Genomic DNA, 54,723 nt, shown 5'->3' on the forward strand with positions numbered 1-54,723 from the left:
CTGCAGAACGGCACCGTCATCGACAAGGCCACGGAGCAGTACGGCCACAAGCAGGACGGCGAGAAGGTCGTCGTCCAGAAGATCACGGACAACGCCGCCACCAAGGCCACCGTGTCCTTCAAGTCCCGCTGGTCGGTCGACGGCTACGAGGACGAGCAGAACGAGGGCAGCGCCGACCTCACCGGCCCGTGCGCGCCGGCCGAGACGCCCTGTGTCCGGCCCGGCGACGCCAAGTTCACGCACACCTTCGCCGTGAAGGAGGACGGCTCCACCGCCACCGTCACCCTCGGCGAGGGCATCAAGCTCTGCCAGGACGAGCCGGTCACCCTGGTCTCCTACTTCGCGCCGAAGCCGCAGTTCTCGGTGCCGCAGTACAAGTACGACAGCGACACCGGCGTCATCACCAACGCCAAGCGCTCGGTGGACCTCGCGGTCGACGTGCCGAAGTGCAACACCCAGGTCGACCTCTTCTTCGGCGGCGAGGACGACATCATCGGTGAGATCACCGAGGGTGGTAAGCGGTACGGGGACCGGAAGCTCGGCAGCGGCGGCGGCCTCGGCGCCCGCTCGAAGGGCCCGCAGGGCTGGTTCAACGGCGGCTCGAAGGGCTGCCAGACCCCCGCGGTCGAGCCGCTGTCGCAGTGTGACGGCACCGTGGCGATCAACCTCAGCAACGACGGCCTGACCGACAAGTACCCGATCGACTTCACCGTCAAGGCGGGCGAGTTCAGCAAGACCGTCACCGTGACCAAGGGCAAGGGCGAGACCGTCACGGTCCCGGCCGGCTCGGGCAGCATCACCGTCTCGGCTCCCGGCATGAAGGACGTCGTCTACGACTGGGCCCCGCCGGCCGACTGCGCCCTGCCGGGCGTCGTCGTCGAGAACGACTGCGACACCGTCACGGTCACGGTGGAGAACCCGGAGGGCGTCCGGCCGGTGACCGCGCGGATCACCTACGGCGACACGGTCGAGGACGTCACCGTGGCGAGCGGCAAGTCCGAGAAGGTCTCCTTCAAGCGCGGCGACGACACGTACGCCACGATCGAGTTCCCCGACCTGGACGTGGAGCCGATCAAGGCCACGCTCGGCGAGGTCGACTGTGACAACGGCGGCGGGGGCGGCGGCGACAGCAACGGCGGCGACTCCGACGAGCCCGGCCTGCCCGTCACCGGCCCGGTGGCCGGTGGCATCGCGGGTGTGGCGGTTCTGCTGCTGATCGCCGGCGGCGTGTTCTTCTTCCTGGCCCGGCGGCGCAAGGTCACCTTCACCGCCTGATCCACCGGTAAGCGCCTGACAGGGGGTGCGCCGGCCGAACGCGGCCGGCGCACCCCGCTTTCTCCTCCCGAAGCGAGCGGACGTGCTGAACCTCCTCCACCGCGCCGCGGCGATCGCCGCCGGCGCGCTCCTCGGCCTCACCACCGTGCTGGCCGGGCCCGCCCATGCCGACGCCCCCACCCCGCAGACCGACATCACCGGCGCCGCCGCGTGCGTCGCCGGCGAGTGGGTGGTGACCTGGACGATCACCAACAACTGGACGGAACAGGCCAAGGTCGGCAAGCTGACGACCGCCCCGGCCTCCGTTCCCGGCCTGGACAACGGGCTCTACCTCTACCGGCGCTCGGAGAGCGGCACCGTGGGGAAGAACGTCTTCACCCAGGTCCTGCGGGGCAGCCCGCCGTCGGCCTCGGTGTCGTTCGTCGCCGAGTGGGCCAAGACCAAGGACCGCGACAACACCGCCACCGTCCAGCTCGGACAGTGCGACCCGCCGGAGAGGCCGTGCGTGGAGAAGGCGCAGGCGCGCTTCCACCACGAGTTCGCGATCAAGGAGGGCGAGGCGAAGGCGACGGTGTCGCTGGACGGCGACGTCAAGCTCTGCGCCGCCGAGCCCGTGACGCTGGTGACGTACTTCGCGCCCAAGCCGCAGTTCTCCGTGCCGCAGTACGCCTTCGCGCACCAGAGCGCGACGATCAGCAACGAGGACCGCACGGTCACCCTCAGCGCGAAGCTGCCGGACTGCTACACCCAGGCCGACCTGTTCTTCGGCGGCGAGGACGACGTCATCGAGGAGATCACCGAGGGCGGCCGCCGGTACGACGACCGGAAGCTGGGCAGCCGCACCGGCCTCGGCGCCCGCTCGCAGGGCAAGCCGGGCTGGTACAACGGCGGCGCCAAGGGCTGTCACCAGCCGCTGGTGCAGCCGGTGTCCCAGTGCGACGGCACGGTCGACGTGAACCTGAGCAACCCCGGCGAGCAGACGAAGTACGCGGTGGACTTCACGGTCCGGGCCGGCGACTTCACCAGGACGGTGACGGTCGCGCCGGGCCAGGGCGACACCGTACGGGTGCCGGCGGGCAGCGGCCCGGTCACGGTGACGGCGGATGACATGGACGACGTCACCTACACCTGGACCCGGCCGGGGAGCTGCCCCGCGCCGGTGGTGACGGTGGAGAACGACTGCAAGACCGTAGCGGTGACCGTCACCAACCCGCGGGACGCGGTCCCGGCCCGGGCCACGGTCGCCTACGGCGCCGAGTCGAAGCAGCTCACGGTCGCGCCGGGCGCCTCGGAGCGGGCGCTGTTCACTGCCGGCGAGGCGACGGAGGCGACGGTGACCATTGAGGGCCGGGAGCCGGTCACGGTCTCCGTCGAGCAGCCGGACTGCGACAGCCCGGGCGACGGCGGCCCGGGTGACGACGGATCAGGCGGCGGAGCCGGCGACGGCACTCCCGGCGACGGCGGGAACGACGGCGGCCTTCCGGTCACCGGCGCGGCGGCGGGGGTCATCGCGGCCGGCGCCGCGGTCCTGCTGCTCGGGGGCGGGGTGCTCTTCCTGGTGGCCCGGCGCCGCCGCATCACCTTCACCCCGTGATCTGAACCCGCTCGGAAAGGGCGCGCCGGCCGGCCGGCGCGCCCTTTCGCGTCTGCGGCCCGCTACAAGCCGGCGGGCGGTTGGAACGTGCCGTCCGGCTCGGGCCGGTATTCGTGAACCCCGACGACCGCAGCGAGCGGGATCTCGCCGTACAGGTGGGGGAACAACATCCCGCCCGGATCGGGCGGATCCCCCTGCTCCCAGACCACCGGCCGGCCCAGCTTCCCCTCGTCCAGCTCCAGCAGCACGATGTCCTGCCGGCCGCGGACCAGCGCCGTCGCCGGCACCGCCACCTGCTCCGGCGTCGAGCAGTGGATGAAGCCCTGGGTGGCCAGCGTGTCGGCCCGGTACGTCCCGGCCGACAACGCCGCCTCCCACTCCGCGCGGGGACAGAAGTGCAGGATCATCCCTTCTCCAAATACTCGGCGCGTTCCTCGTCGACCAGCGCCGCGACCGAGGCCAGCAGCGCCGGGTGCTTGGCCAGCGTCGGATCCTCGGCCACCAGTTCCAGGGCCTCGGCGCGGGCGTCGGTGATCAGCTTGCTGTCCCGCAGCAGGGACAGCAACCGCAGATGGCTGTGCTTGCCGGACTGGGACGCGCCCAGCACGTCGCCCTCGCGGCGCTGCTCGAGGTCCAGCTCGGCCAGCCGGAAACCGTCCGTCGTGGACGCCACCGCGTCGAGGCGTTCGCGGGCCGGGGTGCCTTCGGCCGCCTCGGTCACCAGCAGGCAGATGCCCGGCGCCGAGCCCCGGCCGACCCGGCCGCGCAGCTGGTGCAGCTGGGAGACGCCGAAGCGGTCCGCGTCCATGATGATCATGACGGTGGAGTTGGGCACGTCGACGCCGACCTCGATCACCGTGGTGGCGATCAGCACGTCCAGGTCACCGGCGGCGAACCGGCGCATGACCGCGTCCTTCTCGTCCGCCGGCAGCTTGCCGTGCAGGATGCCGAGCCGCAGCCCGTGCAGCGGTCCCTCCTCGAGGATCGGCGCGACCTCCATCACAGCCAGCGGCGGGCGGCGGGCCGGCTCGTTGTCGGCCGGCGGCTCCTCGTCCTCCTCCGCCTCCGTCGCCCCGATCCGGGGACACACCACGTACGCCTGGTGGCCCGCCTTGACCTCCTCGCGCACCCGCTGCCAGGCCCGCTCCAGGAACGCCGGCCGCTCCGGCGGGACGACGTGCGAGGCGATCGGCGAGCGGCCGCGCGGCAACTGGGACAAGGTGGACGTCTCGAGGTCGCCGTACACGGTCATGGCCACCGTCCGCGGGATCGGCGTCGCGGTCATCACCAGCACGTGCGGCGGCTGCGCGGCCTTCGCCCGCAGCGCGTCCCGCTGCTCCACGCCGAACCGGTGCTGCTCGTCCACCACCACCAGGCCCAGATCGTGGAAGTCGACCCCCTCGTACAGCAGCGCGTGGGTGCCCACCACGATGCCGGCGCTGCCGTCGCCCACCTTGGCCAGCGCCGCCCGGCGGGCCGCCGCGCCGAGCGAGCCGGTGACCAGGGTGAGCTGGGTGCCGTTCGGATCGCCGTCGAGCTCGCCGGCCCGGCCGAGCGCGCCGAGCTGCGCGCTGATGCTGCGATGGTGCTGGGTGGCCAGCACCTCGGTCGGGGCCAGCAGCGCGGCCTGCCCGCCCGCGTCCACCACCTGCAGCATCGCCCGCACCGCGACCAGCGTCTTGCCGGAACCGACCTCGCCCTGCAACAGCCGGTGCATCGGATGCGCACGGGCGAGGTCCGCCGCGATCTCCTCGCCGACCCGCGCCTGCCCCTCGGTCAGCTCGTAGGGCAGCGCCGCGTCGAACGCGGCCAGCAACCCGGCCTCGCGGCGCGGCCGGGCCCGGCCGGGCGCCGCGGCGGCCCGCGCCTTGCGCTGCACAAGCGTCAGCTGTACGGCGAAAGCCTCGTCCCACTTCAACCTGTACTTGGCCAGGTGCAGGTCCTTCTCGGAGCTGGGCCGGTGGATCTCCCGCAGCGCCTTGCCGATCCCGATGAGGTTGCGGCTGGCGCGCACCGTGCCCGGCAGCGGATCGTCCGGCGGCTGGAACGTCTCCAGCACCTCGCGGACGTACCGGGCGATGGTCCACGTCGGCACCGCGGCGGCGGCCGGGTAGACCGGGATCAGCGCGCCGGCGAACTCCTCGATCTCCTCGGCCGCCTCGTCCTGCGTCGCGTCGGCCCGCAGCAGCTGGTACGCCGGCCCGTTGAGCTGGCGCTTGCCGCGGAAGTCGGTGACCTTGCCGGCGAACAGCCCCCACCGGCCGGTCCGCAGCTCCCGCTCCCGCCACGCCTGGTTGAAGAACGTGCAGGTCAGCGTGGCCCCGGAGCCGTCCCCGACGGTGATCTCGAGCATGGTGCCGCGGCGCTGGCGCATCGGCCGTACCGTCGTGCTCTTGACCTGCGCGAGCAGGGTGACCTGCTCGCCCACCTCGAGTTTGCGCAGGTCGGTGTGCTCGCCGCGCTCGTCGTAGCGGCGCGGGAAGTGGTAGATCAGGTCACCGGCGGTGTGCAGGTCGAGGTGCGTGGCGAGCGCCTTGGCCTTGGCCGGACTCAGCACCTTGGCCAGCGGGGTGTCGGTGGTGGTGACGGTCGTCGTGTCGGTCATTCCACTCCTACCAGCAGGTGGTAGCGGGGCTGGCCGCCCGCATAGCTGTTCAGCTCGACGAACGGCCACGTGGCGGCCACGTGGCCGCGCAGGCGCTCCTCCAGCTCGGCCGGGGCGTCCGCGCCGAGCACCAGGGTGACGAGCTCGCCGCCGCCGCCCAGCAACCCGTCGAGCAGCCGGCGGCAGACCTGCTCGAGATCGGCCCCGATGACGTGCACCTCGCCGTCGACCAGGCCCAGCAGATCGCCGGGATGGCACCGGCCGGCCACGGTGAGGGCCTCGCGGCTGGCGGTGCAGACCTCGCCGTAGCGGCAGGCGCCGGCGGCCTCGGCCATGGCGATGACGTCGTCGTCGAACGGCCGTCCCGGATCCCGCACGGCGAGGGCGGCGAGGGCCTGCACCGGCGAGCGGGTGGGCACGACACTGACCCGTACGCCGGCCGCGGCGGCCTCCTGCGCGGCGGACCGGGCGACGGCGTGGGTGTTGGCATCGTTCGGCAGCAGCACGACCTGGCTGGCGCCGCTGGCGGCGATCGCGGCGAGCATCTCGGCGGTGGAGGGATTGCGCCCGACCACGGTGGCGCCCTCGGCGGCGAAGATCGCGGTGAGCCCGTCGCCGGCGGCGACGACGACCGTGGCCCGCGCGTCGGGATCCGGCGCGGCCGGCTCCTCCGCGGCCGGCTCCGGCCGGGGCAGTTGGTGACTCTCCTCGAGCCGCGTCACGGAGATGCGGTACGGCCGGCCGGCGACGACACCGGCCTCGACCGCGGCGCCGATCTCGGTGACCGGGACGTGGACGTGCACGTTCCAGGTGGGCGGCGAGCCGTCCCCCGTCCCGACGACCACCAGGGAGTCGCCGATGCGCCCGAGCGCGTCCCGGAGGGAATCGACGGGGTCGGGGTCGGCATCGAGCAGGTACTGCACCTCGTAACCGAAGGCAGTCCAGCCGTTGCCCGGCCCGGCCGCGTCCGGGGCGGTGGCGGCGGCGCCGTTCGTCGGGGGGCGGGGTTGTGGCGGGTCGGCCCGGCACGCGTCGCAGAGTTCGGAGGCTTCGGAGAGCCCGGAGCGAGCGCCGCCGGCGAGCGGGTCGGCCGGGGTCTCGGCGGTGTTCAAGGCTTCGACCAGGGCCTCCAGCAGCAGGACCAGCCCGCGCCCGCCGGCGTCGACCACCCCGGCGCGGGCCAGGATCGGCAGTTGCTCCGGGGTGCGGGCCAGCGCCTCGGCCGCCGCGCGGGCGGCCGCCCGGGCCACCGCGGCCAGGTCGTCCGAGGCCGTCCGGCGGGCTCCCTCGGCCGCGGCCGCCACCACCGACAGGACCGTGCCCTCGACCGGCTTGGCCACCGCCGCGTAGGCCGCCTCGCTCGCCGTGCGCAGCGCGCGGGCCAGCTCGCCGCCCCGCACCGCCACCGCCGTGGCGAAGGTGTCGGCCATGCCCCGCAGGATCTGCGACACGATGACCCCGGAATTGCCCCGGGCGCCCAGCAGCGCCCCGCGGGCCATCAGGCGCATCGTGGCCCCCAGCGACGGGGGCCCGGTCGTGGCCGGCTCGGCGGCGTCGTCGTCGAGCGCCTGCTGGGCCGAGGTGAGGGTGAGCACGAGGTTGGTGCCCGTGTCGCCGTCGGGCACCGGGTAGACGTTCAGCTCGTCGATCTCGTGCTGGTGCGCCCGCAGCGCGGCCAGCCCACCACCGCACCAGCGGCGGACCGCGGCGGCGTCCAGGGAGTCCAGCACGCGAAAAGCGTACTAACCAGCACCGACAATTACCGCGCGGCGGGGTGCGGGAAGGGGCGATTGGCTGTCCGGGCCGACCATCGGGTAACCTGGCCAGGTTGCCCGGGTGTTCGCTGTCCGGGGCACCCTCAGTTGCTTCAATCAGCTGTTGCTTTCAATCCTCAGTTGCTGTCAATCCCAGGAGTACCCCGTGGCTAGCGTGTGCGACGTCTGTGGCAAGGGACCGGGCTTCGGCCACAACGTGTCCCACTCGCACCGGCGGACCAACCGCCGCTGGAACCCGAACATCCAGTCGGTGCGCACCCCGGCCGGTGGTGGCAACACCAAGAAGCTCAAGGTCTGCACCTCGTGCATCAAGGCCGGCAAGGTCGTCCGCGCCTGACCTCAGCAGTGCGACAGCCCGCCAGGTCCCCCGGACCGGGCGGGCTTTTCGCGTGCCCGCCGAGCGAAACCGGAGCAGCCGCGGCTCAGAGCACCCGCGCGAAGGAGAGAACCCCCTCCTCGCCCTTGTAGTAGCCGAAGTCGTCGATGCGCTCATAACCAGACTTGACGTACAGAGCGATCGCCTCCGGCTGCTTGTCGCCGGTCTCCAGGATCACCCGCTTGCAGCCGCGCTCCCGGGCCGACTCCTCGACCGCGGTGAGCACCCGCCGGGCCACCCCGCGCCCGCGCGCCGCCGGCACGGTGAACATCCGCTTGAGCTCCGCGTCCGGGCCGTGCGCACGCCAGCCGGCGCATCCGAGCAGCTCCTCCCCCGCGTGGGCGACGAAGAAGGCGCCCGTGGGCGGGGCGAAGTCCGCGGCCGCCACGGGGGTGTCGTCGCCCGTGCCGCCGTACCGCCGGCTCAGCTCGGCCATCGCCTCGGCGATCAGCCGCCGCACCGCGGGCTCGTCGAACCGGGCCTCGCGGATCTTGATCTCGTCCACGTCGACCAACACTAACGACTCAGCGGAAGTGGTCCCAGCCCCGCCCGCCCTGCCACGGCCGGCGGTCGACCGTGACGCCCGTACCCTCGTGCACGCTGCCGACCACCCGCCAGCCCGGCGGCAGCGGGGCCCCGGGCGGGAAGGTCGCGGCCAGCGCGTGGTCGTCGCCGCCGGCCAGCAGCCAGACGTACGGGTCCACGCCGAGCGCCGAGGCCGCGTCGCGCATCTGGTCGGGCACCTCGAAGGCGTCCCGGTCGATGTCGATGCCCACCACGCCGGCCGCCGCCACGTGGCCCAGGTCCTGCAGCAGCCCGTCCGAGATGTCGATCATGGAGGTGGCGCCGGCCCGGGCCGCGGCGGGCCCGGCGGCGTACGCCACCTCGGGCCGCCGGTACGCCTCGACCAGCAGTTTCGGGGTGCGGAAGCCCCGGGAGAGCACGGTGTAGCCGGCCGCCGCGTGTCCGGTGCGCCCGGCCAGCGCGACCACGTCACCGGGCTGGGCGCCGCTGCGCAGCACCGGGTCACGGCCCTCGAGGTCGCCGAGCGCCGTGACCGCCACGGTGAGGGTGGGGCTGGCCGACATGTCGCCGCCGACCACCGCCGCGCCGACCAGGGCCGCCTCGGCGGACAGCCCGCCGGCCAGGTCCTCGGCCCACTCGGCGGGCAGATCCGTGGGCACGCACAGGGCGACCAGCAGCGCCGTGGGCGTCGCCCCCATGGCGGCGATGTCGGCCAGGTTCGCCGCCGCCGCCCGGTGCCCCACGTCGGCCGCGCCGCACCAGTCGCGCCGGAAGTGCCGGCCCTCGACCAGCACGTCGGTGCTCGCGACCACCCGGCTGTCGGGCGCCGCCACGATCGCGGCGTCGTCGCCCGGGCCGAGCAAGCTCGCCGCGCCGGTACCGAGCCGCGCGACGATCCGGGTGATGAGCCCGAATTCCCCCGCCTCCGCGATGCTCAACGTCCCACCGTTCCTCTCGTTCCGTACTGTAGTTTCACGTTCGGGTCGCCGGCGGCGGCGGATAGGAGTCTGATCGTGGTCCAGGCATACATCCTCATCCAGACGGAGGTCGGAAAGGCCCGTGACGTGGCCGCCGCGATCGACAAAATCAATGGAGTGGTACGCGTCGACGCGGTCACCGGCCCCTACGACGTCGTGGTACTGGGCGAGGCGCACAGCGTCGACGAACTGGGCCGGATGATAGTGAGCAAAATCCAGTTCGTGCCGGGCATCACGCGGACGGTCACCTGTTCCGTGGTAAATCTCTGACATGGTCGACGTGCGCACCCGTCCCGAAGCCCAGCCTCCCGCGCCCGACCGGACGATGCGCACCGCCGCCCTGTGGGCGACCGTGGTCGCCGTACCGGTCGCGGTGCTCGTCGGTCTGCTCTTCTTCAACCGGGTCGTGCCGGAGGACCGCAGCGCCGCGCCCAGCCCGACGGTCGCCCAGCCGGCGGTCGTGCCGGCCGCGCCGGTGCCGATGGCCGCGCCGCGGCTGGCCGCCCGCCCGGCCGAGGTGTGTCTGGCCGTGACGTCGCAGCTGCCGGTCAAGGTGCGCGACCTGGCCGCCCGCAAGGTCAGCGCCGGCCCGGAGCAGAACGCCGCCTACGGCGAGCCGCCGCTGACGGTGGCCTGCGGGGTGGCCCGGCCGGTCATGTGCGCCTCGCTGGACCAGACCGGGTCGGGCTGCGTGCCGCTGGACACGGAGCTGCTGATCATGAACAAGGTCTGCTGGTACGCCGACGCGCAGGCCGGCGCGACCACGTTCACCACCATGGACCGTGAGGTGCCGGTGCGGGTGACCGTCCCGCAGCAGTACGCGCAGCCCGCCCAGTGGGCCAACGAGTTCTCCGACCTCGTGGTGAAGACCGACAAGTCCCTCACCACCGGCGTGCCCTCCGGCTGCGCCTAGTGCAGGCCCGTGCCGCGGCGTAGCGCGGTGCGGATCAGCCGGTCCACGACCTTCGGGTACTCCAGGCCGGTGGCCGCCCACATCAGCGGGAACATCGACGTCGGCGTGAAGCCGGGCATCGTGTTGATCTCGTTGAGGTAGATCTCGTCGTCGGCGGTCACGAAGAAGTCCACCCGGCCCAGCCCGGCGCAGTCCAGCGCGGTGAAGGTGCGGCGGGCGTACTCCTGGACCCGGCGGGCCACCTCGGGGTCGAGCCGGGCGGGAATCTGGTACGGCGTGCCGTCGCCCAGGTACTTCGCCTCGAAGTCGTAGAAGTCCCCGCCGTCGGTGGACACCAGGATCTCGGCCAGCAGCGACGCCTCGGGCGCGCCGCCGGCCTCGCCCTCGAGCACCCCGCACTCGATCTCGCGGCCCACGATGCCGGCCTCCACCAGCACCTTGGGGTCGATCCGGCGGGCCTTGGCGACGGCCGCGTCCAGCTGCGCCCAGTCGGTGACCTTGCTGATGCCGTGCGACGAGCCGGCCCGGGACGGCTTGACGAACACGGGCAGGCCCAGGCGTTCCTTGTCGGCCTCGGTGAGCGAGTGGCCGGCGCGCAGGACCGCGTACGGTCCGACCGGGATGCCCTCGGCGGCGGCGAGCTTCTTGGTGAACTCCTTGTCCATGCCGGCCGCGGAGGCGAAGACGTTGGCCCCCACGTACGGGATGCCGGCCATCTCGAGCAGCCCCTGGATGGTGCCGTCCTCGCCGTACGCGCCGTGCAGGGCCGGGAAGACCACGTCGACGCCCGCGAGCACGGCCACGCCGTCCGCCGGGTCGAGCACCATCAGGCCGGCCGAGGTGGGGTCGGCCGGCAGCACCACGGCCCGGCCCGACTCGGCGGTGATCTCGGGCAGCGTCTGGCCGGTGATGGCCAGCGCCGCCGGGTCGCCGCCGGCGAGCACCCAGGCCCCGTCGCGGGTGATGCCGACCGGCACGACCTCGTACTGGCCGGGGTCGAGGGCGCCGAGGATGCTGCCCGCGCTGACGCAGGAGATGGCGTGCTCGGTGCTGCGCCCGCCGAACACGATCGCCACGCGGGTTTTGCGAGGGGTCGTCATGGAAATGGCCTCTCGTTGCCGGACATCGCTAGGCTGCCTGCGCGCGGGAGCCGGGCGGCGGGCACGCCGGGGGTGACCCTACTCTGCGTAGACAACTTCGCGATGACGGCGGGCGCTGGCACGGCACACGGGGACGGGGAGTCGATGAGACCAGCACTGCATGTGATCGCCTGGCACGGTCCGGGGCGGCTGGCGACGATGGCGCACCCGCGCGGCGGCGACTGGCTGGCCGCGGAGATGGCTGGCCTGGCCGCGGCCGGCGTCGATGTCTTCGTCTCGGCGTTGACCTGGGAGGAGGACCGCCGGCTGGGCCTCACCGAGGCGGCCGTGGCAGCCGCGGCGGCGGGCATCGAGTTCCTGTCCTTCCCGATCGCCGACCGGGGCATCCCGCGGGCCCGGGACATGGCCGACAGTGACGTCGTGGCCCTCGGCGTCCGGCTGGCCGCGCACGTGCGGGCCGGCCGCTTCGTGGTGACGCAGTGTTTCGCGGGCATCGGCCGCTCGACGCTGCTGGCCTGCGCGACGCTGGTGATGCTGGGCGTGGGCCCCGAGCGGGCGCTGGAGATGGTGGCCGAGGCGCGGGGCCTGCCCGTGCCGGACACCGAGGCTCAGCGCGACTGGCTCTACGAGTTCGCGCTGAACCACGGCGGTTGAGCTCAGGCGGCGCCCCGCCGGATGGCGACGTCCCTCATCTCCCGGTGGAAGAGCAGGGCCACGACCGCCGTCAGCGCCAGCGTGACCAGCGCCGCCGCGCTGTAGGGCAGGAAGCGGACGTCGAAGCCGCCGTGCTCGTCGACTCCGAGCAGCGCCTCCGCGGCCACCACCGGCAGCACGGCGACCGGGAGCAGCGCCAGCCCACCCCAGGCGCCGAAGCGGTAGAAACCCGCGCTTATCGTCGCGCCGCAGGCCAGGAAGGCCAGGGCGGCCGGCAGGACGTGGCCGAACTCGCGCAGGGCGGTGCCGGGCGACGTGGTCGGGTACCGCTCGGGCAGCGGCCCGGCGAGGCTCAGCAGCAGCTGCTCGGCGGCGTGCCCGAGCGGCACGGCCAGCGCGAACAGCACCGCCACGACCAGCCCGGCGATCGCCACGCCGGCCAGGAAGTCGTGCCGGGTGACGCCGTTGGCGACGAACTGCCGCAGGTGCAGGCCGACCAGCAGGATGCCCACCACGCCGAGCCAGTACTTGGCGGCCGCGCCGGCGATGACCAGCCAGAGGCTGAACGTCGGGTCGGTGACCCGGCTGACCACCGTCATCCCGACGCCCACGCAGACGATCATCGTGACCCAGAACCAGGCGGCCACGGGCCGGTAGATGCGCAGCAGGTTGGTGGCCACGAGCAGGCGTGGACTCATCGCAGTGCCTCCGTTCGAGCGGTGTCTCCGACGGCGGTGAGGTGAACGAAGAGGTCCTGCACGCCGACCGGGGCGAGCGTGAGCCCGGCGGTCCGGGCCGCCTCCGCCTCGTGGTCGGCCAGGGCCCCGTAGAGGGTGACCTGCCGCACGCCGCCCAGGCTCTGCTCGCCGAGCACGGTCCGCCCGGCGGCGAACGCCTCGACCGCCGCGGCCGGCCCGGTGACGGCCACGCCGCGCGCCCGGAAGGTGTCGGTGTCCTCGTGCAGCAGCAGCCGGCCCCGGTCGATGACGATCACCTGCTCGAACAGGCCGGCCACCTCCTCGATGAGGTGGGTGGACAGGATGATCGTGCGGGGGTGGGCGAGGTAGTCGGCCAGCAGCTCGCGGTAGAACGCCGCGCGGGCACCGGCGTCCATGCCCAGGTAGACCTCGTCCAGGATGGTCAGCGGGGCCCGCGCGGCCAGGCCGAGCACGACGCCGAGGCTCGACCGCTGCCCCCGCGACAGCGCCGAGACGCGCCGGCGGCGGTCCAGCTCGAAGACGTCGGCCAGGTGCTCGGCGTAGCCGGCGTCCCAGGTCGGGCGGAGCCGGCCGGCGAAGTCGAGGACCTTGGCGATCCGGTCCTGGTCGGTGACGTCGAGGCTGTCGCGGACGAACGCGGTGGCCCGCATGAGCGCCGCGTTCTCGAACGGGTCCACGCCGTCGATCGTCACCGTGCCGGCGCACGGCCGGCGGTACGACGCCAGCACGCTGAGCAGGCTGGTCTTGCCGGAGCCGTTGCGGCCGAGCAGCCCGTAGATCTTGTTCGGCTCGAGGTCGAGGGTGATGCCGTCCACCGCGACGGTGTCGCCGTAGCGCACGGTGAGGTCGCGCAGGGAGATCATCGCGCACCGTCCTTCAGGTAGGCCACGATCTCGTCGACGCCGACGCCGACCATCCGGGCCTCGGTGAGCATCGGGTCGACGACGTCGGCGAAGAACCGTTCCCGGCGCTGGGCGCGCAGTCGGCCGCGGGCGTCCGGGCTGACGAACATGCCGATCCCGCGCTTCTTGTAGAGCACGCCCTCGTCGACCAGCTGGGCGAAGCCCTTGGCCGCCGTGGCCGGGTTGATCCGGTAGAACGCCGCGTACTGGTTGGTGGACATGATCTGCTCGTCCTCCTTGAGCGTCCCGGAGAGGACCTCGTCCTTGATGCCGTTGGCGATCTGCTGGTAGATGGGGCTGCGGTCGTCGAACACGACAGCCTCCCTAGTTCTGCGGTTCATTACTCATGTAACGAACCATAGAGGCAGAGCGGCCGTGTGGGCAAGGGCGGGTCGGCTCAGGCCGCGGTGAAGGTCTGCGGCAGCGCGCCGGCGTCCCACAGCCCGTCGAGATGGGCCAGGAAGCCGATCAGGCTGCGTTCCAGCTCACGCCGTTCGGCCGGGGCCAGCGTGGCCAGCGGGTCGGAGAAGACCAGACCCTCCGGGTGCCGGGCCCGGGTGCCGACGAACCTGCGGCAGGCGGTGCACCAGACATAGCTGACCAGGGTCGGGCGCCGGGCGTTCTCCGGGGCGTTCACGTACGCCCGGACGCTGCGCCGGCCGCACGCGGGACACTCCCGCTCGCCGGGCGCGGCGAACAGGCTCTCGCCCTGCGCCAGCGCCGCGACCTGGTCCCCGGTGAAGCTGCTCCACGACATGGCGTCCTCAGGCTTCGTCGAGTGCTTTCGTCAGGTCGGCGATCAGATCGGCCGGGTCCTCGATGCCGCAGGAGAGCCGCACGAACCCGGGCGCGGTGTCGTCGCCCCACTGCGCGCGCCGGTCCGCCGTGGTGTGCAGGCCGCCGAAGGACGTGGCGGCGAACACCAGCCGGGAGGCGGTCAGGAAGCGGCCCACCCGCTCCGCGCTGCCCAGGTCGAAGGAGATGATGCCGGGGATCCGGCGCATCTGCGCGGCCGCGATCCGGTACGACGGGTCGCCGGCCAGCCCCGGGAAGCGCACCCCGTGCACGTCGTCGCGGCCGGCCAGGAACTCGGCCAGCGCCACGGCGTTGCTGCTCTGCCGGGCCAGCCGCAGGTCCAGGGTGGCCAGCGACCGGTGCGCCAGCCAGGCGTCGAACGCGCCCGGCACCGCGCCGGTCTGCGCCCGCCAGACGGTGACCTTGGCCAGCAGCTCCTCGTCGTGGCCGGCCACGTAGCCCAGCAGCACGTCGGAGTGCCCGGTGAGCGCCTTGGTGCCGGAGGCCACCACCAGGTCGGCGCCGAGCTCCAGCGGGCGCTGGCCCAGCGGCGTGGGCGTGGTGTTGTCCACCGCCACCAGCGCGCCGGCCTCGTGCGCGGCGGCCGCGACCGTACGGATGTCGCACACGTCCAGGCCCGGGTTGGCCGGGGTCTCCAGCAGCACGAGCCGCACGCCCTCGAACGACGGGTACGGCCCCGCGGTCGGCACCAGCACCGTCTTGACGCCCAGCTCGCGCAGCGTGCTCTCGGCGAAGGCGCGCACGGTGAAGTAGCCGTCCGACGGCAGCGCCACCGTGTCGCCGCTGCGCAGCGTGGAGAACAGCATCGCGGTGATCGCCGCCTGCCCGCTCGCGAACGCCAGCACGGCGCCGCCCTCGAGCTCGCCGATGGCGGCCTCGAGCGCGCGCCGGGTCGGGTTGTCCGGGCGGCCGTAGCCGTTGACGCCCGGACCCTCCACCGGATCCAGGTGGTACGGCGCGGCGAACACCGGCCCCGGCAGGAACGGCTGTCCCGGCACCGGCTCGGGCAGCCCGGCGTGCACGACCCGGGTCCCGTCTCCCTCGAACGTCATTCCGGCTTCATCTCCCGGCCCATGAGCAGCTTCACGGCGACCCGGGGATCCACACCCTCGTGGCACACCCGCTCGACCTGCTCGGTGATCGGCATCTCGACGTGGTGCGCGCGGGCCAGGTCCCGGATGGCCAGGCAGCTCTTGACGCCCTCGGCGGTCTGCCGGGCGGCGCGCTGCGCCTCCTCCAGCGACTCGCCGCGGCCCAGGTGCTCGCCGAAGGTCCGGTTCCGCGACAGCGGCGACGAGCAGGTCGCCACCAGGTCGCCGAGCCCGGCCAGGCCGGCGAACGTCATCGGGTCGGCGCCCAGCGCCACCCCGAGCCGGGCCGTCTCGGCCAGCCCGCGGGTGATCAGCGACGCCTTGGTGTTGTCGCCCATGCCCATCGCGTTGGCCATCCCGTACGCGAGCGCGATGACGTTCTTGACCGCCCCGCCCAGCTCGCACCCGATGACGTCGTCGCTGGTGTACGGCCGCAGGTACGGCAGCGCGATGGCCTGCTGCACGAGCTGCGCGCGGTCGGGGTCGGTACCGGCCACCACGGTGGCGGCCGGCTGCTCGGCGGCGATCTCGGGGGCCAGGTTCGGCCCGGAGACCACCACCACCCGGTCCGGATCGACCCGCGCGGTCTCGACGATGACCTGGCTCATCCGCTTGGTGGTGCCGAGCTCGATGCCCTTCATCAGCGAGACCAGCGTGGAATCGCCCGGCAGGTGGCCGGCCCAGTCGGCCAGGTTGCCGCGCAGCGTCTGCGAGGGCACCGCCAGGAAGACCAGGCCGGCGCCGTCCAGCGCGGCGGCCAGCTCGCTGGTGGCGGTGACCCGCTCGGGCAGCTTGACCCCGGGCAGGGACGCCTCGTTGACGCGGTCGGCCCGGATGGCGGCGGCCACCGACTCCCGGCGGGCCCACATGGTCACGTCCGAGCCCGCCTCGGCGAGGATCTTGGCGAATGCCGTACCCCAGGCGCCCGCGCCCAGCACCGCCGCTCGCGTCATGCCCCACCGTCCCGAGTGTCGTCGTGGCCCTCGCCGAGCTTGCTCATGCCGTCCTCCGCGGGCTGCCAGCCCCGGCGCGCCACCTCGTAGAGCGGCGGCGGCTGTTCGCCCCGCAGCTCCGCGAGCAGGTCCCGGGTGGCCAGCTGGATCGCCTCGGTCATCTGCTCCAGGATCGCCCGGGTGGGCGCCGAGCCCTGCCAGCGGCTGAGGTCCACCGGCGGGCCGACGGCCACCCGCACCGGCACCCGCCGGCCGAGCGCGATCTTTCCGGTCCGTACGTCGTGCACCTGGTGCGCCCCCCACGTCGCCATCGGCACCACCGGGGCGCCGGTCACCAGCGCGAGCCGGGCCGCGCCGGTCTTGCCCCGCATCGGCCACAGGTCGGGCTCGCGGGTGGTCGTGCCCTCCGGGTAGATCACCACGACGCCGTCCTGGTGCAGGGCCTCGATCAGCGAGTCGAGCGACTTCACCGCCTCCACACTGCCGCGTTCGACCGGGATCTGCTGGGTCTTGCGGAGCATGAAGCCGACGAACGGGACCCGCCAGATGCTGGCCTTGGCCAGGAACCGCGGCCACCGGCCGGACGCGTAGATGAAGTGGGCGACCAGCAGCGGGTCGAACTGCGACATGTGGTTGGGCGTGACGATGAAACCGCCGCGGGCGGGCAGGTGCGCCATGCCGGTCCAGGTCCGTTTGGTCCAGAGGGTCATCGCGGGCAGCACGAGCCAGACCGCCAACCGTCGCCAGAATCCGAGCTTGCGCCCCGCCACGGTGCCTCCCTGCTCCCCGCGGCGGGCCCCCGCGCCGCCGTCGCCCACACCTGGGACGAAATCATGCCTGCTCCTGCTCCCCGTAGCCAGGCCGGGGGCCGTCCGGCCGGCGGTGGCAGGATTGGCGGCGTGTCAGGAGCGGACTGGACGGCGGTCATCCCCGTCAAGAGCCTCAGCGCGGCCAAGAGCCGGCTGCGGGGCGCGGTCGCCGACGCCCGGCACGAGGACCTCGCCCTGGCGATGGTGCGCGACACGGTGGCCGCGGTGCACGCCTGCGCCGCGGTCGGCGACGTGCTGGTCGTCACGGACGACCCGGCGGCCGTCGCCGCGGTGACGGCCCTGGGCGCCCGGGCGGTGCCGGACCGGCCCGCGGCCGGCCTGAACGCGGCCATGCGGTTCGGCGCCGACGTGGTGGCGGGCCTGGGACGCCGGCGGGCCGTGCTCACCGGCGACCTGCCGGCCCTGCGCCCCGCCGAGCTGGGCGCGGCGCTGGCCGCCGCCGGCCCGGGCCGCAGCTTCGTCGCGGACGCCGCCGGCACCGGCACCGTCCTGCTCACGGCGGCGGCGGGCACCGCGCTCGATCCCCGCTTCGGCGTGGGGTCGGCGGCCGCGCACGCCGCCTCGCGCGCCCGGCCGCTCGCCGGGACGTGGCCGGGGCTGCGCCACGACGTGGACACCGCCGAGGACCTGCGCACGGTGCTGGCCCTCGGCGCCGGCGAGCACACCTGCGGGCTGCTGCGTGATCTCGGACTCATCGCCGAGTGCGGACTCTCCGGTGTGCCCGGCGGCCCGGCCCGGTAACCTGCGGGGCATGCAGGGCACCGTGGCGACGTTCGACGCGCAGACCCGTACCGGCACGCTGCTGCTGGACGACGGCGCTGAGCTGTCCTTCCCCGCCGCGGCCTTTGAGGCCTCCGGGTTGCGGCTGCTCCGCCTCGGCCAGCGCCTGACCGTCTCCACCAGCCCGGACGGCGCCGTCACCAGGGTCGAACTTCCCGGAATCAAGTGAGCCTCGTTCATTTCCCGTTCACCCGGGACGGGCAATGATGGAGCAATGACCACCCCGTCCCGGACCCCCGACCCGACCGTGCCGTCCGCGACTCACCGCCGTGGTCCCGACGGGCGGTTCCTCCCCCGGCCCGGGCCGGCCGCCGGCGCCGGGACGGGCGGCATCCCGACGGAGCACACCCCGACGGGCCACATCGCGAACGCCGAGCCGACCGCCATCGAGCCGACCGCCATCGAGCCGACGGAGCCTGCCGTGACCACCGCCGCCATCCCGCTGGACCCCGACGAGACCGAGCCCGACCGGCCCGAGCTGCCCGAGGACCGCTTCCTCAACCGGGAGCTGTCCTGGCTCGACTTCAACGCCCGGGTGCTGGCCCTGGCCGAGGATCCCGGCACGCCGCTGCTGGAACGGGCCAAGTTCCTGGCCATCTTCGCCGGCAACCTGGACGAGTTCTACATGGTCCGGGTGGCCGGGCTCAAGCGCCGGCTCAAGGCCGGGCTGCCGATGCGCGGCGGGGACCGCTCCTCGCTGCGCCACCAGCTCGAGATGATCACCGAGCGGGCCGCCGACCTGGTCACCCGGCACGCCGCCTGCTTCGGCGAGGAGGTCCGGCCCAAGCTGTCGGCCGAGGGCATCGAGCTGGTCAGCTGGAGCGAGCTGGACGCGCCCGAGCGCGAGCGGCTGCGGACGTACTTCCGCGAGCAGGTCTTCCCGGTGCTGACCCCGCTGGCGGTCGACCCGGCGCACCCGTTCCCGTACATCTCCAGCCGTTCGCTGAATCTGGCCGTCGCCCTGCGCGACCCGGCCGGCAGCGGCAACGAGTTGTTCGCCCGGATCAAGGTGCCCAACAACGTGCCGCGTTTCGTCACGGTGCAGAACGACAGCCGGGGGACGCGTTTCCTGCCCGTCGAGGAGCTCATCGCCGCGCACCTGGACCAGCTCTTCTCCGGCATGCGGATCCTGGAGTGGCACCTGTTCCGGGTCACCCGCAACGCCGAGCTGGAGGTCGACGAGGACCGCGACGAGGACCTGCTGCAGGCCCTGGAGCGCGAGCTGGCCCAGCGCCGCTTCGGCCCGCCGGTCCGCCTGGAGGTGGCCGCCTCGATCAGCGACCACGTCCTCGACCTGCTCACCCGCGAGCTGGAGATGGACAGCCAGGACGTGCTGCGGGTGCCCGGCCTGCTGGACCTGGCGGCGCTGTGGCAGGTGTACGGCGAGTGCGACCGCGACGACCTCAAGGACCGCCCGTTCGTCCCGGCGACCCACCCGCAGCTGGCCGACGGCGAGGTGCCGCGCAGCGTCTTCAACCGGCTGCGCGAGTGCGACATCCTGGTGCACCACCCGTACCACTCGTTCTCGACCAGCGTGCAGCGCTTCATCGAGCAGGCCGCCGCCGACCCGAACGTGCTGGCCATCAAGCAGACCCTCTACCGCACCAGCGGCGACTCGCCGATAGTCGACGCCCTGGTCGACGCCGCGGCGGCCGGCAAGCAGGTGGTCGTGCTGGTCGAGGTGAAGGCCCGCTTCGACGAGGTGGCCAACATCGCCTGGGCGCGCACCCTGGAACGGGCCGGCTGCCACGTGGTCTACGGCCTGGTCGGCCTCAAGACCCACTGCAAGACGTCCCTGGTGGTCCGCCAGGAGGGCAACCAGATCCGCCGGTACTGCCACATCGGCACGGGCAACTACCACCCCAAGACCGCCCGGCTCTACGAGGACTTCGGCATGCTCACCGCCGATCCCGAGGTCGGCGCGGACGTCACCGACCTGTTCAACGTGCTCACCGGCTACAGCCGGCAGACCGCGTTCCGGCGGCTGCTGGTGGCCCCGCACGGCGTCCGGGCCGGGCTCATCGAGCGGATCGAGGAGCAGGCCGCGGTCGCCCGCGCGGGCGGCCCGGCGCTGGTCCAGTTCAAGGTGAACTCGCTGGTCGACGAGGAGACGTGCGACGCGCTCTACCGCGCCTCGCAGGCCGGCGTCCGCGTCGACCTGGTGATCCGGGGCATGTGTGCGCTGCGCCCGGGCGTGCCGGGGCTGTCGGAGAACATCCGGGTCCGCTCGGTCGTCGGCCGGTTCCTGGAGCACTCCCGGGTGTTCCGGTTCGGCACGGGCGACGACGCCGAGTACTGGATCGGCTCGGCCGACCTCATGCACCGCAACCTGGACCGCCGGGTCGAGGCGCTGGTGCGGGTGACCCTGCCCTCCGCGCAGGACGACCTGCGCAACGTCCTGGACCTGGCCATGAGCGACGAGAGCGAGGGCTGGGACCTGGCCGGCGACGGCACCTGGCACCGGCGCGCGTTCAGCCCGTCGGAACACCACATCCATCTGCAGGAGGCCCTGTTGCGCCGGATCATCGGCAAGGCGGGCTGAATTGACCACGGAACCGGTCCGGGCCGCCGGCGCCGTCCTCTGGCGACGGGCCGGCGACGGCATCGAGATCTGTGTCGTGCACCGGCCGTACCGCGCCGACTGGAGCCTGCCCAAGGGCAAGCTCGACGGCGACGAGCACCCCCTGGCGGCGGCGGTGCGCGAGGTGCTGGAGGAGACCGGTGTGCCCGGGGAGCCCCAGCTGCGGCTGCCCGAGGTGCGGTACACGCTGCCCGACGGCGCGCCCAAGACGGTCGAGTTCTGGCTCATGCGGGCCGCGGAGGGCCCGGCGGACGATCCGATGGATCCCACCGAGGTGGACATCGTGCGGTGGCTGTCGCCGGCCGACGCGCTGGCGACGCTCACCTATCCGGACGACCGGCGGCTGGTCGGGCACGTCGCCGCCCTGCCGCCGATCACCGCGGTCACCGGGCTGGTCCGGCACGCGCACGCCGGCAAACGCAGCGAGTGGGACGGCGACGACGCCCTGCGCCCGATCGACGACCGGGGCCGGGCCGAGGCGCGCACGCTGGGCTCGGTGCTCCCGCTGATCGCGCCGCGGCGGCTCGTCGCGGCGACCCCGTTGCGATGCCGGCAGACCCTCGAACCGGTGGCCGAGCGGCTGGGCCTGCCCATCATCGCGGACGCGGCCTTCGCCGAGCCGGCCGGCGCGGACGAGATCCCGGCCCGGGCCAAGGCGGCCGCGGCCCGGCTGACCGAGTTGCGCGACGGCCCGCCGGTGGCGGTGTGCAGTCAGGGCAAGGTGATCCCGTCGCTGCTGGCGTTGCTGGACGGCGCCGAGGACCGGGAGCCGTACCGGACGCCGAAGGGCACCGGCTGGATCCTCACCTGGTCCGGCGACCGGCTGCTCGGGCTGAGCCGGATCTAGGGCGGGCGGCGGGTCCGGGCGCGGCGTCGACCGGCAGCGGATCCGCGCGCCAGTAACCGATCCGGTCCCCGGTGAGCCAGCGGGCCCGCCACAGCTCGTCGGGGCGGGGCTCCCAGTCCCGCAGCGGCAGCAGCGCGACCCGCCAGGACAGCACGCTGGCCACGTACCAGCCGTAGAGGGGCAGCAGGCCGAGCAGCACGTCGCGGCGCCGGTACGAGCCGTACGGCCCCAGCACGAACACCGCCAGGCCGCACCAGCCGCAGGTGACGAGCCAGTCCAGCAGTCCCCAGCCGGTCCAGTGCTCGGCCAGGTCGCCGAGGGTCCAGCCGGGCACCACGGCGCCGGCGAAGACCGCCGCGGCGATCAGCGCCCGGCTGACGAGGCCACGCGGGCCGGCGGGTCTGCGCTCCATGAAGCGGACCGTAGGCCGCACGGCCGCTGTGGCGCCGGAACACGCGAAGGGCGTCCACCGTACGGGTGGACGCCCTTCGTACCTCAGCGTGCCGCTGAGCGGGCCGGAAAGGCCCCCTGGATCAACGGGTCTTGCGAGCCGTGCCGGTGCGCGCGGTGGTCGCCCGGCTGGCCGGTGTGGCCTTGGCCGCTGCCGTGGTCGTCTTGGCGGCGGTGGTCTTCTTGGCCGCCGTCGCCGACTTGGTGGCGGTGGCCTTGGTCGGCGCCGTCTTGGTCGCCGCCTTCTTGGCCGGGGCCGCCTTGGCCGTGGTGGCCGACTTGGTGGCCGCCGCCGACTTGGTGGCGGTCTTGGCCGGCGCCGCCTTGGTGGCGGCCGACTTCGTGGCGGCCGTCTTGCGGGCCGGCGTGGCCTTGGCCGTGGTGGCCGACTTGGTGGCGGTCTTGGCCGGCGCGGCCTTGGTGGCCGTCGCCTTGGTGGCCGTCGCCTTGCTGGCGGTGGCCTTGCTGGCCGTGGCCTTGGTGGCCGCGGCGGTCTTGGCCGGCGCCGCCTTGGTGGCGGTCTTGGCCGGCGTGGTCTTGGCGGCGGTCGTCTTCTTGGCGGCCGTCGTCTTGGTTGCCGCCGCCGTCTTGGTGGCGGTCGACTTGGCCGGGGCGGCCTTGGTGGCGGTCGACTTCGCCGCCGCCGTGGTCTTCTTCGCCGCGGTGGCCTTGGCCACCTTGCCGCTCGCGACCATCTCCCGGAATCCGGTTCCGGGCTTGAATGCCGGGACCGACGTCTTCTTCACCTTCACCGGTTCACCGGTGCGCGGATTGCGCGCGGTACGGGCATTGCGCGCCCGCTTCTCGAAGACTCCGAAACCGGTAATGGCAACGCGATCGCCCTTGGTAACGGCGTTCTGCACCTCGCTGATGACCGCATCCAGCGCTGCTGTCGCCGTCTTCCGGTCCCCGAGTCGGGCGGCGAGCGCCTCGACGAGCTCGGCCTTGTTCACTGGTTTCCTCCCGAACATGAGAACTGGCCCAATGCGAGCCATTCTGCGCGCACCGTATGCCCTCTGACCAGCAGACACAAACATCTGCTCGAAAAAAAACCCTTGTGTCGCAACGATTTCGCCCCCACCGGCAACCCGATGGGGGCGAGAAAGCCTGCAACCGCAAGGAAAATCGGCCTCAGACGACCACCGGCTTGAAGGCCGGGCGGCCGGACTCGTACGTGGTAATCATCTGCTCGTGGCGCAGCGTCAGTCCGATGTCGTCGAGGCCCTCCATCAGCCGCCACCGACTGAAATCGTCGATCGGGAAGGTCCAGACGGCGTCGTCCACGCGCACCTGGCGCTGCTCGAGGTCGACCGTGATCCGCTTGTCCGGTTCGCTGTCGGCCAGATCCCAGAGCGCCTCGACCGCCTTCTGGTCGAGCTGCACCGGCAGCAGGCCCTCCTTGAGGGCGTTGCCGCGGAAGATGTCGCCGAAGCGGGCCGCGATGACGACCTTGAAGCCGAAGTCGCGCAGCGCCCAGACGGCGTGCTGGCGCGAGGAGCCGGTCCCGAAGTTGGGCCCGGCCACCAGGATGGTCGCGCCCGCGTGCGCGGGGTTGTTGAGCACGAACGACGGGTCGTCCCGCCAGGCGCTGAACAGCCCGTCCTCGAACCCGGTCCGGGTGACCCGCTTGAGGTAGACGGCCGGGATGATCTGGTCGGTGTCCACATCGGAGCGGCGCAGCGGCATGACCGTGCCGGCGTGGGTGGTGAACTTGTCCATGGTTGCTGCTCCTGCTCAGAGGTCGGCCGGGGCGGCCAGCTTGCCGGCCACCGCGGTGGCCGCGGCGACCTGCGGCGAGACCAGGTGGGTACGCCCACCGCGGCCCTGCCGGCCCTCGAAGTTGCGGTTGGAGGTGGAGGCGGCGCGCTGGCCGGGGCTGAGCGTGTCCGGGTTCATGCCCAGGCACATCGAGCACCCGGCGAAGCGCCACTCGGCGCCGGCTTCGGTGAAGACCTTGTCCAGCCCCTCGGCCTCGGCGGCCGCGCGCACCTGGAACGACCCGGGCACGATCATCATCCGGACGCCCTCGTGCACCTTGTGCCCGCGCAGCACGTCGGCCGCGGCCCGCAGGTCCTCCAGGCGCCCGTTGGTACAGGAGCCGACGAACACCACGTCCACCGCGACGTCCCTGAGCGGGGTGCCGGGCCGCAGGTCCATGTACTCCAGGGCCCGGCGGGCGGCGTTGCGGTCCGACTCCTCGACGAACTCCTCCGGGTCGGGCACCGCGCCGTCGAGCGGCGCGCCCTGGCCCGGGTTGGTGCCCCAGGTGACGAACGGGCTGACCGTCGAGGCGTCGATGTGGATCTCGGTGTCGTACTCGGCGCCCTCATCGCTGGGCAGGGTCCGCCAGTACGCCAGCGCGGCGTCCCAGTCGGCGCCCTCGGGCGCGTGCTCGCGGCCCTTCAGGTACGCGAACGTGGTCTCGTCCGGCGCGATCATGCCGGCCTTGGCGCCCCACTCGATGCTCATGTTGCAGATGGTCATCCGGCCCTCCATGGAGAGCTTGCGGATGGCCTCGCCGCGGTACTCCACGATGTGGCCGTTGCCGCCGCCGGTGCCGGTCTGGGTGATCAGCGCGAGGATCAGGTCCTTGGCCGAGACCCCCGGGCGCAGCTCGCCGCTGACCACGACCGCCATCGTCTTCGGCTTGGCCTGCGGCAGCGTCTGGGTGGCCAGCACGTGCTCGACCTCGCTGGTGCCGATGCCGAAGGCCAGCGCGCCGAACGCGCCGTGGGTCGCGGTGTGCGAGTCGCCGCAGACGATCGTGGTGCCGGGCTGGGTGAGGCCCAGCTGCGGGCCGATCACGTGCACGATGCCCTGGTCGGCGTCGCCGAGCGAGCGGATCTGCACACCGAACTCGGCGCAGTTCTTGCGCAGGGTCTCGATCTGCGTGCGCGAGACGGTGTCGAGGATCGTCATCAGGTCGCCGCGTCGGGTGTTGAACGCCGGATCGGCGTAGCCCGTCGGGGTGTTGTGGTCCTCGGTCGCCAGCGTGAGATCGGTGCGGCGCACCTTGCGCCCGGCCAGCCGCAGGCCGTCGAAGGCCTGCGGGCTGGTCACCTCGTGCAGCAGGTGCAGGTCGATGTAGAGCAGGTCGGGCTCACCGTCGGCGGACCGCACCACATGGTCGTCCCAGACCTTCTCGGCCAGGGTCCTGGGTTTCCCCTGATCGGGAGTGACTCCCACCATCTGGACATCCTAAATTCTGGGAGGTATGTTTCGGCTTGTGGGACACAGTATGAGCGGTGTCGGCGTTCTCGACAAGGCGGTGGTCATCCTCGCCGCCTGTGTCGACGGCGCCAGCCTGGCTGAATTAGTCGACCGGACCAAGCTGCCCCGGGCGACCGCGCACCGGCTGGCCCAGGCCCTGGAGATCCACCGGATGCTGGTGCGCGACACCCAGGGCCGGTGGCGGCCCGGGCCGCGGCTGGGCGAGCTGGCCAACGCGGCGCCGGACGTGCTGCTGACGGCGGCCGAGCCGCTGCTGTCGGCGCTGCGCGACGCCACCGGCGAGAGCGCCCAGCTCTATCTGCGCCGGGCCGACGAGCGGATCTGCGTGGCCGCCGCCGAGCGGGCGAGCGGGCTGCGCGACACGGTGCCGGTCGGTTCGGTGCTGCCGATGGTGGCCGGCTCCGCGGCCCAGATCCTGCTCGCCTGGGAGCCGCCCGAGGCGGTCATGCCGCTGCTGCCGCGATGCAAGTTCACCGGCCGCACGCTGGCCGAGGTGCGCCGGCGCGGCTGGGCCCAGAGCGTCGCGGAACGCGAGCCCGGTGTGGCCAGCGTCTCCGCCCCGATCCGGGACCGGACGGGCCGGGTCATCGCGTCGATCTCGATAAGCGGTCCGATCGAACGGCTCGGCCGCCGCCCCGGCGAACGCCACGCGATGGCCGTGGTCCGCGCGGGACAACGACTCAGCGGCCTCTGACCGCCCGGCACAGCAACGGCCGCCGACTCAGCGACCGCTCACCGCCCGGCACAGCAACGGCCGCCGACTCAGCGGCCGCTGAACCGTCCGGCGCGGTCACGGCCGCCGTTCAGCCAGGGGGCGATCCGGGGTGCGGCCAGGAGCAGCCCGAGGGCGAGCGCCGCGATGACCGCCTGCCCCATCCGGCCCGGCGTGACGCCGCCGGTCCGGTCCACCACGTAGTTGGCGTAGGCGTTCGCGAGCGCGTCCGTCGTCAGCACGACGGCGCCCAGCGCCAGGCCGGCCCGGCGCCGCAACGCCAGCAGGAGAGCCGCCGCCGGGTCCAGCAGCGCGAGGGACCCGAAATAGGCGGCCAGCCACGACGGCATCGCCGGATACGGATCGAGGCCGCCGAGGTGAAGCTGGGTCAGGTGCACGGCCGCGCCGTAGGCGAAGATCGCCACCAGCACCGCGAAGGTGACCCGGACCCCGCGCGGCGCATCCGCCCACCGGTGACCGTCCCCACGACCGGACACCGCGTCAGGGGGTCCAGACGGCGTTGTCGTGGGCGAAGACGACGCGGGCCGGGTCGAAGCTCAGCAGCCGTTCCATCCAGGCCGGCGGGAACGGCAGCGGCGCCTCGGCGCCGTCCCGGCCGGCCCGCCCGGCCAGCACATCGGCGGTGAACCCGACCGCGTGGTCGTGGCTCTGTCCCGCGACGATCACCGTGCCGTCGCCGCGCCGCACGACGAGCGACTGGTGGCCCGCGGTGTGCCCGGGGGTCGGCACGACGACCACGCCGGGCAGGATCTCGGCCTCCCCCTCCAGCTCCTCGTAGACCGCGCCCGGGCTGTCGATCAGCCAGGGCAGCGTGTGGTCCTCGACGGTACGGGCGATCTCCAGCTCGAGCCGCTGGGTGTAGATCGGCCGGCCGGGCAGCGCGGGGTTGCCGCCGCTGTGGTCGAAGTGCAGGTGGCAGTTGGCGACGTGCCTGATGTCCTCGGGCCGGGCGCCGACGGCGGCGAGCGCCTCGGGCAGGGGCACGCGATGGGGGCGGTAGTGCGCGTCCACGTCCGGGTCGGCGCCCATGCCGGTGTCGACCAGCAGCGCACCGCCGGGATGCTCGACCAGATAGCCGAGGCACGGTTCGACCCGGGGCGAGCCGGTGCCGGTCTCCTCGGCCGGCCGGATGAAGTAGCCGAAATCGATGCGTCGCACGTTGATGTCCGTCACAGCGACGAGTCTGCCGCCCACCGGCCCGGCCCGGCGACCCGGGACAGACAAAAGCGGCCCGTGTCTGTCGACACGAGCCGCTTGCTGCTTGTAGCCCCGAAGGGATTCGAACCCTCGCTACCGCCTTGAGAGGGCGGCGTCCTAGGCCGCTAGACGACGGGGCCAGAACACGCTGCACTGCCAGAACTTCTGTGGTGCCTTACCTGTTGCTTCCGGCTCTTTGGCGTGAGCAACGGTGCGGAACTCTATCAGAAGTCCAGCACCACCGCCCTTGCGGGAGTCGGTCGCGCTGGGGTACCAGGACTCGAACCTAGACTAACTGAACCAGAATCAGTCGGGCTGCCAATTACCCCATACCCCATTGGTACGGCTTGCCGTACCGAGTGGAAACTCTACCCGAGCCCATGGTGGCCGCCAAATCGGGTTCCCCTCCCGCGTTTCCGTGACCGCCCGACTACCGGAACATGTCCGTGTTGTCCCGGGCCCAGGCGGCGAACCGGGGGCCCGGCTGGCCGGTCAGCTCGGCCACCGTCAGCACCGCCACCTGCGGATGTCCGACCAGCCGGCGCAGGCCGTCGGCGTACCGGGCCGCGTGCTCGCCCATGGCCGCGCTCAGCTGCGCCCGCACGTCGCTCGCGCCGAGGGCCGGCAGCTCGTCCACGACCGGCCGGCATCACGCAGGCCGACGCCGAGGGGCTGGCCGCGGCCTCGATGGCCCGGGTGGCCGCGCGGCTCGGCCGCCGCCTGCCCGCGCCGGGCCACCGGCGAGTCCAACGACGCCTGGTGGACACAGCGCGGAAGGCTCTGGGAGGGGTTCGACGTCGAACAGCACCGCGGACCCGACCGGCAGGCCGCGGACGCCTTCGCCCACGGCCTGGGGCTGCTGCTGGACCGGATCGAGCGTCAGTCCAGGGAGACCACCGGGTTGCGCAGCTCGCCGATGCCCTGAACGCTGACCATCACGGTCTCGCCGGAGACGATCCGGCTCACCCCGGCCGGGGTGCCGGTCAGGATGATGTCGCCGGGCAGCAGCGTCATCACGTGCGAGACGTACGACACCAGTGTCGGCACGTCGAAGACCATGTCCTTGGTCCGGCCCAGCTGGCGCACCTCCATCTGCTCCGGATCGCGCCCCACCTCGCAGCGCACCTCCAGGTCGCTGACGTCCAGCTCGGTCTCGATCCACGGCCCGATCGGGCAGAACGAGTCGAAGCCCTTGGCCCGCGTCCACTGCGGGTCGGTGCGCTGCAGGTCGCGGGCGGTCACGTCGTTGCCGACGGTGTAGCCGAAGATGGCCCGCTGCGCGCCGGCCCGGTCCACCCGGCGGGCCCCGGTCGCGCCGATCACCACGGCCAGCTCGGCCTCGTGCTCGACCTGCTGGGACTGCGGCGGGATGCGGATCGCGTCGTTCGGACCGATCACCGAGGTGGACGGCTTGATGAAGATCAGCGGCTCCTTGGGCACCTCGTTGCCGTGCTCGGCCGCGTGCTCGGCGTAGTTGCGGCCGACCCCGATCACCTTGCTGGAGAAGATCGGCGCGAGCAGCCGGACGTCGGCCAGCGCCCAGCGCTGCCCGGTGAAGCGCACCTGCTCGAACGGGAGGCTGCCGATCTCGGCGACGGTCAGACCCTTGGTCCCGGCCCCCGACTCACCCTCGACGACGCCGAAGGACACGCCACCGGCATGAACAAAACGAGCGAAACGCACGGATAACCCCATCCATTAACGATGAAAACGCAGGACCGAGGCTACGCGCTGCGCGGCACGGTCTCGGCGCCCAGCCGGGGGAACGGGGTCAGCGAGAACACCACCTCGACCGGCACCTCGAAGTAGGCGCAGATCCGCAGGGCCAGGTGCAGCGACGGGCTGAACTCGCCGCGCTCCAGGTAGCCCACGGTCTGGTAGTGCACCCCGAGGGCGTCGGCGAGCTGGCGGCGCGAGATGCCCCGCTCGGCGCGCAGCATGGCGATCCGGTTGTACGTGATCTCGGTGCTCATCGGCCGGCCGTCACCCGACCCGCTGCATCGCCCGGTCGCGGCGCTCGGCCACCGCGGAGCCGGACTCGCGGCGGGCCATCCGGCGCAGCACCACCGGGGCCAGCACCAGGCCCAGCAGCGCCCAGAGGGCCAGCACGCCGAAGGTCTGCGGGTGCTGCCACGAGCCGCCGAGCTCGACGGTGGCCAGCGCGTCGGGCAGGAACACGGAACGCATGCCCAACCCTAGCCAGTAGACCGGGAAGACCTGCGCGACCCCGTGCAGCCACCCCGGCATGCCGGTGATCGGGTAGAAGATGCCGGAGACCGTCACCAGCGCGCCCAGCGGCAGCAGGAGCAGGCCGATGTTGCGCGGGTTGTCGAGCAGCGAGCCGAAGACGGCGCCCAGCGGGATGGTGGCGGCGAAGCCGAGCGGCACCAGCCAGGCCAGCGTGAGCCACCCGGCCGCGTCGATGTGCAGCCCGTCGACGATGAACAGGCTCGGCACGATCTGCAGGACCAGGCTGACCGCCGCCATCCCGCCGACCAACACCAGCTTGCCGATCAGGTAGCCGGGCATCCCGTGCGGCGTCGCCTTGGCCCGCAGCAGGGTGCCGTCCTCGCGGTCGGTGAGCAGCAGCGTGGCCACCGTCATCAGGCCCGCGAAGGCCAGGCCCATGCCCAGCGTGCTGGGCAGCGTGCGGGCGCCCAGCGACAGGCCGGTGCCGGGCACGGTGGCGTCGCGCATGAAGTAGACCGTGCCGACGAGCAGGGCCGCCGGGAAGAAGTACGTCCACAGGTCGAAGACGTTGGTCAGGGTCTGCCGCAGCTCGATCACGCCGCGGGCCAGACCCGCGCGGGCGGCGGTGGCCACGGCGCTCATCGGACCACCTCGAAGGCGGCGGCCGCGGCGGCGCCCCGGCCGGCCTCGAAGTCACGGACCAGGGTCATGTAGGTGTCCTCCAGGCTGGCGCGGCGCACCTCCAGATCCGCGATGTCCTCGCCGTACTGGAGGAAGAGCTCGCGCACGAAGGCGGTGGCGTCGGCGGCGGAGTGCACGTACCGGGAGCCGGCGCGGCTCCAGCGGATCTCGGACTCCGCCGCGACCCGGCGGGACAGCTGGTCGGCGGAGCCCGCGGCGATTATCCGGCCGCCGGCCAGGATGACGATGCGGTCGGCCAGCTTCTCCGCCTCGTCCAGATCGTGGGTGGTCAGCAGCACCGTGGTGTCGTCCACATCGGTCAGCCGGTGCACCAGGTCGTGGAACTCGCGGCGGGCCGCCGGGTCGAAGCCCACCGTCGGCTCGTCGAGGAAGAGGACCTCCGGCCGGCCCACGATGCCGATCGCGACGTCCAGCCGGCGGCGCTGACCGCCGGAGAGCCGGTTGATCCGGGTGCCGGCCTGGGCGTCCAGCCCGACCAGCTCCATCAGCTCGTCGACCGGCCAGGGGCGGCTGATCCGCGGCGTCGAGTGGTCGGCGTAGTAGGTGCCGAGGTGGTGCAGCAGCTCGCGGACGCGCCACTTGCCGTGGTCGCGCCAGGACTGCAGCACCACGCCGACCCGGGCCCGCCAGGCCTCACCGGCGGTCGCCGGATCGGCGCCGAGCACCCGGACCGCGCCGGCCGAGCGCATCCGGAAGCCCTCGAGGATCTCGATGGTGGTGGTCTTGCCGGCGCCGTTCGGACCGAGCAGGGCGAGGACCTCGCCGCGCCGGACAGTGAACGTCACCCCCTGCAGCACGTCGTGGTTGCCGTACCGCATCCGCAGGTCGCGGACCTCGAGCGCCGGCTGCTCCGGAGCCGCTTCGCGGCCCGTCACCCACTCCCCCGTCATGGTCTCCATGTCCAGCAGACTATCAAGGATGTAGTAGATGTACTACATTCGTTCACATGCCCACTATCACCAGCGCCGACGGCGCCCGGCTCGAAGTGACGAGCACCGGATCCGGTCCCGGGCTGGTCGTCGTCCCCGGCGGCCTGCGCCGCTCGCACCGCTGCCGCCGGCTCGCCGAGTCGCTGGGCGACTCCCGCACGGTGCACGTCATCGAGCGCCACGGCCCGGGCGACAGCGGACCGCCGCCGGCGGGCTCCTCCATCGAGCGGGAGGTCGAGGACGCGCTGGCCGTGCTCGACGCCACCGGCTCCGCCGAGCTCTTCGGACACGGCTACGGCGGGCTGGCCGCGCTGCACGTGGCGCTGCGCCGCGACCTGCGCCGGCTGGTGATCCACGAGCCGGCCGCCGGCCTCGACGGCGCGCCCGACCCGGCGTCCCGGCCCGGGCTCGAGCGCGGCGGGCCGCACGGACGGACGGCCACCGCGATGGCCACCTTCCTCACCGGGCTGGGCTTCGCCCCCGTCGGCGTGGTGCCGATGCCGGCCCTCACGGCCTTCGCGTGGTTCCTGCTGCGGACGCCGGACGGCCGGCAGACCCGGCAACTGCAGCCCACCGCGGCGCCCGAGGTGCGCGCCGCGGTCGGCCCGGACCCCGACGGCCACCGGTACGCGGCCGTAACATCGCCCACCCTGATCATTGCCGGCGGCCGCGACCCGGAATGGCAGCACCGGATGCAACCGCGGCTCGCGGCGCTCATCCCGCACGCCCGGTACGCGCTGGTGCCGGAGCCGGATCACCACGCGCCCGGCGGGAGCGCACCCGCCGCCGTGGCGGACCTCGTTCGGGCGTTCCTCACCACAGACGACGCCACGGCTCGATAGGAGTGGACTTGCTGGATACGCTGGTGCGATGCGGATCAGCGAAACCCACGCGCTGACCACCGTGCTGCCCTCGGTCAGCTGGATCCCGCTGGCCCGCGCCCACGCGGAGCGGGCCGACGAGATGACCGCCGGCCACCGCGCCCGCAAGGCGGCGGGCGAGAAGCACGCCATAGAGGATTTCCTGTACGACTACTACGGCACCCGCCCGGCGCAACTGCGCCGCTGGCACCCGGGCGTGGGCACCGGCCTGGCCGCGGCGCCGACCGGGGTGGCCGAGCACGCCTCCTGGAAGTGGTACAAGGCGCACCCGGACGGCGTCGTGACACTCGACATCGAGGCATACATGCACGCCCGCGGCGAGAGCGTGCGATACATCCACGGCCTGCTCACCGCCACGGCGTCCCGCCCGGCGTTCTCCGGCTGCTTCGGCCTGCACGAGTGGGCGATGGTCTACCGCCAGCCGGAGCACCGGCACTCCCTGCCGCTGCGGCTGGGCCAGGCCGAGACGGACAAGGTGGTCGAGGAGCACCCGATCCGCTGCACCCACTTCGACGCGTTCCGCTTCTTCACCCCCGAGGCGGTGGGCCTCAACCGCCTCCAGCCCACCCGGGCCACGCAGGTCGACCTGGACCAGCCGGGCTGCCTGCACGCGGCGATGGACTGCCACAAATGGGCGAGCAAGCTCGGCCCGGCGGTGCCGGGCGCCCTCGCGCTGGACTGCTTCGCCCTGGCCGGCGACATCCGGCTGCTCGACATGCAGGCCAGCCCGTACGACCTGACCTCCTACGGGCAGGAGCCGGTGAAGATCGAGACGCCCGAGGGCAAGGCGGAGTACGTGGCCCGGCAGCGGGAGTTCGCCCGCCGCGCGTCGGCCCTGCGGGCCCGGCTCATCCGGGTCTGCGACGAGCTGCTCGGGCCGGCCCTGGCCGCGGAGAACCGCGAGGCCGTGGCCCCGCACAACAGCTGAGCCGGTCAGTCCGGGTCGGCGCGGCGGTCGCGCTTGATCTGCGCGCGACGCTTCTTGGCACCGATGCGGCGCTCGACCGATCCGCGGGACGGCTTGGTCGGGCGGCGCTGGCGCGGCGGCGGCGCGATGGCCGCCCCGACCAGTGCGGCCAGCCGGGCGGCGGCCGCCTCGCGGTTGCGCAGCTGGGAGCGGTGCTCCGAGGCGGTGATCGTCAGCACGCCGTTGACCAGCCGGCCGCCGAGCTGCCCGACGGCGCGCTCGCGCAGCGCGGCCGGCAGCAGCTCCGAACCGGCCAGGTCCCAGGACAGCTCGACCCGGGAGTCGGTGGTGTTGACGCCCTGACCGCCGGGCCCGCTGGAGCGGGAGAACCGCCAGGAGAGCTCGGCGGCGGGAATCGTCAACCGGTCACTGACCCGTACGTCGTCCGCCACGCGCCCAGCATGGCATCGCCCGCGCCCGGACCGCCAACGCGGTCCTCAGGTGCCGACGATGGTGAAGGGCCGGGTCACGTTGTAGACGTGCAGGGCGTCGCTCGCCTTGTAGACGCGGTACCGGTACGAGCCCCGGCCCGGCGGCTGCGCGGCCAGGGTGAAGCGGCCCGAGCTGCGGATCTTCGCGCTGCTCACGATCTTCCAGGAGCCGCCGCTGTAGCGCTGCAGGTAGGCGTTCTGGCCGGCGTGAACGGCCGGAATGACGTTGCCCTCGACGTACCCGACGGTCCTGGCGGGCAGGGTCGACGGCTTGGACCTGATGCCGATGCGCACCCTGACGTCGACCCGGCCGGTCCAGGCGATGCCGTCCATGTACCGGACCCCGTCGGCGGACGTGCCCTTGTCGAACATCAGGTACAGGCGGAAGGCCTTGCGCTCGGGCTTGACGGTCACCGCCAGCGTGCCGTCCGCGGCGGTGGTCACCGTGGTCAGCAACCGCTCGTCGCCGTCGATGACCGGCTCGGCCTGGTCCTCCTGCACGACCCGGACCTGCTGGTGGGCGATCGGGTGGCGCTTGACGAGCTCGTCGATCCAGTACGCGCGGGCGCGCAGGGTCACCGTGCCGCCGTACGTGATCGTGGTGTTCTCGGCGGAGGTGGGCGACTGCCGGTCGAAGAACGCGCCGAAGCGGCCGATCGTGCGGAAGGCCCGGGGGAACGGCAGCGGGCGCAGGTCGACCATCCGGCTGGTGCCGTCGGCCCGGACGACGTGGATCCGGGTGGCCTCCCAGCCACCGTAGGCGCGCTTGCCGTCGAACGGGTCGAACTCCCACTCCCCGTCCTTGGCGGTGCCGCTGACCAGGTGGGGGGACTGGGCGTAGCAGCCGTCGTCACCGCCCGGGTCCGAGGCCGAGACGCAGAGGTAGGTGGCGCCGTCGATCTCGTCGGACATGTCGCCGGGGACCACCCCGACCGAGTCGACGATGTGGGCCCGGATGACCGCGCCGGGCGAGGTCTCCAGGTCGACCGGCGCGGCCGGCACGGTCAGCGACGTGATCGTGGTGGTGGCGGCGGCCAGGCCGGCGGACGGGGCAGCGGTGCCGGCGAGGAGCAGACCCGCTGAGGCGGCAGCGAGCACCTTCCAAGGACGCATAGACGTGAGTATGCGCCCGGTGGCTGCCCCGCCGGACGGGCCGAAAGCCCCGCGATGGAGCGCTCCGGCGGGCTCAGCCGGGATACTGGTGACGGCGCCGCCGGAAGACGGCCGCCGCTAGAGGGAGGTTGCGTGTCTGCTCAGCCCGCGCCGGTCACCCCGACCGGCTATCCGTGGCCCATCGAAACCGCGCGCCTGGACAACGGCCTGCGCGTGGTCGTCAGCGAGGACCACACCGCGCCGGTGGTCTGCGTGAACCTCTGGTACGACGTCGGCTCCCGGCACGAGCCGCCCGGCCAGACCGGCTTCGCGCACCTCTTCGAGCACCTGATGTTCGAGGGGTCGGCGCACGTGGCCAAGACCGAGCACATGCGTCTGGTCCAGGGCTCCGGCGGCTCGCTCAACGCGACCACCAACCCGGACCGCACGAACTACTTCGAGACGTTGCCGGTCGAGCACCTCGAGCTGGGGCTCTGGCTGGAGGCCGACCGGATGGGCGGCCTGGTGCCGGCGCTGACCCAGGAGACCCTGGACAACCAGCGCGAGGTCGTCAAGAACGAACGGCGGCAGCGCTACGACAACGTCCCGTACGGCGACGCGTGGCTGCGCCTGCTGCCGCTGCTGTACCCGCCGGGGCACCCGTACCACCACGCGACGATCGGGTCGATGGAGGACCTGAACGCCGCCGAGCTCGACACGTTCAAGGCTTTCCACCAGCAGTACTACGCCCCCAACAACGCGGTGCTGACCGTCGCCGGCGACGTCACCCCGGCCGACGTGTTCGCGCTGGCCGAGAAGTACTTCGGCGCGCTGGAGTCGGTCTCGGACATCCCGCCGGCGCCGCGCGGGCACATCACCGGCGCGGCCACCGAGCCGGTCCGCGAGACGGTGACCGGCAAGGTCCCCGCGCCCCGGGTCTACCTGTCGCACCGCACCCACCCGTTCGGCACGGCCGGGTACGACGCCGTCACCGTGCTCGCCACGGTGCTGGGCAGCGGCCGGGGCAGCCGGCTCTACCAGCGGCTGGCCGACGGCGCCCGGATCGCGCAGCCGGACTACATCGGCGCGTACGGCGTCGACCTGGCGCACGCGCCCGCCCCGCTGATCGTCACCGCCACCGCCAAGGACGGCGTGACCGCGGAGAGGCTGGAGGCCGGCGTCGCGGAGGTGCTCGACAGCATGGCCACCGAGCCGGTGACCGAGGCCGAGCTGGAACGGGCCAAGGCGCTGCTGACCACCTCGTGGTGGCGGCAGATGTCCACGGTCGGCGGCCGGGCCGACACCCTGAGCCGGTACGCGACCCAGTTCGGCGACGCCACCAGCGCGGCCTACCGGTTGCCGCAGTGGCAGTCCGTCACGGCCGGCGACATCCTCGACGCGGCCCGCACCCTGAACCCGGAGTCCCGCGTGACCCTGACCTACCTGAGCGACGAAGGGACCGACCAGTGAGCCTCGTGGCCACCCGGCCCGGCCCGGGCGACCCCCGGCCGTACACGTTCCCGGACATCCGGCGCGTCTCCGTCGGCGGCGGCGAGGTCGTCGCCACGCACATGCCGGGCCAGCACCTGGCCACCGCCGCCCTGCTGCTCGACGCGGGCGGCGCGCGGGAGTCCGCCGGCCGGGAGGGCACGGCGACCGTGCTCGCCAAGTGCCTGGAGGAGGGCACCACGACCCGCGACTCCGCCGCGTTCGCGCTGGCGCTGGAGGGGCTGGGCGCCGAGCTGTCCACCTCGGTCGACTGGGACTCGCTGCGGGTCGGTGTCTCCGTACCGGTGGGGCTGCTGCCCCGGGCGGTGACCCTGCTCGCCGAGGCCGCCCGCACGCCGCGCCTGGACCCGGCCGATGTCGCGCGGGTGCGCGACGACGAGGTGACCGCGCTGCGGATGGACTGGGCGCAGCCCGGGCCGCGGGCCGACGCCGCCCTGCGGATGGATCTGTTCGGGGCGGCCGAGCGGTACGGCCGGCCGCTGCACGGCGATCCCGCGTCGGTCGCGGCCGTCACCGTCGAGGACGTGACCGCCTTCCACGAGTCGTGGCTCAAGCGCCCGGGCGTGCTGCTGGTCGCGGGCGACCTGACCCGGCTGGACCTCGCCGAGCTGGGCGCGGCCGCGTTCGCCGGCACGACCGGCGAGCCGCTCGCCCCGGCCGGCCCGCTCGGCGTGCCGATCGCCGCGGGCCGCCGGGTGCTGCTGGTGGACCGGCCCGGCTCGGTGCAGTCGACGCTGCGCATCGGGCACCGCGCGCCCGAGCGCGCGAATCCCGACTACGTGGCGATGACGCTGGTGGCCACGGTGCTGGGCGGGGCGTTCACGTCCCGGCTCAACCACCTGATCCGCGAGGTGAAGGGCTACACGTACGGCATCCGGGCCGACTTCGCGATGACCCGCCGGTTCGGCCGCTTCGGGATCAGCACCTCGGTGCAGACCGCGGTGACGACGCCGGCGCTGACCGACACCATCGGCGAGGTGACCCGGACCCGGCTGGACGGGGTCACCGAGGAGGAGCTGGAGGTGGCCCGCACCTGGCGGGCCGGCCAGCTGACGGTGGACATGCAGACGCCGGGCTCGATCGCCGGCGCGCTCGCCACGCTGGTCGTGCACGGGCTGCCCGACGACTACTACGCGAGCCTGCGGCGGAGCCTGCTCGACGCCACGGTGGCCCAGGTGTCCGCGGCGGCCGCCAAGCACCTGCACCCGGAGGCGCTGACGGTGGTCGTCGAGGGCGACGGCGCCGCGATCCGCGACGAGCTGGCGGCGAGCGGGCTGGGCGAGGTCGCCGACGCCGGGATCTGAGCGCGCCGCGGGCCGGCGCCGGGACCGGCGGCGGCCCGTGGCTTGCCACGCGGGCCGGTACGGGGTTTCAATGACGCCCTGCGCTCGCTGAGAGAGCGCTCTCAGACCGTTGGGAGCCCCCCGCAATGCCCACCAACCTCTCGGCCGCCTCGGGAGCGTTCTCCCGCCGCCGTCTGCTCACCCTGCCCGCCGCCGCGGCCGCCGCCACCGTCGCGTCTCCCCTGCTCGCCCCGGACACGGCCGCCGCCGGCACCTGCGCGCCGCGGCACCTGGTCGACCGGACCCTGGCCGAGCCGGTGAGCCGCGCCTACCACTACCTCGACGTGGTGCAGGACGCCTACGTCAAGGGCGGCGAGCCCCGGCTGCTGCAGAGCTACAACAACGAGAGCGAGCTGATGACGACCGCGTTCGTCTACGACAACGCGCTCGCGGCGCTGGCCTACCTGGCCAACCCGACGGTGGCCAACGTGCGCCGGGCCCGGCTCATCGGCGACGCCCTGCTCTGGATCCAGGCCAACGACGAGAAGTACACCGACGGGCGGGTCCGCCAGGCGTACGCGGCCGGCCCGATGCTGTTCTACGGCGGCGGACCGTCCTTCCCGGGGCTCCGGCGTGAGGACGGCAAGGCGGCGTTCCTGTGGCCGTACGGCTTCGGCGGCTCGTCGACCGGGGACCTGGCCTGGGTGGCGCTCGCCCTGGCCCAGCTCTACGCCGACACCCGGCTCGGCAAGTACCTCGACGGCGCCGTCGCGCTCGGCGAATGGATCGCCGGCCGGCGGTCGCCGCACCGGTTCGGCGGCTACCACGGCGGCCTGCAGGGCGACGGCGAGACGGCCCAGCCGTGGGCCTCCACCGAGCACAACATCGACGCGTACGGGCTGTTCACGCTGCTGGCCAAGCTGACCCGGGACCGGCGCTGGCACGCGCGGGCCGCGGTCGCCGAGGAGTTCGTGCGCGCCATGTGGAACCGCGCCGAGCGCTTCCTCTGGACCGGCACCCTCGGCGGCGGGCCGGGCGAGGAGCCCGACCAGATCAACATCGGCAACGTCCCGGAGGACGTGCAGAGCTGGGCCCTGCTCAGCCTCGACGACCGGCGCTACGACGACGCCGTGGACTGGGTCACCGAGCACCTGGCGAACACCGACGGCGCCGTCTCCGGCGTGACGTACAGCAGCCAGGCGAAGATCCGTACCGGTCCGGTGCCGGGCAGCCCGGTGGCGGGCAACCGCGACGCGGTCTGGCTGGAGGGCACCGGGCACACGGCGCTGGCGCTGCTCAAGCGGGACGACCGCGGCGACACCGCGCTGGCCAAGCACCTGCTGCGGCAGATCGCGGTGGCCCAGCGGACCCTCGGCGCCGGGCAGACCGTGGGCCTGACCGCCGACCCGGACCACGGCCGGCTCTCCAACCCGGGCGAGGGCGGCACCTGGACCGGCACCCCGCTGCCCGCGGGCGCCGGCATCGTGGCCGCGACCAGCGCCTTCGACACCGGCTTCGCGTTCGGCTACTTCCCGCGCCAGCACGTCGGCGCGACCTCCTGGTTCCTGATGGCCGCGCAGAACTTCAACCCCTACCGATGATGTGACGTCGCCCGGGATAGCTCGATGATCGTGGCGGCGGCCGGATACCGTCGCCGCCATGACGATCACCACCCCGGCGCCCGTGACGAAGCCGGTCCGGGTCCGGCGGGCCGCCTGGCACGTGCTGCTGTGGCTGGCGGTGCTGCCCGGGGCGGCTTGGACGGCGGTCCGGCTGGGCGGCTGGGAGACCGGCGCGCTGGTGCAGCTGGTCGCCTTCACGCCGTACGTGGCGGCATGGTCGGTGGTGCCGGCGGTCGCCGCGCTGCTGAGCCGGCGTTGGCTGGTGGCGGCGGTCGCCACGGCCACGCTCGCGTCGCTGGCGGTGGCCGTGCTGCCCCGGGCGTTCGCCGACGGTGACCGCGGCCCGCAGGATGGCGTCGCGCTGCGCGTGATGACGTCGAACATGCTCCTCGGCAATGCGGACGCGGCCACGATCGTCAAGCTGGTCCGCGACAACGACGTGGCCGTGCTCGCGGTGCAGGAGTTCAGCCCCAACGCCCAGCGCAACCTGGCGGCGGCCGGGCTGGGCCGGCTGCTGCCGTACTCGTCGCTGGGCGGCGAGTACGGCGCGAGCGGCTCGGGGCTCTACTCGCGCTTCCCGATCACCAACCCGGGGGTACGGCGCAACAGCGGCGGCTTCAACCAGGCGTACGGCACGGTCCAGCCGCCCGGGGCCGTGGCCGTGACGGTGGAGTCGGCGCATCCGCTCGCCCCGGCCTCGCTGGAGATGCTGACCGGATGGCGCGCCGACCTGACCGCGGAGCCCCGGCCGGAGGCGGGCGCCGCACCCCGCATCCTGCTCGGCGACTTCAACGCGACCCTGGACCACCGGCTGCTGCGGGAGCTGATCAGCGACGGGTACCGGGACGCCGCCGACGCCGCCGGCCAGGGGCTGGTCGCCACCTGGGGCCCGTACGACGGCGACCCGATCCCGCCGGTGACCATCGACCACGTGCTGGCCGACCGCCGCCTGGGGGTCGGCGCGGTCAGCGTGCACAACGTCCTGGACAGCGACCACCGCGCGCTCGTGGCGACCCTGCGCGTGCCCGCGGCCTGAGCGGGCCTCACCCGCCGAGGCGCCAGGCGGCCGGGCGGAGGAATCCCCGGGCATCGCGCAGGTTGGCGACCAGCAGGCCGGCATCAGTCAGCTCGACCACCGAGGCGACGTCCCACCCGGCCGGGGTCAGCAGCCGGGTCCGGACCCCGGCGCGCCACAGCCAGAGCCGGCTGGTGCCGTCGTCCTGCTGGGCCAGGATCACCATCCGGCCGCCGTCGGCGGCGGCCACGCCGGCCGCGGACTCCTCCCCGGCCACCAGCGGGACGACGGTCGGCACGTCGGCGGCGTCCCAGTAGGCGGCGGAACGCCGGCCGGCGGCGTCGCTCAGGAACCCGGCGATGCCGCCGTCCGACGCGAGGCTGTTCGAGGTGAGTCCCGGCGTGCAGACGAGGCCGCCGACCGGCTGCCCGGGGACGGCGGCGAACGACAGGGTGACGTCGGCGCCGGGCACGCCGCCGGTGTGCCGCACGAACGTGAAGCTGGGCCGGCCGCCCTCGAGGACGTACCCGCTGTAGACCAGGCTCCCGTCGGGCCGGACCGGGCTGACGCAGGTGTTGCCCAGCAGGAACGAGTTCACCACGGGGAAGCCCACGGTCGCGCCGTCGCGCCAGAGCACCGGTCGCGCGGTGGCGCCGCGCCCGATGCCGTCGGTCACCCAGACCAGCGCGGTCGCCGGGCCGCCGATCGAGCCGACCGACCGGCGGTATCCGGCGTCGAGCTCGGGAGTGCCGCGCAACGGCGTGCGGACGCCGCCGCGGGTCACCAGCTCGGCCTCGCCCGCGGCCGGGCTCTGCGCCGTGGCGGTGGACACGCCCCACGGACCGGACGGGCCGACCGCGTCGACGGAGCTGCGGTCGGCGGCGAGCAGCGTGGCCGACCGGCCGTCGAGCGACCAGCGGACCGCCCGCGTGCCCTCGCCCGTCACGGACCCGGCCGCCTCGCCGAGATCGGTCAGGCCGCTCACCCGGCCGGACGTCGCGCCGCCGGGCAGCGGCAGCTGCTGCCGCAACCAGCCGGCCCGGGGCACCTCCGCCCAGCGCTGCGGCAGGTCGGCGAACGACGCGGTGCCGTCCGGACCGGTCGTGGTGATCTGGGCGGCGCCGGCCACGACCCCGAACGGCGAGACGTCGACGGCGGTCACGGAGACCTGCCGGCCCGGTCCCCCGGCGGGCACCGGCAGCAGCTCACCGCGCACGGCGGGAGCGGCCGCGGCGGGGCCGGCGGCGCCGGTCACCCCGAGCGCACCGGCCAGCAGAACCGACGCGACGACGCGCCGGGCAGTTCCTCGCACGGACCCGTCATCGATCATCCGCTATGTCTACCAGGTGGGCGACGACACGACCGCCCCGAAGCAGACGTCGCCGGCGTGGTGCGCGGCCGGCCTGGCCATCACGCTGCGGGTGATGGCCAGGCGTGACCAGCCGGGTCAGGCCGCGCTGCCCTGGCCCGCGTTCGCCGCGGTACGGGCCAGACCGAAGGTGAGCGCGTCGGTGAGCGCCTTCCAGCTCGCCTCCACCACGTTCTCGTGCACGCCCACAGTGGTCCAGTCGCGGGCGCCGTCGCTGGTCTCCACCAGCACCCGGGTGATCGCGTTGGAACCGTGCGAGCCCTCCAGGATGCGCACCTTGAAGTCGGCCAGCTCGAAGGACTTCAGCTCGGGGTAGTGCTTGGACAGGGCCACCCGCAGGGCCTCGTCCAGGGCGTTGACCGGGCCGTTGCCCTCGGCGGTGGCGATGACGCGCTCGCCGCGTACCCGGACCTTGACGGTCGCCTCGGAGACCACCGAGCCGTCCTCGCGGTGCTCGACCTGCACCCGGTACGACTCCAGCGCGAACGGCCGCACGAAGTCGGCGTCCGGCAGCTCGCCGCGGACCAGCAGCTCGAAGGACGCATCCGCGGCCTCGAACGACCAGCCGCCCGCCTCCAGGTCCTTGACCTTGCGGGTCACCGCCGTGAGGGTGTCCGGGTGGCCGGCCAGGTCCAGCCCGAGCTCGCGGCTCTTGAGCTCGATGCTGGCCCGGCCGGCCATCTCGGTCACCAGGATCCGCATGTCGTTGCCCACCACCGACGGGTCGACGTGGTTGTAGAGCAGCGGATCCACCTTGATCGCGCTCGCGTGCAGCCCCGCCTTGTGAGCGAATGCCGCGGCCCCGACGTAGGCCTGGTGGGTGTCGGGGGCGATGTTGGCGATCTCGGCGAGCGCGGTGGACACCCGCGTCGCCTTCTCGAGGCAGCCGTCCGGTAGGACCTTCAGCCCGAGCTTGAGTTGCAGGTTGCTGACGACGGCGAACAGGTCGGCGTTGCCGGGCCGCTCGCCGTAGCCGTTGGCCGTGCACTGGAAGTGCTTGACGCCCGCCTCGACGGCGGCGACGGTGTTGGCCACCGCGCAGGAGGTGTCGTTCTGGCAGTGGATGCCGAGCCGATCCGCGCCGACCCCGGTCCGGGCCACGACGTCCTGGACGGCGGCGGTGATCATCGACGGCAGCATGCCGCCGTTGGTGTCGCACATGACGACCCGTTCCGCGCCGGCCTCGAACGCGGTCCGGACCACGGAGGCGGTGTAGTCGGGGTCGTAGCGGAACCCGTCGAAGAAGTGCTCGCAGTCCACGAACGCGCGCCGGCCGTTGGCGACCAGATGCGCGACGGTGTCGCGGACCATCGCCAGGTTCTCCTCACCGGTGGTGCGCAGCGCCCGCTCCACGTGCCGGATGTCCGACTTGGCGACCACGCAGACGACCGGCGTCTCGGCGTCCAGCAACGCCTGCACCTGCGGGTCGCGGGTCACGTCGACGTTCGCCTTGCGGGTGGCGCCGAACGCGACCAGCACCGCGTTCCGCAGCTGCAGCTCGGTGCGCGCCCGGGCGAAGAACTCGGTGTCCTTGGGCATCGCGCCCGGCCAGCCACCCTCGATGAACCCGACGCCGAACTCGTCCAGCAGCCGCGCGACCGCCAGTTTGTCGACGACCGAGTAGCTGATGCCCTCGCGCTGGGCCCCGTCGCGCAGCGTCGTGTCGAACACCTGATACGTCATGGAGGATTCCTTTCCGAGACTGACGACCCAACAAAAAGACCCCCCGCGGATGCGGGAGGTCGGCACGACGGCGGAGGGTCAGCCGGCGCGCTAGGTGCGAATAATCAGCACGGAGTGGGTCACGCCACGAAGCATGCCACGCGGCGTCGCCCCCCGAACCCAGAATCCACAAGCTGAGACAGCCGATCCCGTACGGGTGACAGCCGCGGGTTAGGTTGGGGCGTGGCCGTCGACAATCACCCCCGCAGTCTGACCTTCTCCACGAGCTACAACTTCCGCGACGTCGGCGGGTACGCCGGCCTCGACGGGCGCACCGTGACCTGGCGCCGGCTGTTCCGGGCCGACTCGCTGCACCGCCTCAAGGGCGCCGATCTCGAGACGTTCCACGCGCTCGGCGTGCGCACCGTCATCGACCTGCGCCGGCCGTTCGAGGTGGAGGAGCACGGGCGGGTGCCGCACTCCGACGGGCTGGACTACCGCAACCTGGTGGTGGAGCACGTGGACTGGGAGACGGTGGAGGAACCGGCGGGTATGCCGCACGAGCGCTGGCTGGCCGACCGCTACCTGAACTTCGCCGAGGACGGGCGGGCCGGGCTGGCGGCGGCGCTCGCGGTGATCGCCGACCCGGCGGCGGCCCCGGTGGTCGTGCACTGCATGGCCGGCAAGGACCGCACCGGCGTGGTGTGCGCGCTGACCCTGTCGTTGCTCGGGGTGTCCGATGCGGAGATCGCCCAGGACTACGCGCTGACCGAGGCGGCGATGGCGTCGCTGACGGCGTACCTGGAGAAGACCCGGCCCGAGGTGGTGCAGGACAAGTACCACATGTTCGACTGCCCGCAGGAGGCGATGCTGCTGTTCCTCGGCGACCTGCGCGAGCGGCACGGCTCGGTCGAGGGATACGTGCGGGAGATCGGCATCAGCACCGGGCAGCTGGCCGCCCTGCGCGGGCACCTGTTGACGCCCGCCTGACAGACACGGGGGCGCGGCGGGTGTCTACTTGCCGTCCATGCGCGTTCTCTTCAGCACCTGGCCGGCCCACGGGCACCTGCTCCCGCTGCTCCCGCTGATCCGGGCTGCCCAGCACGCGGGCCACGAGGTCGTCGTCGCGTCCGGTGCGGAGGGCGTCGCCGAGGCCCGCCGGCGCGGGCTGACCACCTGGGACGTCGGGCCGAGCCGGGCCGAGGCCGACGCGGCGTTCCGCGACCGGGTGCCGAACCTGGGCGCGATCCCGCCGGAGCAGCGGATGGCCACGGTGATCAGCGGCATGTTCGGGGCGGCCGCCTTCACCCGGGCGGCGCAGCTGGTGCCCCGCGCGCTGGAGTGGAAGCCCGATCTGGTGGTGCACCCGATCACGGAACTGGCCGGCGCCGTCGCCGCGGCCCGCACCGGCGCCCGGCACGCGGTGCACGGCCTCGGCCCGTTGCCGGGCGAGGCCTGGGACTGGTTCGGCGCCCGGCTGGGCGAGCTGAGCAACGCCTGGGACGTGCCGGAGCTGCCGGCGGCGATCCTCGACGTGCCGTACCTCGACAACTGCCCGCCCGGGTTGCAGGCCGACGCGGTCCGCGCCTTCGGCAACCGCCGCCCGCTGCGCCCCACCTCCGGCGAGGTCCTGCCGGGCGAGCACCTGCCGTGGGACCCGGACAAGCTGCCCCACGAACGCAGCGTGCACCTGACGCTGGGCACGCTCTTCTTCGGCGCGACCGAGGTGTTCCGGACCGCCCTGGCCGGCCTGGCCGAGCTGCCGGTCAACGTGCTGGTGACGGCCGGCCCGGGCAGCGACCCCGGCCGCTTCGGGGCGCAGCCGGCGAACGTCTTCGTCACCGACTTCGCCCCGCACGCGCTGCTGCTGCCGCACTGTTCGGGCCTGGTGACGCAGGGCGGGGCGAGCACGATCGTGGCGGCGCTGTGCCACGGCCTGCCACACCTGATCCTGCCGCAGGGCGCGGACCAGTTCGCCAACAGCGCGACGGCGGAGCGGGCGGGGGTGGCGCTGGTGGTGCCGCCGGCGGACCTCACCCCGGAGGCGGTGGCCGGGGCGGCCGCTCGGCTGCTGGAGGATCCGGCGCTGACGCGGCGGGCCCGCACGATCCAGGCGGAGATCAACGAGATGCCGGACGCGGCCGACGTGCTCGCCGAGCTGACCGACGCCCGCCGCTAGGGTGCGACGTCGGGATCCGGCCGGCGCGACCCGCTGTCTCTTCGGAGGTCCACGTAGTTGCCGTCCCCGGTCACCATGTTGTCCACCGTTCCGTTCTGGTTGATCGAATACTTCGGCGGCGGCGCGGCTTCGGATCGGCGGGAGGACCGGACCGCCATGACCGTGGCGGCCGCCGCCACCAGGAAACTGCCGACGCTCGCCAGCTTGTCGGAGACCTCCAGCCCCAGGCTCACCACGCAGAGCACTCCGGCGGCCAGCGCGACAGCGGGCCAGATCCAGGTGCGGAGTCGTCTCCCCATGACCGTCCTTTCCCGAGGCTTCCGAACCGGTCAGGATTTTCTGCGCAGGTTCGCGTCCAACGCGATCCAGCGCAGGTCGTTCCAGAAGAACGTCGCGGCCGGGCCCGCGGTCGGCATCCCGGAGTCGTCCGCCCAGACCCCGGCGATCGCCACCTCGTTCACCGTCAACTCGTGCTCATGCAGGAGCGAGGAGTCCACCCCGATCAGCGCGGCGGTGACTCCGGTCGCCGTCAGGGAGCCGCCGGCCCAGTCGATGAACGCACCCGGGTTGTCCGCCTCGATCGCCGCTGCCGCGATGACGTCGTCGGAAAGCTCCGCCGCCGCGACGCTCACAGCCCTGGCGAACTCCCGGTACAGCGCCGGATCGGCGGGCTGAGCCAGCGTCATGGCCAGCCGCCGGACCAGCCCGGGATTGTCGGGAAGAACGGACGCGAGGGACAGCGAGGCCTGGTCGTCGTGCCGCTCGTCCCGCAGCCGCACGTCAGCACTGTCGCCGCTCACGACGTTCGCACAGTCGACGGTGACGACCTGCAGGGGCGCGGAGACCCCGCCGATCTCGAGCTGCGTCGGCGGAGTGGTCGGCGGAGTGGTCGCAGCCCACAGCGCCGCGCGGAAGACGCCGTTGTAGAACACGCTGTCGGGTTGCCCGACGAGCCGGTCCAGGGCCCACGTCGCGATGAGTCCCAGGTCCCGGCGCATCAGGTCGGCGTCGAATCGTAGGGTGTCCACGGTGTGCAGGGCCTGGTACTCCAGCTGCGCCTCGTCACCGATCACCACGCAGAACGCATCACGGAACTCCGCCCGGCCGACCGAGCAGAACATGCTGGCCCGGGGTGTCCGCGCCGTCGCCGGGGCGTCGGCCAGAATGGTGATCTTGACATCGTGCGCGGTCCAGAAATCGCGGCCGGCGTCCGCCTCCGGCCGCGGGGTCGCAGGCTCGACGTTCGGTTGCGCTTCAGGCGTGCGGTCCGGTGGCCGAACCAGCCGCAGCCGAGGTGCGCGGTCGGGTATCGGCCGGGTCATCGGAGTATCGGCACCGGAGATGCCGACGTGGTCGGTCCTGGTCCGATCCGGCTGCGGCAGTTCACTCCATCCACCCGGGCCCATGGGTCAATGGTGTCAGCACAGCACCGAAGATCGCCATCGACAGGCGTCGGGGGCGGGGATGACCCCGCCCCCGACCCGTGCCACCGCTTAGATGACCCGGTGCACCCAGCCGAACGGGTCCTCGGCCCGGCCCCGCTGGATGTCCACCAGCTCCTGCCGGAGCCCCATGGTGACCTCGCCCGAGCCGCCGTCGGCCACGGTGAACTCGCCCTCGGGCGACCGCACCGTGCCGATCGGCGTGATCACCGCGGCGGTGCCGCAGGCGAAGGCCTCGCGGATCCGGCCCGAGGCCGCCCCGGTACGCCATTCCTCGAAGCTCACCGGGCGCTCCTCGACCTTGCGGCCGGCCCGCTCGGCCAGCTTGATGACCGAGTCGCGGGTGATGCCGGGCAGGATCGTGCCGGTCAGCGGCGGCGTCACCAGCGAGCCGTCGTCCTGCACGAAGAAGATGTTCATCCCGCCGAGCTCGTCGACGTACTTGCGCTCGACCGCGTCCAGGTAGACCACCTGGTCGCAGCCGTGCTCGATCGCCTCGGCCTGCGCGGACAGGCCCGCGGCGTAGTTGCCGCCGCACTTGGCCGCGCCCGTGCCGCCGGGCGCCGCGCGGGTGTAGTCGGGGGTGATCCAGACCGCCACCGGCTTGACGCCGCCGCTGAAGTACGCGCCGACCGGGGAGGCGATGACCAGGTAGAGGTATTCCATCGCCGGGCGCACGCCCAGGAACACCTCGCTGGCGTACGCGAACGGCCGCAGGTAGAGGCTGCCCTCGTCGCTGCGCGGGATCCACTCCCGGTCGATCCTGATGAGCTGGCGCAGGGACTCGAGGAACATCGCCTGCGGCAGCACCGGCATGGCCATCCGCTGGGCCGACTGGCCGAACCGGGCGGCGTTGGCGTCGGGGCGGAACATCGCCACGCCACCGTCCGGCGTGGTGTACGCCTTCAGCCCCTCGAAGATCTCCTGCGCGTAGTGCAGCACCGCCGACGCGGGGTCCATGGGGATGGGTGCGCGGGCTTCCACCCGCGGCTCGTACCAGCCTTTGCCCTCGGCGTACCGGACGGTGACCATGTGGTCCGTGAAGATCCGGCCGAAGCCGGGGTTGGCCAGCAGCGAGGTCCTGTCCGCGTCGCCTACGGGCGCCGGGTTCGGACGGATCTCGAAGTCGAGGTTGTCACCACCACTCATGGCAGTTGACCTGCTTTCTGTCACGAAGAACGAAGAGGTAGCACCCGTAGTGCTCCATGAACTTACCCCGAACGCTCGTTCAAAGCCGAGCGCCGGGCGTGGGTCATCGACCGCCGTGCCGGCGGGATGACGCGGGGTGAAAGGTGAGGTCAGGCGGCCGCGGTGGCGGCGACCCGGTCTCCGACCTCGGCGGTACGCAGCGGCGCGCCCGGCGTGCGGGACGCGACCTCGGCCGCGACCGCCTCGGATACTCGGCGGGCCTGCTCGGGGTGGCCGAGGTGCTCCAGCAGCAGCGACGCGGACAGGATGGCGGCCGCCGGGTCGGCGATGCCCTGGCCGGCGATGTCGGGCGCGGAGCCGTGCACCGGCTCGAAGGTCGACGGGTACTTGCGCTCCGGGTTGACGGAGCCGCTGGCGGCCATGCCGATGCCACCGGTCACGGCAGCGGCGATGTCGGTGAGGATGTCACCGAAGAGGTTGTCGGTCACCACCACGTCGTAGCGCTGCGGGTTGCTCACCATGAACATGCTCGCGGCGTCGATGTGCTGGTATTCGGTGGTGACGTCGGGGAACTCGGCGGCGACCGCGGCGAAGGTGCGCGCCCAGAGCCCGCCCGCGTGGGTGAGCACGTTGGTCTTGTGCACCAGCGTCAGGTGCCGCCGCTCGCGGCGCTGGGCCCGGGCGAACGCGTCGCGCACGACCCGCTCGACGCCGTGCCGGGTGTTCAGGCTCTCCTCGGTGGCGATCTCGGCGGGGGTGTCCTTGTGCAGGACGCCGCCGGCGCCGACGTAGAGGCCCTCGGTGCCCTCGCGCACGACCACCATGTCGATCTCGCCGGGCTTGAGGCCGGCGAGCGGGCTGGTCGTGCCGGGCCACAGCCGGGACGGGCGCAGGTTGACGTACTGGTCGAAGTCGAAGCGCAGCTTGAGCAGCAGGCCGCGCTCGAGGACGCCGGGCGGGACGCTGGGGTCGCCGATCGCGCCGAGCAGGATGGCGTCGTGCGCGGCCAGCTCGTCCTCGATGGCCTGCGGGAGCACCTCTTTGGTGCGGTTGTAGAAGCGGGCGCCCAGGTCGTAGTCGTCGAACTCCGCGTCCGGGAGCACGGCCTCGATCACCTTGCGGGCCTGCGCGGTCACCTCGGTTCCGATGCCGTCGCCGGCCACCACCGCGATCCGCGCCACCGTCACGTCCACTCCCTCGTTCGATCCGACCCGCTCGACCTTAGCCCGCTGTCCCGATCTCTGACACGGCGGTCCCAGAGTCTGGATGAGGAATCGTTAAGGGCCCCGGACGCGAACAACCCCCGTCGATCGCGGCAACGATCGCGGGGGCTGTCACGACAGGTACGCGTGGCTCGCGCCCGCCGGGGGTGCATCCACCGCACGGAGCGGACACGGAAGTGTCACCCGAAGACACGGCCGGACAGCCCGTGCGGCAAGGACCAACGCTAGCGATGCGGACTAATGTCGCGCAAGACGCATCCCCCGCGTGTCGGGGCGACAACCGACTTCCCCGCCGAGCGGTATGGCACCATGCGCCGGTGAGTTTCGACCTCGTGGTGTGGGCCACGGACAACTCGGCCAGGCCGGACGACGTGCGGGCCGCCAACGCGCGGTGCGCCCGGGGCGAGCACCCGCAGCGTCCCGCCGATCCGCGCGTCGTCGCCTTCTATGACGCCCTGACCAGCAGCTACCCCGACCGCGGCCCGCGGGCCGGGCTGGCCGGCTCGCCCTGGGCCAGCGCGCCGCTGCACGCCGCGGCCGATCACATCCAGATGCGCCTGGACGAGAACTGCCCCGACGTGGTGCTGGAGACGATCGAGCGACTCGCCGGCGAGCTCAACCTGGACCTGCTCGACCTGCAGGACGGCACGGTGTATCCCCCGCCGGTCAAGACCCGCTAGCCCGGCGCGGCCGGGTCAGTCCTCCTCGCGCAGGTCGACGATGCTGCCCTTGGCCGAGCCGATCGCGGCCGCCACCGCCGAGAGCAGCTCCGCGTCCACCGAGGAGTCGACGGTCAGCGCCATCAGCGCCTCGCCGCCGGCTTCCCGCCGGGCCACCTGCATCGCCGCGATGTTGACCCCGGACTCGCCCAGGATCGTGCCGATGGCGCCGACCACGCCGGGACGGTCGCAGTAGCGGAAGAACAGCAGCACGCCGCCGGCCCCGAGCTCCAGGTCGAACTCGTCGACCTGGGTGAGCTTGCAGGCCTCGCGGCTGCCCGTGCCGGTGACGGTGCCGGCCACGCTGACCAGGCGGCCGTCGGGCAGCGCGCCGCGTACCGTGACCAGGTTGTGGTGGTCGGAGACCTCGCGGTCGACGACCAGCTCGACCTCGACGCCGCGGTCCGCGGCGAGCTGCGGGGCGTTGACGTAGGTGACCTGCTCCTCGACCACCGAGGCGAACAGCCCTTTGGTGGCGGCGAGCTTGAGCACCGCCACGTCGTGCGACACGATCTCGCCGCGCACCTCCACCGTCACGCTGGCCGCGATGCCGCCGGCGACCGCGGTGAACACCTTGCCGAGCCGCTCGGCCAGCCCGAGCAGCGGGCGCACGTCCTCGTCGACCACGCCACCGGCCTGCACGTTCACCGCGTCCGGCACGAACTCGCCCTGCAGCGCCAGCTTGACGCTGCGGGCCACCGAGAGCCCGGCCTTGTCCTGCGCCTCGACGGTGGAGGCGCCCAGGTGCGGGGTGGCCACCACGGTGTCGAAGGCGAACAGCGGCGACTCGGTGGTCGGCTCGGTGACGAAGACGTCGAGGCCGGCGCCGGCCACCCGGCCCTCGGCGAGCGCCTCGGCCAGCGCGCGCTCGTCGACCAGGCCGCCGCGGGCGGCGTTGATGATGCGCACGCCCGGCTTGACGGTGGCCAGCTCCTTCTCGCCGATCAGCCCGAGGGTCTCCGGGGTACGCGGCAGGTGGATGGAGATGAAGTCGCTCTCCCGCAGCAGCTCGTCCAGCCCGACCAGGCGCACCCCGAGCTGCGCGGCCCGGGCCGGCTGGATGTACGGGTCGTACGCGATCAGCCGGGTCCCGAACGCGGCCATCCGCTGCGCGAACAGCACCCCGATGCGGCCCAGCCCGACCACCCCGACGGTCTTGCCCTGCACCTCGACGCCGGTGTACCGCGCCCGCTTCCACTCGCCCCGCTTGAGCGCGGCGCTGGCGTCGGCGGTGTGCCGCGCGACGGCCAGCAGCAGGGCGATCGCCTGCTCGGCGGCCGAGACGATGTTGGAGGTCGGCGCGTTGACCACCATGACCCCCCGGGCGGTGGCCGCGTTCACGTCGACGTTGTCGAGGCCCACGCCGGCCCGGGCGACCACCTTGAGGCGCGGGGCGGCGGCCACGGCCTCCGCGTCGACGCGGGTGGCGCTGCGCACGATGACGGCGTCGGCGTCGGCGAGCGCGGTCAGCAGGGCGGGGCGGTCGGTGCCGTCCACGTGCCGGACGTCGAAGTCGTAGGCCAGCACGTCGATGGCGGCGGGGGCCAGTTCCTCGGCGATGAGTACCACGGGAGTCATATGTCTCCACCTGTTTGTCTCGCAGGCGGCCGGCCGCCGACCTTTCCGCGATCGTAGGGTGTGACGCGGCCGGTACGGCACGTCAGCAATGGGTGACCGGCCTCACACGCTCGAAATCTTGCGATCTTCGATGGATCTCCTTCTTCCCGGGCCCGATAGCCTGCACGGCATGTCTCAAGCGCCGGCCGCCCCCGAGGAACTCGACGAGGACCACGGCCACCCCATTCCCGAACCGCCCCGGCGGGTGCCGTTCGGCGTCATGACCACCGCCGTCCTGCTCGGCATGCTCGCCGTGCCGCTGGCCGTGCTGGCGCTGGTCACCCTGTTCTCCGGCAGCTCCTTCTCCGACGATGTCGGCGCGGCCACGCTGCGGGGGCTGGCCGCCGCCGCGGTCGCGGTCGCCGCGGTGCTGATCGTCGCGGTCGCGTGGTCCTTCGTCCGGGACGGCAACACCGTCGGTCCGATGATCATCGGCGTGCTGGTCGTCGTCACGGCGCTGATCCTGCTGGCCACCGGCGTGGCCGGGGACGACACCGAGGGGCTGCGGGTGGGCGTGCTCGCGCTGGTGCTCGGTCTCGGCGTGCTCCTGGTGCCGCTGCTCGGGCACGGACCGGCCTACCTGGCGGCCCGGCAGGTGTGGTCCCGGGCGGAACGCGACTGGCTGCGGGACCTGGCCACCCCGGACGCGCCGCCGGCCCATCCGCAGCAGTGGCCGGGGCAGTACCCGCCCCAGCCGCAGTGGCACGGCGCGCCGCACCCGCAGTATCCGGCGCAGCTGGCCGCCGCGGGGCCGCCCGGATACCCGCAGTACCAGTACCCGCCGCAGCAGGCGCCGGTCTGGAGCGCGCAGCCGCCGCCGCAGTATCAGGCCTGGCCGGAGGCGGCGGTCCCGGCGTGGCCCGGTCAGCCGGCCCCGGCCCAGCCACCGGCCGGCGGCCCACCGCCGGCCGCCAAGGCGGCGGCGGCAACGGCCCCGGCGGCGGCAACGGCCCCGGCGGAGAGCGAGGGCCCGCCGGTCGCCCAGCAGGCGCCGACCGAGCAGATCCGGCCGGCCGACCCGGCGCCGCCCCGGTAGGCCGGACCGGCAGGTCCCGGCGGCCCGCCCGCCGGGACCGGTTCGCCGCGGGTCAGACGGTCGGGCGCGGGATGCCGGGCCGCTCGATCGGCGGCGCCGCCGGGTATCCCGCCGAGGCCCGCCCGTCGAACTGCCGGAAGGTCAGCGCCTCGGCGTCCAGCCCGTCGTAGAGCAGCTCCAGGTCCAGGCTGCCCACCGGCGGGTAGACCCGCTCGCGCGGCGGCTCCTGCCCCACCTCCAGCGCGCCCTGCGCCACCATGAACTCGACGATCGCCTGCCGCACGGCGGGCAGTGTCACCGGCGAGTGGTAGACCACGTTCAGCGCCTGCATCCGCATCCCCTGGACGTGTTCCTCGCCCTTGTTGTCGTGGAAGTGCGGGTTGCGGGTCTCGATCTGCAGCACCGGCACCGAGCTGGCCATCACGTCCGGGCTGGCGCTCTCCAGGATGCCGCCGAACTGCTCGAACAGGTCCAGGTACTCGTACGGCTCGACGGCGAAGCCGCCCGCCAGCCGCAGCTTGAGCCCCAGCTCGAGGGTCATCGCGTGCTCGCCCGCGTTGCCGGTCGCGATGACCTCGGTGCCGAAGCCGGAGTACTCGGCCAGGAAGCGGTTGAGCCACTCGTTGGTGATCTCCGAGCTGCGGCCGCGGCGGCTGAAGAACAGCCGCCCGTCGCGCAGCTTCGGCTTCGAGTGCCAGGAGATGCGGACCATCGAGTACGGGCTCTCGGCCAGGTGCAGCCCGGCGGCGTAGGCCTTGCAGTATTCGTGGACCGCGCCCGGCACGTAGTTGTCCGCGTCGACGTAGCCGACGTGACGCCGGCCGGTCATCGCCGCCAGGGCCATCCCGATCAGCATGGCCTCGCCCTTGCCGGCCCGGACCAGGCCGTCCTCGCCGATCAGTTCGGCCATTCCGGCGGCCTTGATGGCGGCGGCCAGCCCGGGGTCCTGCTGATGCACGCTGATCGCCGAGCGTCCGGCCAGCCGGCAGAACTGTTCGAGTGTCTGCGCCTCGATCTCGTATCTGTTCACCGGCAGCTGGTCGCTGTTGGACACCAGCACGATAAGACAATCGTGCGGAATTCCGGAGAGCACGCCCTCGATGACGCTTCGTGACTCATTCATGCAGGGCACGACGATGACCATTTGCGATTCGACCGCGCGGATAGCCTCGGGCGGCACGACCCGGCTGCCCGCCGAAAAGGCGTCGTCCAGGGCGCCCGAGTCCAGCTCGATGACCCTCTGCAGCTCATGGATCCGGACCGCGCCGAAGCGCTCGCTCCGGAAGGAATCAGCCAGTCGCATGCGGCGAATCTACCCGCTGTCGGCTACTCCGCAGGGCCGGAACGGTTCCCGTTTCCTCGGCCCCGCCGCTTGTGTGAGCGGTTCGTGACGGGCGTGTTTCAGGTAGTCGAATGGTTACCGAAAAGCCGGGCCGCGACCGCGCGACCCGGCTTTTGCATAGCAACCTCAGGCGGTTTCGGTGATCGGGCGGTCCACCCAGCTCATCATGTCGCGCAGCTTCTTGCCGGTCACCTCGATCGGGTGCTCGGCGCCCTCCTTGCGGAACTGCTGCAGCCGCTGGCCGCCGTTCTCGTCGTCGGCGATGAGCGCCTTGGTGAACTCGCCGGACTGGATCTCGGCGAGGATCTTCTTCATCTCCTGCTTCACCCCGGCGTTGATCACGCGCGGTCCGCTGACGTAGTCACCGAACTCGGCGGTGTCCGAGACGCTGTAGCGCATCCGGGAGATACCGCCCTCGTACATGAGGTCGACGATCAGCTTCAGCTCGTGCAGGCACTCGAAGTACGCGATCTCCGGCGCGTAGCCGGCCTCGGTGAGCACCTCGAAGCCGGTCTGCACCAGCGCCGCCGTGCCGCCGCAGAGGACGGCCTGCTCGCCGAACAGGTCGGTCTCCGTCTCCTCCTTGAAGGTGGTCTTGATGACGCCGGCCCGGGTGCCGCCGATCGCCTTCGCGTACGACAGCGCGAGCGCCTGGGCGCTGCCGCTGGCGTCCTGCTCCACCGCGATGAGCGCGGGCACGCCCTTGCCGTCCACGTACTGGCGGCGGACCAGGTGGCCGGGGCCCTTGGGGGCGACCATCGCCACGTCCACGTTGGCCGGCGGCTTGATGAGCTCGAAGCGGATGTTGAGGCCGTGGCCGAAGAACAGCGCCTTGCCGGCGGTCAGGTTCGGCTCGATCGACTCGGCGTAGATCTTCCGCTGGGCGGTGTCCGGCGCCAACACCATGATCACGTCGGCCCAGGCGGACGCCTCGGCCGGCGTGAGCACCTTGAGGCCCTGCTCCTCGGCCTTGGCGCGGCTCTTCGAGCCCTCCTGCAGGCCGACCACCACGTCGACGCCCGAGTCGCGCAGCGACAGCGAGTGCGCGTGGCCCTGGCTGCCGTAGCCGATGACGGCCACCTTGCGACCCTGGATGATCGACAGGTCGGCGTCGTCGTCGTAGAACACTTCCGCGGTCATTTGATCCTCACTTGAGTTTGGTGATTAAGCCGCGCGCAGGGCGGGGCCGGTGGTGATGGAGCGTGACCCGCGGCCGATGGCCACGAGACCCGACTGCACCATCTCCTTGATGCCGTACGGCTCGAGGTCGCGCAGCAGCGCGTCCAGCTTGTCGGGGTTGCCGGTCGCCTCGATCGTGAGGGTGTCCGGAGCGACGTCGATCACCTTCGCCCTGAACAGCTCCACCGTCTCGAGCACCTGGCCGCGCACGGTGCGGTCGGCCCGCACCTTGACCAGCAGGAGCTCGCGCTGGACCGACTG

Annotated in this window: 57 protein-coding genes and 2 tRNA genes (2 of these 59 cut by a window edge); 21 read left to right on the forward strand and 38 right to left on the reverse strand. The window is 73.0% G+C overall.

Annotation, left to right across the window (positions count from 1 at the left end):
* Positions 1-1,275, forward strand: partial view of a cell wall anchor protein gene (locus tag Ani05nite_RS32330; RefSeq protein WP_203774672.1) — the 3' portion only. 237 nt of this gene lie to the left of the window's left edge; the window shows 1,275 of its 1,512 coding nt (coding positions 238-1,512); its start codon lies beyond the left edge, outside the window; the stop codon is at positions 1,273-1,275.
* A gap of 82 nt (positions 1,276-1,357) precedes the next feature.
* Positions 1,358-2,869 (forward strand): cell wall anchor protein, encoded by a 1,512-nt coding sequence (locus Ani05nite_RS32335; protein ID WP_203774673.1) that lies wholly within the window; start codon positions 1,358-1,360, stop codon positions 2,867-2,869.
* 62 nt (positions 2,870-2,931) lie between these two features.
* Here the strand turns inward: Ani05nite_RS32335 and Ani05nite_RS32340 are convergent, their stop codons facing one another.
* From Ani05nite_RS32340 to Ani05nite_RS32350, 3 genes are read right to left on the reverse strand one after another with little or no spacing between them, the layout of a single operon-like run.
* Complete coding sequence (locus tag Ani05nite_RS32340) at positions 2,932-3,276, reverse strand: DUF952 domain-containing protein (RefSeq protein WP_203774675.1); 345 nt, start codon at positions 3,274-3,276, stop codon at positions 2,932-2,934.
* Positions 3,273-5,474, reverse strand: a complete 2,202-nt coding sequence (recG, locus tag Ani05nite_RS32345) for an ATP-dependent DNA helicase RecG (RefSeq protein ID WP_203774677.1) — start codon at positions 5,472-5,474, stop codon at positions 3,273-3,275. The genes Ani05nite_RS32340 and recG overlap by 4 nt, the downstream gene beginning before the upstream one ends.
* Positions 5,471-7,204, reverse strand: a complete 1,734-nt coding sequence (locus Ani05nite_RS32350; protein ID WP_203774679.1) for a DAK2 domain-containing protein — start codon at positions 7,202-7,204, stop codon at positions 5,471-5,473. Before Ani05nite_RS32350 ends, recG begins: the two co-directional genes overlap by 4 nt.
* 190 nt (positions 7,205-7,394) lie before the next feature.
* Between Ani05nite_RS32350 and rpmB the strand changes: the two genes are divergently transcribed.
* Positions 7,395-7,586 carry a 50S ribosomal protein L28 gene (rpmB, locus tag Ani05nite_RS32355; RefSeq protein ID WP_023561910.1) on the forward strand — a complete coding sequence of 64 codons (192 nt, stop codon included), beginning with the start codon at positions 7,395-7,397 and terminating at the stop codon, positions 7,584-7,586.
* An 85-nt stretch (positions 7,587-7,671) separates the two neighbouring features.
* Here the strand turns inward: rpmB and Ani05nite_RS32360 are convergent, their stop codons facing one another.
* On the reverse strand, positions 7,672-8,130 hold the full coding sequence (locus Ani05nite_RS32360) for a GNAT family N-acetyltransferase (RefSeq protein ID WP_203774681.1): 459 nt from the start codon (positions 8,128-8,130) through the stop codon (positions 7,672-7,674).
* Between the two features lie 19 nt (positions 8,131-8,149).
* Positions 8,150-9,088 carry a thiamine-phosphate kinase gene (locus Ani05nite_RS32365; protein ID WP_203774683.1) on the reverse strand — a complete coding sequence of 313 codons (939 nt, stop codon included), beginning with the start codon at positions 9,086-9,088 and terminating at the stop codon, positions 8,150-8,152.
* 75 nt (positions 9,089-9,163) lie between these two features.
* Between Ani05nite_RS32365 and Ani05nite_RS32370 the strand changes: the two genes are divergently transcribed.
* Positions 9,164-9,397 carry an Lrp/AsnC ligand binding domain-containing protein gene (locus tag Ani05nite_RS32370; RefSeq protein ID WP_203774685.1) on the forward strand — a complete coding sequence of 78 codons (234 nt, stop codon included), beginning with the start codon at positions 9,164-9,166 and terminating at the stop codon, positions 9,395-9,397.
* 1 nt (position 9,398) lies between these two features.
* Positions 9,399-10,040, forward strand: a complete 642-nt coding sequence (locus Ani05nite_RS32375; protein ID WP_203774687.1) for a DUF3515 family protein — start codon at positions 9,399-9,401, stop codon at positions 10,038-10,040.
* On the opposite strand, the gene Ani05nite_RS32380 is transcribed toward Ani05nite_RS32375, so the two are convergent.
* A complete protein-coding gene (locus Ani05nite_RS32380) occupies positions 10,037-11,140 on the reverse strand; it encodes a D-alanine--D-alanine ligase family protein (RefSeq protein WP_203774689.1) in 1,104 nt (367 codons plus the stop codon). The genes Ani05nite_RS32375 and Ani05nite_RS32380 overlap by 4 nt on opposite strands.
* Positions 11,141-11,284: 144 nt before the next feature.
* On the opposite strand from Ani05nite_RS32380, the gene Ani05nite_RS32385 reads away from it, so the two are divergent.
* Positions 11,285-11,794: a protein-tyrosine phosphatase family protein gene (locus Ani05nite_RS32385; protein WP_203774691.1), complete on the forward strand. Its 510-nt coding sequence runs from the start codon at positions 11,285-11,287 to the stop codon at positions 11,792-11,794.
* 2 nt (positions 11,795-11,796) lie between these two features.
* Here the strand turns inward: Ani05nite_RS32385 and Ani05nite_RS32390 are convergent, their stop codons facing one another.
* The 7 genes from Ani05nite_RS32390 to Ani05nite_RS32420 form a co-directional block, all read right to left on the reverse strand.
* A complete protein-coding gene (locus tag Ani05nite_RS32390; RefSeq protein WP_203774693.1) occupies positions 11,797-12,492 on the reverse strand; it encodes a hypothetical protein in 696 nt (231 codons plus the stop codon).
* Positions 12,489-13,376 (reverse strand): ATP-binding cassette domain-containing protein, encoded by an 888-nt coding sequence (locus tag Ani05nite_RS32395; protein WP_203774695.1) that lies wholly within the window; start codon positions 13,374-13,376, stop codon positions 12,489-12,491. The genes Ani05nite_RS32390 and Ani05nite_RS32395 overlap by 4 nt, the downstream gene beginning before the upstream one ends.
* A complete protein-coding gene (locus Ani05nite_RS32400; protein ID WP_203774697.1) occupies positions 13,373-13,729 on the reverse strand; it encodes a GntR family transcriptional regulator in 357 nt (118 codons plus the stop codon). Before Ani05nite_RS32400 ends, Ani05nite_RS32395 begins: the two co-directional genes overlap by 4 nt.
* An 83-nt stretch (positions 13,730-13,812) precedes the next feature.
* Positions 13,813-14,172 carry a hypothetical protein gene (locus tag Ani05nite_RS32405; RefSeq protein ID WP_203774699.1) on the reverse strand — a complete coding sequence of 120 codons (360 nt, stop codon included), beginning with the start codon at positions 14,170-14,172 and terminating at the stop codon, positions 13,813-13,815.
* Positions 14,173-14,179: 7 nt separating this feature from the next.
* On the reverse strand, positions 14,180-15,283 hold the full coding sequence (locus Ani05nite_RS32410) for a cystathionine gamma-lyase (protein WP_203774700.1): 1,104 nt from the start codon (positions 15,281-15,283) through the stop codon (positions 14,180-14,182).
* The gene (locus tag Ani05nite_RS32415; protein WP_203774702.1) at positions 15,280-16,275 is read right to left on the reverse strand and encodes an NAD(P)H-dependent glycerol-3-phosphate dehydrogenase; all 996 of its coding nucleotides are present in this window, start codon (positions 16,273-16,275) and stop codon (positions 15,280-15,282) included. Before Ani05nite_RS32415 ends, Ani05nite_RS32410 begins: the two co-directional genes overlap by 4 nt.
* Positions 16,272-17,045 carry a lysophospholipid acyltransferase family protein gene (locus Ani05nite_RS32420; RefSeq protein WP_203774704.1) on the reverse strand — a complete coding sequence of 258 codons (774 nt, stop codon included), beginning with the start codon at positions 17,043-17,045 and terminating at the stop codon, positions 16,272-16,274. The genes Ani05nite_RS32415 and Ani05nite_RS32420 overlap by 4 nt, the downstream gene beginning before the upstream one ends.
* Before the next feature lie 129 nt (positions 17,046-17,174).
* Between Ani05nite_RS32420 and cofC the strand changes: the two genes are divergently transcribed.
* From cofC to Ani05nite_RS32435, 4 genes are read left to right on the forward strand one after another with little or no spacing between them, the layout of a single operon-like run.
* Entirely contained in the window at positions 17,175-17,846 is a 672-nt protein-coding gene (cofC, locus tag Ani05nite_RS32425) for a 2-phospho-L-lactate guanylyltransferase (protein WP_239130853.1), read from the forward strand.
* Between the two features lie 10 nt (positions 17,847-17,856).
* A complete protein-coding gene (locus Ani05nite_RS41505; RefSeq protein ID WP_239130855.1) occupies positions 17,857-18,054 on the forward strand; it encodes a cold-shock protein in 198 nt (65 codons plus the stop codon).
* 45 nt (positions 18,055-18,099) lie between these two features.
* Entirely contained in the window at positions 18,100-20,427 is a 2,328-nt protein-coding gene (locus tag Ani05nite_RS32430; protein ID WP_203774706.1) for an RNA degradosome polyphosphate kinase, read from the forward strand.
* Between the two features lies 1 nt (position 20,428).
* Positions 20,429-21,313: an NUDIX hydrolase gene (locus tag Ani05nite_RS32435; protein ID WP_203774708.1), complete on the forward strand. Its 885-nt coding sequence runs from the start codon at positions 20,429-20,431 to the stop codon at positions 21,311-21,313.
* Here Ani05nite_RS32435 and Ani05nite_RS32440 read toward each other — a convergent pair.
* The 4 genes from Ani05nite_RS32440 to leuC all read right to left on the reverse strand — a co-directional run bounded on the left by Ani05nite_RS32440 (position 21,270) and on the right by leuC (position 24,952).
* Positions 21,270-21,725 carry a hypothetical protein gene (locus Ani05nite_RS32440; RefSeq protein ID WP_203774710.1) on the reverse strand — a complete coding sequence of 152 codons (456 nt, stop codon included), beginning with the start codon at positions 21,723-21,725 and terminating at the stop codon, positions 21,270-21,272. The genes Ani05nite_RS32435 and Ani05nite_RS32440 overlap by 44 nt on opposite strands.
* Before the next feature lie 121 nt (positions 21,726-21,846).
* Positions 21,847-22,716 carry an HU family DNA-binding protein gene (locus tag Ani05nite_RS32445; protein WP_203774711.1) on the reverse strand — a complete coding sequence of 290 codons (870 nt, stop codon included), beginning with the start codon at positions 22,714-22,716 and terminating at the stop codon, positions 21,847-21,849.
* A gap of 178 nt (positions 22,717-22,894) precedes the next feature.
* Positions 22,895-23,482 carry a 3-isopropylmalate dehydratase small subunit gene (leuD, locus tag Ani05nite_RS32450; protein ID WP_203774712.1) on the reverse strand — a complete coding sequence of 196 codons (588 nt, stop codon included), beginning with the start codon at positions 23,480-23,482 and terminating at the stop codon, positions 22,895-22,897.
* Positions 23,483-23,497: 15 nt separating this feature from the next.
* On the reverse strand, positions 23,498-24,952 hold the full coding sequence (leuC, locus tag Ani05nite_RS32455; RefSeq protein ID WP_203774713.1) for a 3-isopropylmalate dehydratase large subunit: 1,455 nt from the start codon (positions 24,950-24,952) through the stop codon (positions 23,498-23,500).
* Positions 24,953-25,001: 49 nt separating this feature from the next.
* Between leuC and Ani05nite_RS32460 the strand changes: the two genes are divergently transcribed.
* On the forward strand, positions 25,002-25,688 hold the full coding sequence (locus Ani05nite_RS32460) for an IclR family transcriptional regulator (RefSeq protein WP_023561932.1): 687 nt from the start codon (positions 25,002-25,004) through the stop codon (positions 25,686-25,688).
* 68 nt (positions 25,689-25,756) lie between these two features.
* Here the strand turns inward: Ani05nite_RS32460 and Ani05nite_RS32465 are convergent, their stop codons facing one another.
* From Ani05nite_RS32465 to Ani05nite_RS32505, 9 genes are all read right to left on the reverse strand, one after another.
* A complete protein-coding gene (locus Ani05nite_RS32465; RefSeq protein WP_203774714.1) occupies positions 25,757-26,203 on the reverse strand; it encodes a hypothetical protein in 447 nt (148 codons plus the stop codon).
* A 4-nt stretch (positions 26,204-26,207) separates the two neighbouring features.
* A complete protein-coding gene (locus tag Ani05nite_RS32470; protein ID WP_239130857.1) occupies positions 26,208-26,885 on the reverse strand; it encodes an N-acyl homoserine lactonase family protein in 678 nt (225 codons plus the stop codon).
* A 106-nt stretch (positions 26,886-26,991) separates the two neighbouring features.
* Positions 26,992-27,064 (reverse strand) — tRNA-Glu (locus Ani05nite_RS32475).
* A 125-nt stretch (positions 27,065-27,189) separates the two neighbouring features.
* A tRNA-Gln gene (locus tag Ani05nite_RS32480) sits at positions 27,190-27,261 on the reverse strand.
* 93 nt (positions 27,262-27,354) lie between these two features.
* On the reverse strand, positions 27,355-27,561 hold the full coding sequence (locus Ani05nite_RS32485; RefSeq protein WP_203774716.1) for a hypothetical protein: 207 nt from the start codon (positions 27,559-27,561) through the stop codon (positions 27,355-27,357).
* A 242-nt stretch (positions 27,562-27,803) separates the two neighbouring features.
* A complete protein-coding gene (locus Ani05nite_RS32490) occupies positions 27,804-28,607 on the reverse strand; it encodes a fumarylacetoacetate hydrolase family protein (protein ID WP_203774802.1) in 804 nt (267 codons plus the stop codon).
* A gap of 41 nt (positions 28,608-28,648) precedes the next feature.
* Entirely contained in the window at positions 28,649-28,897 is a 249-nt protein-coding gene (locus tag Ani05nite_RS32495) for a helix-turn-helix transcriptional regulator (protein ID WP_203774718.1), read from the reverse strand.
* A 10-nt stretch (positions 28,898-28,907) separates the two neighbouring features.
* A complete protein-coding gene (locus Ani05nite_RS32500; RefSeq protein WP_203774720.1) occupies positions 28,908-29,756 on the reverse strand; it encodes an ABC transporter permease in 849 nt (282 codons plus the stop codon).
* Positions 29,753-30,706 (reverse strand): ABC transporter ATP-binding protein, encoded by a 954-nt coding sequence (locus tag Ani05nite_RS32505; protein ID WP_377881594.1) that lies wholly within the window; start codon positions 30,704-30,706, stop codon positions 29,753-29,755. Before Ani05nite_RS32505 ends, Ani05nite_RS32500 begins: the two co-directional genes overlap by 4 nt.
* 56 nt (positions 30,707-30,762) lie before the next feature.
* On the opposite strand from Ani05nite_RS32505, the gene Ani05nite_RS32510 reads away from it, so the two are divergent.
* Together Ani05nite_RS32510 and Ani05nite_RS32515 are read left to right on the forward strand one after the other, a co-directional pair.
* Positions 30,763-31,587: an alpha/beta fold hydrolase gene (locus tag Ani05nite_RS32510; protein ID WP_203774724.1), complete on the forward strand. Its 825-nt coding sequence runs from the start codon at positions 30,763-30,765 to the stop codon at positions 31,585-31,587.
* Positions 31,588-31,615: 28 nt separating this feature from the next.
* On the forward strand, positions 31,616-32,554 hold the full coding sequence (locus Ani05nite_RS32515) for a 3-methyladenine DNA glycosylase (protein WP_203774726.1): 939 nt from the start codon (positions 31,616-31,618) through the stop codon (positions 32,552-32,554).
* Positions 32,555-32,559: 5 nt separating this feature from the next.
* Here the strand turns inward: Ani05nite_RS32515 and arfB are convergent, their stop codons facing one another.
* Both arfB and Ani05nite_RS32525 read right to left on the reverse strand, forming a co-directional pair.
* The gene (gene arfB / locus Ani05nite_RS32520; RefSeq protein ID WP_203774728.1) at positions 32,560-32,985 is read right to left on the reverse strand and encodes an alternative ribosome rescue aminoacyl-tRNA hydrolase ArfB; all 426 of its coding nucleotides are present in this window, start codon (positions 32,983-32,985) and stop codon (positions 32,560-32,562) included.
* 45 nt (positions 32,986-33,030) lie between these two features.
* Positions 33,031-34,137, reverse strand: a complete 1,107-nt coding sequence (locus Ani05nite_RS32525; RefSeq protein WP_203774730.1) for a hypothetical protein — start codon at positions 34,135-34,137, stop codon at positions 33,031-33,033.
* Positions 34,138-34,269: 132 nt separating this feature from the next.
* Between Ani05nite_RS32525 and Ani05nite_RS32530 the strand changes: the two genes are divergently transcribed.
* The 4 genes from Ani05nite_RS32530 to Ani05nite_RS32545 all read left to right on the forward strand — a co-directional run bounded on the left by Ani05nite_RS32530 (position 34,270) and on the right by Ani05nite_RS32545 (position 39,566).
* The gene (locus Ani05nite_RS32530) at positions 34,270-35,586 is read left to right on the forward strand and encodes a M16 family metallopeptidase (RefSeq protein ID WP_239130858.1); all 1,317 of its coding nucleotides are present in this window, start codon (positions 34,270-34,272) and stop codon (positions 35,584-35,586) included.
* Complete coding sequence (locus Ani05nite_RS32535) at positions 35,583-36,929, forward strand: M16 family metallopeptidase (protein WP_203774732.1); 1,347 nt, start codon at positions 35,583-35,585, stop codon at positions 36,927-36,929. The genes Ani05nite_RS32530 and Ani05nite_RS32535 overlap by 4 nt, the downstream gene beginning before the upstream one ends.
* Positions 36,930-37,054: 125 nt before the next feature.
* Entirely contained in the window at positions 37,055-38,509 is a 1,455-nt protein-coding gene (locus tag Ani05nite_RS32540) for a hypothetical protein (RefSeq protein ID WP_203774733.1), read from the forward strand.
* Between the two features lie 58 nt (positions 38,510-38,567).
* The gene (locus Ani05nite_RS32545) at positions 38,568-39,566 is read left to right on the forward strand and encodes an endonuclease/exonuclease/phosphatase family protein (protein ID WP_203774734.1); all 999 of its coding nucleotides are present in this window, start codon (positions 38,568-38,570) and stop codon (positions 39,564-39,566) included.
* Between the two features lie 7 nt (positions 39,567-39,573).
* On the opposite strand, the gene Ani05nite_RS32550 is transcribed toward Ani05nite_RS32545, so the two are convergent.
* Positions 39,574-40,875: a hypothetical protein gene (locus Ani05nite_RS32550; RefSeq protein ID WP_203774735.1), complete on the reverse strand. Its 1,302-nt coding sequence runs from the start codon at positions 40,873-40,875 to the stop codon at positions 39,574-39,576.
* A 117-nt stretch (positions 40,876-40,992) separates the two neighbouring features.
* Positions 40,993-42,597 carry a citramalate synthase gene (gene cimA, locus Ani05nite_RS32555; protein ID WP_203774736.1) on the reverse strand — a complete coding sequence of 535 codons (1,605 nt, stop codon included), beginning with the start codon at positions 42,595-42,597 and terminating at the stop codon, positions 40,993-40,995.
* Between the two features lie 222 nt (positions 42,598-42,819).
* Between cimA and Ani05nite_RS32560 the strand changes: the two genes are divergently transcribed.
* Complete coding sequence (locus Ani05nite_RS32560; protein WP_203774738.1) at positions 42,820-43,566, forward strand: tyrosine-protein phosphatase; 747 nt, start codon at positions 42,820-42,822, stop codon at positions 43,564-43,566.
* Between the two features lie 37 nt (positions 43,567-43,603).
* The gene (locus Ani05nite_RS32565; protein WP_203774739.1) at positions 43,604-44,755 is read left to right on the forward strand and encodes a glycosyltransferase; all 1,152 of its coding nucleotides are present in this window, start codon (positions 43,604-43,606) and stop codon (positions 44,753-44,755) included.
* Here Ani05nite_RS32565 and Ani05nite_RS32570 read toward each other — a convergent pair.
* The 4 genes from Ani05nite_RS32570 to Ani05nite_RS32585 form a co-directional block, all read right to left on the reverse strand.
* Entirely contained in the window at positions 44,752-45,054 is a 303-nt protein-coding gene (locus tag Ani05nite_RS32570; protein ID WP_203774740.1) for a hypothetical protein, read from the reverse strand. The genes Ani05nite_RS32565 and Ani05nite_RS32570 overlap by 4 nt on opposite strands.
* Before the next feature lie 30 nt (positions 45,055-45,084).
* Complete coding sequence (locus Ani05nite_RS32575) at positions 45,085-45,876, reverse strand: hypothetical protein (RefSeq protein WP_203774741.1); 792 nt, start codon at positions 45,874-45,876, stop codon at positions 45,085-45,087.
* 372 nt (positions 45,877-46,248) lie between these two features.
* The gene (locus Ani05nite_RS32580; protein WP_203774742.1) at positions 46,249-47,346 is read right to left on the reverse strand and encodes a branched-chain amino acid aminotransferase; all 1,098 of its coding nucleotides are present in this window, start codon (positions 47,344-47,346) and stop codon (positions 46,249-46,251) included.
* Between the two features lie 149 nt (positions 47,347-47,495).
* Entirely contained in the window at positions 47,496-48,527 is a 1,032-nt protein-coding gene (locus Ani05nite_RS32585) for a 3-isopropylmalate dehydrogenase (protein ID WP_203774803.1), read from the reverse strand.
* Positions 48,528-48,886: 359 nt separating this feature from the next.
* On the opposite strand from Ani05nite_RS32585, the gene Ani05nite_RS32590 reads away from it, so the two are divergent.
* Positions 48,887-49,249 carry a hypothetical protein gene (locus tag Ani05nite_RS32590; protein WP_203774743.1) on the forward strand — a complete coding sequence of 121 codons (363 nt, stop codon included), beginning with the start codon at positions 48,887-48,889 and terminating at the stop codon, positions 49,247-49,249.
* Between the two features lie 15 nt (positions 49,250-49,264).
* On the opposite strand, the gene serA is transcribed toward Ani05nite_RS32590, so the two are convergent.
* Entirely contained in the window at positions 49,265-50,866 is a 1,602-nt protein-coding gene (gene serA / locus Ani05nite_RS32595; protein ID WP_203774744.1) for a phosphoglycerate dehydrogenase, read from the reverse strand.
* 169 nt (positions 50,867-51,035) lie between these two features.
* On the opposite strand from serA, the gene Ani05nite_RS32600 reads away from it, so the two are divergent.
* The gene (locus Ani05nite_RS32600; protein WP_203774746.1) at positions 51,036-51,941 is read left to right on the forward strand and encodes a hypothetical protein; all 906 of its coding nucleotides are present in this window, start codon (positions 51,036-51,038) and stop codon (positions 51,939-51,941) included.
* A 52-nt stretch (positions 51,942-51,993) separates the two neighbouring features.
* On the opposite strand, the gene mpgS is transcribed toward Ani05nite_RS32600, so the two are convergent.
* From mpgS to ilvN, 3 genes are all read right to left on the reverse strand, one after another.
* Positions 51,994-53,244: a mannosyl-3-phosphoglycerate synthase gene (mpgS, locus tag Ani05nite_RS32605; RefSeq protein WP_203774748.1), complete on the reverse strand. Its 1,251-nt coding sequence runs from the start codon at positions 53,242-53,244 to the stop codon at positions 51,994-51,996.
* A gap of 165 nt (positions 53,245-53,409) precedes the next feature.
* A complete protein-coding gene (ilvC, locus tag Ani05nite_RS32610; RefSeq protein WP_203774749.1) occupies positions 53,410-54,423 on the reverse strand; it encodes a ketol-acid reductoisomerase in 1,014 nt (337 codons plus the stop codon).
* 24 nt (positions 54,424-54,447) lie between these two features.
* A protein-coding gene (gene ilvN / locus Ani05nite_RS32615) for an acetolactate synthase small subunit (RefSeq protein ID WP_023561968.1) crosses the window boundary here: on the reverse strand, positions 54,448-54,723 show its 3' portion. It continues 240 nt past the right edge of the window; the window shows 276 of its 516 coding nt (coding positions 241-516); its start codon lies off the right edge, out of view; its stop codon occupies positions 54,448-54,450.

It is taken from the genome of Actinoplanes nipponensis (assembly GCF_016862275.1).
GTDB lineage: Bacteria > Actinomycetota > Actinomycetes > Mycobacteriales > Micromonosporaceae > Actinoplanes > Actinoplanes nipponensis.

What these genes read in the sequence shown, in the direction of transcription:
- Ani05nite_RS32340 (WP_203774675.1), bottom strand. Translation starts at nt 3,276, where the DNA reads ATGATCCTGCACTTCTGTCCCCGCGCGGAGTGGGAGGCGGCGTTGTCG.
- recG (WP_203774677.1), bottom strand. Translation starts at nt 5,474, where the DNA reads ATGACCGACACGACGACCGTCACCACCACCGACACCCCGCTGGCCAAG.
- Ani05nite_RS32375 (WP_203774687.1), top strand. Translation starts at nt 9,399, where the DNA reads ATGGTCGACGTGCGCACCCGTCCCGAAGCCCAGCCTCCCGCGCCCGAC.
- Ani05nite_RS32380 (WP_203774689.1), bottom strand. Translation starts at nt 11,140, where the DNA reads ATGACGACCCCTCGCAAAACCCGCGTGGCGATCGTGTTCGGCGGGCGC.
- Ani05nite_RS32385 (WP_203774691.1), top strand. Translation starts at nt 11,285, where the DNA reads ATGAGACCAGCACTGCATGTGATCGCCTGGCACGGTCCGGGGCGGCTG.
- Ani05nite_RS32390 (WP_203774693.1), bottom strand. Translation starts at nt 12,492, where the DNA reads ATGAGTCCACGCCTGCTCGTGGCCACCAACCTGCTGCGCATCTACCGG.
- Ani05nite_RS32395 (WP_203774695.1), bottom strand. Translation starts at nt 13,376, where the DNA reads ATGATCTCCCTGCGCGACCTCACCGTGCGCTACGGCGACACCGTCGCG.
- Ani05nite_RS32405 (WP_203774699.1), bottom strand. Translation starts at nt 14,172, where the DNA reads ATGTCGTGGAGCAGCTTCACCGGGGACCAGGTCGCGGCGCTGGCGCAG.
- Ani05nite_RS32410 (WP_203774700.1), bottom strand. Translation starts at nt 15,283, where the DNA reads ATGACGTTCGAGGGAGACGGGACCCGGGTCGTGCACGCCGGGCTGCCC.
- Ani05nite_RS32415 (WP_203774702.1), bottom strand. Translation starts at nt 16,275, where the DNA reads ATGACGCGAGCGGCGGTGCTGGGCGCGGGCGCCTGGGGTACGGCATTC.
- Ani05nite_RS41505 (WP_239130855.1), top strand. Translation starts at nt 17,857, where the DNA reads ATGCAGGGCACCGTGGCGACGTTCGACGCGCAGACCCGTACCGGCACG.
- Ani05nite_RS32430 (WP_203774706.1), top strand. Translation starts at nt 18,100, where the DNA reads ATGACCACCCCGTCCCGGACCCCCGACCCGACCGTGCCGTCCGCGACT.
- Ani05nite_RS32440 (WP_203774710.1), bottom strand. Translation starts at nt 21,725, where the DNA reads ATGGAGCGCAGACCCGCCGGCCCGCGTGGCCTCGTCAGCCGGGCGCTG.
- leuD (WP_203774712.1), bottom strand. Translation starts at nt 23,482, where the DNA reads ATGGACAAGTTCACCACCCACGCCGGCACGGTCATGCCGCTGCGCCGC.
- leuC (WP_203774713.1), bottom strand. Translation starts at nt 24,952, where the DNA reads ATGGTGGGAGTCACTCCCGATCAGGGGAAACCCAGGACCCTGGCCGAG.
- Ani05nite_RS32460 (WP_023561932.1), top strand. Translation starts at nt 25,002, where the DNA reads ATGAGCGGTGTCGGCGTTCTCGACAAGGCGGTGGTCATCCTCGCCGCC.
- Ani05nite_RS32495 (WP_203774718.1), bottom strand. Translation starts at nt 28,897, where the DNA reads ATGAGCACCGAGATCACGTACAACCGGATCGCCATGCTGCGCGCCGAG.
- Ani05nite_RS32500 (WP_203774720.1), bottom strand. Translation starts at nt 29,756, where the DNA reads ATGAGCGCCGTGGCCACCGCCGCCCGCGCGGGTCTGGCCCGCGGCGTG.
- Ani05nite_RS32505 (WP_377881594.1), bottom strand. Translation starts at nt 30,706, where the DNA reads ATGACGGGGGAGTGGGTGACGGGCCGCGAAGCGGCTCCGGAGCAGCCG.
- Ani05nite_RS32510 (WP_203774724.1), top strand. Translation starts at nt 30,763, where the DNA reads ATGCCCACTATCACCAGCGCCGACGGCGCCCGGCTCGAAGTGACGAGC.
- Ani05nite_RS32515 (WP_203774726.1), top strand. Translation starts at nt 31,616, where the DNA reads ATGCGGATCAGCGAAACCCACGCGCTGACCACCGTGCTGCCCTCGGTC.
- Ani05nite_RS32525 (WP_203774730.1), bottom strand. Translation starts at nt 34,137, where the DNA reads ATGCGTCCTTGGAAGGTGCTCGCTGCCGCCTCAGCGGGTCTGCTCCTC.
- Ani05nite_RS32540 (WP_203774733.1), top strand. Translation starts at nt 37,055, where the DNA reads ATGCCCACCAACCTCTCGGCCGCCTCGGGAGCGTTCTCCCGCCGCCGT.
- Ani05nite_RS32545 (WP_203774734.1), top strand. Translation starts at nt 38,568, where the DNA reads ATGACGATCACCACCCCGGCGCCCGTGACGAAGCCGGTCCGGGTCCGG.
- Ani05nite_RS32550 (WP_203774735.1), bottom strand. Translation starts at nt 40,875, where the DNA reads ATGATCGATGACGGGTCCGTGCGAGGAACTGCCCGGCGCGTCGTCGCG.
- cimA (WP_203774736.1), bottom strand. Translation starts at nt 42,597, where the DNA reads ATGACGTATCAGGTGTTCGACACGACGCTGCGCGACGGGGCCCAGCGC.
- Ani05nite_RS32565 (WP_203774739.1), top strand. Translation starts at nt 43,604, where the DNA reads ATGCGCGTTCTCTTCAGCACCTGGCCGGCCCACGGGCACCTGCTCCCG.
- Ani05nite_RS32570 (WP_203774740.1), bottom strand. Translation starts at nt 45,054, where the DNA reads ATGGGGAGACGACTCCGCACCTGGATCTGGCCCGCTGTCGCGCTGGCC.
- Ani05nite_RS32575 (WP_203774741.1), bottom strand. Translation starts at nt 45,876, where the DNA reads ATGTTCTGCTCGGTCGGCCGGGCGGAGTTCCGTGATGCGTTCTGCGTG.
- Ani05nite_RS32580 (WP_203774742.1), bottom strand. Translation starts at nt 47,346, where the DNA reads ATGAGTGGTGGTGACAACCTCGACTTCGAGATCCGTCCGAACCCGGCG.
- serA (WP_203774744.1), bottom strand. Translation starts at nt 50,866, where the DNA reads ATGACTCCCGTGGTACTCATCGCCGAGGAACTGGCCCCCGCCGCCATC.
- Ani05nite_RS32600 (WP_203774746.1), top strand. Translation starts at nt 51,036, where the DNA reads ATGTCTCAAGCGCCGGCCGCCCCCGAGGAACTCGACGAGGACCACGGC.
- mpgS (WP_203774748.1), bottom strand. Translation starts at nt 53,244, where the DNA reads ATGCGACTGGCTGATTCCTTCCGGAGCGAGCGCTTCGGCGCGGTCCGG.
- ilvC (WP_203774749.1), bottom strand. Translation starts at nt 54,423, where the DNA reads ATGACCGCGGAAGTGTTCTACGACGACGACGCCGACCTGTCGATCATC.